Source organism: Pseudomonas sp. WS 5079 (genome assembly GCF_012985465.1).
Taxonomy (GTDB): Bacteria; Pseudomonadota; Gammaproteobacteria; order Pseudomonadales; family Pseudomonadaceae; genus Aquipseudomonas.
Genome location: NZ_JAAQWN010000009.1, coordinates 115,344 through 172,382 on the forward strand (window position 1 = coordinate 115,344; position 57,039 = coordinate 172,382).

Annotated in this window: 49 protein-coding genes and 4 tRNA genes (1 of these 53 cut by a window edge); 26 read left to right on the plus strand and 27 right to left on the minus strand. The window is 61.3% G+C overall.

Annotated features, from left to right (window positions below; genetic code table 11):
• Positions 1-606: the 5' end (the start) of an autotransporter assembly complex family protein gene (locus HBO05_RS22875; RefSeq protein ID WP_169954364.1), read on the minus strand. 1,122 nt of this gene lie to the left of the window's left edge; 606 of the gene's 1,728 nt are visible here — the first part of the coding sequence; its start codon is at positions 604-606; the stop codon falls past the left edge of the window.
• 64 nt (positions 607-670) lie between these two features.
• Positions 671-1,321, minus strand: a complete 651-nt coding sequence (locus HBO05_RS22880) for a GNAT family N-acetyltransferase (RefSeq protein WP_169954365.1) — start codon at positions 1,319-1,321, stop codon at positions 671-673.
• A 187-nt stretch (positions 1,322-1,508) separates the two neighbouring features.
• Between HBO05_RS22880 and xthA the strand changes: the two genes are divergently transcribed.
• Positions 1,509-2,321 carry an exodeoxyribonuclease III gene (gene xthA / locus HBO05_RS22885; RefSeq protein ID WP_169954366.1) on the plus strand — a complete coding sequence of 271 codons (813 nt, stop codon included), beginning with the start codon at positions 1,509-1,511 and terminating at the stop codon, positions 2,319-2,321.
• 136 nt (positions 2,322-2,457) lie between these two features.
• Complete coding sequence (locus HBO05_RS22890; RefSeq protein WP_172314133.1) at positions 2,458-3,798, plus strand: phosphate ABC transporter substrate-binding/OmpA family protein; 1,341 nt, start codon at positions 2,458-2,460, stop codon at positions 3,796-3,798.
• A gap of 104 nt (positions 3,799-3,902) precedes the next feature.
• Here the strand turns inward: HBO05_RS22890 and HBO05_RS22895 are convergent, their stop codons facing one another.
• A complete protein-coding gene (locus tag HBO05_RS22895; RefSeq protein ID WP_029298342.1) occupies positions 3,903-5,132 on the minus strand; it encodes an acyl-CoA dehydrogenase in 1,230 nt (409 codons plus the stop codon).
• Positions 5,133-5,283: 151 nt separating this feature from the next.
• On the opposite strand from HBO05_RS22895, the gene HBO05_RS22900 reads away from it, so the two are divergent.
• The 3 genes from HBO05_RS22900 to HBO05_RS22910 all read left to right on the plus strand — a co-directional run bounded on the left by HBO05_RS22900 (position 5,284) and on the right by HBO05_RS22910 (position 7,598).
• Complete coding sequence (locus HBO05_RS22900) at positions 5,284-6,213, plus strand: LysR family transcriptional regulator (protein WP_169954368.1); 930 nt, start codon at positions 5,284-5,286, stop codon at positions 6,211-6,213.
• A gap of 70 nt (positions 6,214-6,283) precedes the next feature.
• Positions 6,284-6,685, plus strand: coding sequence for a MerR family DNA-binding transcriptional regulator (locus tag HBO05_RS22905; protein ID WP_154220670.1), 402 nt, complete (start codon positions 6,284-6,286; stop codon positions 6,683-6,685).
• A gap of 13 nt (positions 6,686-6,698) precedes the next feature.
• A complete protein-coding gene (locus HBO05_RS22910; RefSeq protein ID WP_169954369.1) occupies positions 6,699-7,598 on the plus strand; it encodes a hydroxymethylglutaryl-CoA lyase in 900 nt (299 codons plus the stop codon).
• A 670-nt stretch (positions 7,599-8,268) separates the two neighbouring features.
• Here the strand turns inward: HBO05_RS22910 and HBO05_RS22915 are convergent.
• Positions 8,269-9,954 (minus strand): AMP-binding protein, encoded by a 1,686-nt coding sequence (locus HBO05_RS22915; protein WP_172314135.1) that lies wholly within the window; start codon positions 9,952-9,954, stop codon positions 8,269-8,271.
• A gap of 171 nt (positions 9,955-10,125) precedes the next feature.
• Between HBO05_RS22915 and HBO05_RS22920 the strand changes: the two genes are divergently transcribed.
• The 4 genes from HBO05_RS22920 to HBO05_RS22935 are packed head-to-tail and all read left to right on the plus strand — an operon-like array spanning position 10,126 to position 15,678.
• Complete coding sequence (locus HBO05_RS22920; RefSeq protein ID WP_038441790.1) at positions 10,126-11,289, plus strand: isovaleryl-CoA dehydrogenase; 1,164 nt, start codon at positions 10,126-10,128, stop codon at positions 11,287-11,289.
• 11 nt (positions 11,290-11,300) lie between these two features.
• Positions 11,301-12,908: a carboxyl transferase domain-containing protein gene (locus HBO05_RS22925; protein ID WP_170043117.1), complete on the plus strand. Its 1,608-nt coding sequence runs from the start codon at positions 11,301-11,303 to the stop codon at positions 12,906-12,908.
• A 14-nt stretch (positions 12,909-12,922) separates the two neighbouring features.
• Positions 12,923-13,729 carry a gamma-carboxygeranoyl-CoA hydratase gene (locus HBO05_RS22930; RefSeq protein ID WP_170043118.1) on the plus strand — a complete coding sequence of 269 codons (807 nt, stop codon included), beginning with the start codon at positions 12,923-12,925 and terminating at the stop codon, positions 13,727-13,729.
• The gene (locus tag HBO05_RS22935) at positions 13,726-15,678 is read left to right on the plus strand and encodes an acetyl/propionyl/methylcrotonyl-CoA carboxylase subunit alpha (protein ID WP_169954374.1); all 1,953 of its coding nucleotides are present in this window, start codon (positions 13,726-13,728) and stop codon (positions 15,676-15,678) included. Before HBO05_RS22930 ends, HBO05_RS22935 begins: the two co-directional genes overlap by 4 nt.
• Here HBO05_RS22935 and HBO05_RS22940 read toward each other — a convergent pair.
• Positions 15,675-16,319, minus strand: coding sequence for an XRE family transcriptional regulator (locus HBO05_RS22940; RefSeq protein WP_169954375.1), 645 nt, complete (start codon positions 16,317-16,319; stop codon positions 15,675-15,677). The genes HBO05_RS22935 and HBO05_RS22940 overlap by 4 nt on opposite strands.
• 130 nt (positions 16,320-16,449) lie before the next feature.
• Here HBO05_RS22940 and HBO05_RS22945 point away from each other — a divergent pair, with 130 nt between their 5' ends.
• A complete protein-coding gene (locus HBO05_RS22945) occupies positions 16,450-16,797 on the plus strand; it encodes a DUF3077 domain-containing protein (RefSeq protein ID WP_169954376.1) in 348 nt (115 codons plus the stop codon).
• 479 nt (positions 16,798-17,276) lie between these two features.
• The gene (locus HBO05_RS22950) at positions 17,277-18,428 is read left to right on the plus strand and encodes a carboxypeptidase family protein (protein ID WP_170043119.1); all 1,152 of its coding nucleotides are present in this window, start codon (positions 17,277-17,279) and stop codon (positions 18,426-18,428) included.
• A 26-nt stretch (positions 18,429-18,454) separates the two neighbouring features.
• Here HBO05_RS22950 and HBO05_RS22955 read toward each other — a convergent pair whose 3' ends face one another.
• A complete protein-coding gene (locus HBO05_RS22955; RefSeq protein WP_169954378.1) occupies positions 18,455-18,910 on the minus strand; it encodes a helix-turn-helix domain-containing protein in 456 nt (151 codons plus the stop codon).
• Positions 18,911-19,007: 97 nt separating this feature from the next.
• Here HBO05_RS22955 and HBO05_RS22960 point away from each other — a divergent pair, with 97 nt between their 5' ends.
• On the plus strand, positions 19,008-20,273 hold the full coding sequence (locus HBO05_RS22960; RefSeq protein WP_172314137.1) for an MFS transporter: 1,266 nt from the start codon (positions 19,008-19,010) through the stop codon (positions 20,271-20,273).
• On the opposite strand, the gene HBO05_RS22965 is transcribed toward HBO05_RS22960, so the two are convergent.
• From HBO05_RS22965 to HBO05_RS22980, 4 genes are all read right to left on the minus strand, one after another.
• Positions 20,171-20,707, minus strand: coding sequence for a cytochrome b/b6 domain-containing protein (locus HBO05_RS22965; protein WP_169954380.1), 537 nt, complete (start codon positions 20,705-20,707; stop codon positions 20,171-20,173). The two genes, HBO05_RS22960 and HBO05_RS22965, sit on opposite strands and share 103 nt — an antisense overlap.
• Positions 20,704-21,786 carry a catalase family peroxidase gene (locus HBO05_RS22970; RefSeq protein ID WP_172314139.1) on the minus strand — a complete coding sequence of 361 codons (1,083 nt, stop codon included), beginning with the start codon at positions 21,784-21,786 and terminating at the stop codon, positions 20,704-20,706. Before HBO05_RS22970 ends, HBO05_RS22965 begins: the two co-directional genes overlap by 4 nt.
• Before the next feature lie 101 nt (positions 21,787-21,887).
• Positions 21,888-23,165 (minus strand): hypothetical protein, encoded by a 1,278-nt coding sequence (locus HBO05_RS22975; protein ID WP_172314141.1) that lies wholly within the window; start codon positions 23,163-23,165, stop codon positions 21,888-21,890.
• A complete protein-coding gene (locus tag HBO05_RS22980; protein WP_172314143.1) occupies positions 23,162-24,769 on the minus strand; it encodes an amino acid adenylation domain-containing protein in 1,608 nt (535 codons plus the stop codon). Before HBO05_RS22980 ends, HBO05_RS22975 begins: the two co-directional genes overlap by 4 nt.
• A gap of 205 nt (positions 24,770-24,974) precedes the next feature.
• On the opposite strand from HBO05_RS22980, the gene HBO05_RS22985 reads away from it, so the two are divergent.
• Genes HBO05_RS22985 through HBO05_RS23000 form a run of 4 tightly spaced genes read left to right on the plus strand, consistent with a single transcriptional unit; the run spans position 24,975 to position 28,689 of the window.
• Positions 24,975-25,481 (plus strand): sigma-70 family RNA polymerase sigma factor, encoded by a 507-nt coding sequence (locus HBO05_RS22985; protein ID WP_169954384.1) that lies wholly within the window; start codon positions 24,975-24,977, stop codon positions 25,479-25,481.
• Complete coding sequence (locus HBO05_RS22990; RefSeq protein WP_172314145.1) at positions 25,478-26,224, plus strand: anti-sigma factor; 747 nt, start codon at positions 25,478-25,480, stop codon at positions 26,222-26,224. The genes HBO05_RS22985 and HBO05_RS22990 overlap by 4 nt, the downstream gene beginning before the upstream one ends.
• A 12-nt stretch (positions 26,225-26,236) precedes the next feature.
• Complete coding sequence (gene zapE, locus HBO05_RS22995) at positions 26,237-27,349, plus strand: cell division protein ZapE (protein ID WP_172314147.1); 1,113 nt, start codon at positions 26,237-26,239, stop codon at positions 27,347-27,349.
• Between the two features lie 35 nt (positions 27,350-27,384).
• Positions 27,385-28,689, plus strand: coding sequence for a protein kinase (locus tag HBO05_RS23000; RefSeq protein ID WP_172314149.1), 1,305 nt, complete (start codon positions 27,385-27,387; stop codon positions 28,687-28,689).
• 133 nt (positions 28,690-28,822) lie between these two features.
• Here the strand turns inward: HBO05_RS23000 and HBO05_RS23005 are convergent, their stop codons facing one another.
• The gene (locus HBO05_RS23005) at positions 28,823-29,530 is read right to left on the minus strand and encodes a YebC/PmpR family DNA-binding transcriptional regulator (RefSeq protein WP_057441529.1); all 708 of its coding nucleotides are present in this window, start codon (positions 29,528-29,530) and stop codon (positions 28,823-28,825) included.
• A 118-nt stretch (positions 29,531-29,648) separates the two neighbouring features.
• A complete protein-coding gene (locus tag HBO05_RS23010) occupies positions 29,649-30,974 on the minus strand; it encodes an MFS transporter (RefSeq protein WP_170057941.1) in 1,326 nt (441 codons plus the stop codon).
• 266 nt (positions 30,975-31,240) lie between these two features.
• Between HBO05_RS23010 and HBO05_RS23015 the strand changes: the two genes are divergently transcribed.
• The 4 genes from HBO05_RS23015 to HBO05_RS23030 all read left to right on the plus strand — a co-directional run bounded on the left by HBO05_RS23015 (position 31,241) and on the right by HBO05_RS23030 (position 34,964).
• On the plus strand, positions 31,241-32,119 hold the full coding sequence (locus tag HBO05_RS23015; RefSeq protein WP_169954389.1) for a LysR substrate-binding domain-containing protein: 879 nt from the start codon (positions 31,241-31,243) through the stop codon (positions 32,117-32,119).
• 276 nt (positions 32,120-32,395) lie between these two features.
• Positions 32,396-33,379: a DUF1852 domain-containing protein gene (locus tag HBO05_RS23020; RefSeq protein WP_172314151.1), complete on the plus strand. Its 984-nt coding sequence runs from the start codon at positions 32,396-32,398 to the stop codon at positions 33,377-33,379.
• Positions 33,380-33,405: 26 nt separating this feature from the next.
• Positions 33,406-34,434: a methionine synthase gene (locus HBO05_RS23025; protein WP_076962641.1), complete on the plus strand. Its 1,029-nt coding sequence runs from the start codon at positions 33,406-33,408 to the stop codon at positions 34,432-34,434.
• A gap of 8 nt (positions 34,435-34,442) precedes the next feature.
• Entirely contained in the window at positions 34,443-34,964 is a 522-nt protein-coding gene (locus HBO05_RS23030) for a flavin reductase family protein (protein WP_076962640.1), read from the plus strand.
• A gap of 154 nt (positions 34,965-35,118) precedes the next feature.
• Here the strand turns inward: HBO05_RS23030 and HBO05_RS23035 are convergent, their stop codons facing one another.
• Positions 35,119-35,979 (minus strand): LysR substrate-binding domain-containing protein, encoded by an 861-nt coding sequence (locus tag HBO05_RS23035; protein ID WP_172314153.1) that lies wholly within the window; start codon positions 35,977-35,979, stop codon positions 35,119-35,121.
• A gap of 112 nt (positions 35,980-36,091) precedes the next feature.
• Between HBO05_RS23035 and HBO05_RS23040 the strand changes: the two genes are divergently transcribed.
• From HBO05_RS23040 to HBO05_RS23050, 3 genes are all read left to right on the plus strand, one after another.
• Complete coding sequence (locus HBO05_RS23040) at positions 36,092-37,201, plus strand: 2-aminoethylphosphonate--pyruvate transaminase (RefSeq protein WP_172314155.1); 1,110 nt, start codon at positions 36,092-36,094, stop codon at positions 37,199-37,201.
• A gap of 78 nt (positions 37,202-37,279) precedes the next feature.
• Positions 37,280-38,107 carry a phosphonoacetaldehyde hydrolase gene (gene phnX, locus HBO05_RS23045; RefSeq protein ID WP_172314157.1) on the plus strand — a complete coding sequence of 276 codons (828 nt, stop codon included), beginning with the start codon at positions 37,280-37,282 and terminating at the stop codon, positions 38,105-38,107.
• 114 nt (positions 38,108-38,221) lie between these two features.
• Positions 38,222-38,767, plus strand: coding sequence for a cytochrome b (locus HBO05_RS23050; protein ID WP_172314159.1), 546 nt, complete (start codon positions 38,222-38,224; stop codon positions 38,765-38,767).
• Here the strand turns inward: HBO05_RS23050 and HBO05_RS23055 are convergent.
• Together HBO05_RS23055 and HBO05_RS23060 are read right to left on the minus strand one after the other, a co-directional pair.
• Entirely contained in the window at positions 38,764-39,654 is an 891-nt protein-coding gene (locus HBO05_RS23055) for a pyridoxal-phosphate dependent enzyme (RefSeq protein ID WP_172314161.1), read from the minus strand. The genes HBO05_RS23050 and HBO05_RS23055 overlap by 4 nt on opposite strands.
• Before the next feature lie 57 nt (positions 39,655-39,711).
• Entirely contained in the window at positions 39,712-41,751 is a 2,040-nt protein-coding gene (locus HBO05_RS23060; RefSeq protein WP_169954395.1) for an NADPH-dependent 2,4-dienoyl-CoA reductase, read from the minus strand.
• Between the two features lie 211 nt (positions 41,752-41,962).
• Between HBO05_RS23060 and HBO05_RS23065 the strand changes: the two genes are divergently transcribed.
• Both HBO05_RS23065 and HBO05_RS23070 read left to right on the plus strand, forming a co-directional pair.
• On the plus strand, positions 41,963-43,093 hold the full coding sequence (locus tag HBO05_RS23065; RefSeq protein ID WP_169954396.1) for a carbon-nitrogen hydrolase family protein: 1,131 nt from the start codon (positions 41,963-41,965) through the stop codon (positions 43,091-43,093).
• A gap of 4 nt (positions 43,094-43,097) precedes the next feature.
• On the plus strand, positions 43,098-44,138 hold the full coding sequence (locus tag HBO05_RS23070; RefSeq protein WP_169954397.1) for an AraC family transcriptional regulator: 1,041 nt from the start codon (positions 43,098-43,100) through the stop codon (positions 44,136-44,138).
• Between the two features lie 268 nt (positions 44,139-44,406).
• On the opposite strand, the gene HBO05_RS23075 is transcribed toward HBO05_RS23070, so the two are convergent.
• Both HBO05_RS23075 and HBO05_RS23080 read right to left on the minus strand, forming a co-directional pair.
• Entirely contained in the window at positions 44,407-45,195 is a 789-nt protein-coding gene (locus HBO05_RS23075) for a DUF2242 domain-containing protein (protein WP_169954398.1), read from the minus strand.
• Positions 45,196-45,239: 44 nt separating this feature from the next.
• A complete protein-coding gene (locus HBO05_RS23080; protein ID WP_169954399.1) occupies positions 45,240-46,184 on the minus strand; it encodes a LysR family transcriptional regulator in 945 nt (314 codons plus the stop codon).
• Between the two features lie 126 nt (positions 46,185-46,310).
• On the opposite strand from HBO05_RS23080, the gene HBO05_RS23085 reads away from it, so the two are divergent.
• On the plus strand, positions 46,311-47,486 hold the full coding sequence (locus HBO05_RS23085; protein ID WP_172314163.1) for an MFS transporter: 1,176 nt from the start codon (positions 46,311-46,313) through the stop codon (positions 47,484-47,486).
• 62 nt (positions 47,487-47,548) lie between these two features.
• Here HBO05_RS23085 and HBO05_RS23090 read toward each other — a convergent pair whose 3' ends face one another.
• The 10 genes from HBO05_RS23090 to HBO05_RS23135 form a co-directional block, all read right to left on the minus strand.
• The gene (locus HBO05_RS23090; RefSeq protein WP_172314165.1) at positions 47,549-49,420 is read right to left on the minus strand and encodes a SurA N-terminal domain-containing protein; all 1,872 of its coding nucleotides are present in this window, start codon (positions 49,418-49,420) and stop codon (positions 47,549-47,551) included.
• Positions 49,421-49,650: 230 nt separating this feature from the next.
• Positions 49,651-49,923 carry an HU family DNA-binding protein gene (locus HBO05_RS23095; RefSeq protein ID WP_003174819.1) on the minus strand — a complete coding sequence of 91 codons (273 nt, stop codon included), beginning with the start codon at positions 49,921-49,923 and terminating at the stop codon, positions 49,651-49,653.
• Positions 49,924-50,071: 148 nt separating this feature from the next.
• A complete protein-coding gene (gene lon / locus HBO05_RS23100; RefSeq protein WP_169954402.1) occupies positions 50,072-52,468 on the minus strand; it encodes an endopeptidase La in 2,397 nt (798 codons plus the stop codon).
• A gap of 160 nt (positions 52,469-52,628) precedes the next feature.
• Positions 52,629-53,912, minus strand: a complete 1,284-nt coding sequence (clpX, locus tag HBO05_RS23105) for an ATP-dependent Clp protease ATP-binding subunit ClpX (RefSeq protein ID WP_029298419.1) — start codon at positions 53,910-53,912, stop codon at positions 52,629-52,631.
• A gap of 112 nt (positions 53,913-54,024) precedes the next feature.
• Positions 54,025-54,660, minus strand: a complete 636-nt coding sequence (gene clpP, locus HBO05_RS23110; protein WP_029298421.1) for an ATP-dependent Clp endopeptidase proteolytic subunit ClpP — start codon at positions 54,658-54,660, stop codon at positions 54,025-54,027.
• 92 nt (positions 54,661-54,752) lie between these two features.
• Complete coding sequence (tig, locus tag HBO05_RS23115) at positions 54,753-56,063, minus strand: trigger factor (protein ID WP_029298423.1); 1,311 nt, start codon at positions 56,061-56,063, stop codon at positions 54,753-54,755.
• Between the two features lie 401 nt (positions 56,064-56,464).
• Positions 56,465-56,540, minus strand: a tRNA-His gene (locus HBO05_RS23120).
• Positions 56,541-56,617: 77 nt separating this feature from the next.
• A tRNA-Leu gene (locus HBO05_RS23125) sits at positions 56,618-56,702 on the minus strand.
• A 58-nt stretch (positions 56,703-56,760) separates the two neighbouring features.
• Positions 56,761-56,836: transfer RNA gene (locus HBO05_RS23130), tRNA-His, on the minus strand.
• Between the two features lie 32 nt (positions 56,837-56,868).
• Positions 56,869-56,945 (minus strand) — tRNA-Arg (locus HBO05_RS23135).
• Positions 56,946-57,039 lie beyond the last annotated feature (94 nt).

Below are 57,039 nucleotides of genomic sequence, written 5' to 3' on the forward strand. Positions count from 1 at the left end.
ATCAAACGGGGTATCGCCAGCAAAGTTGACCTTGCCGAGGGTGTAGCGCGGACCGCTGTCGTAGACCAGTTCGATATCGGCCACGCCCGCCTGGGGGTCGACGGACAGGGTCTGACGCGTGAAGCGGCCACTGAAATAGCCGAAGCGCGAGGCCTGGTTCTGGATCAGGCGCTTGGCGTCTTCGTAATGGCCATGGTTGAGCACGGCGCCGGACTTGAGGTCTTGGCTGTCAGGTACGCGAAAGGATTTGAGTTCGGCCGCCGGGCCGTCCACCCGAATCGTGACATTACGCAAATGCACGGGCTCGCCGGGGTCGATACTGAGGATCAGGCGCGGGTTCTTGCCGGGCTTCACCTCGCTGGCAATCTGCGGCTGATAATAGCCCAGTGCCTGGGCGGCCTTGCGCGCCTGCTCCTCGGCACCGCGGCTAAAGCGCAGCAAGGCCTCCTCGTCACGCTCGCCAACCCCGCCGATATAGCCTTCGATATTGGCCTTCAGCGCATCGTTTGAAGGTTTGACCCGCACGTCCAACTCGCTTTGCGCCAGGGCGCCGCAGCTTGTGAACAGCAGAATCAAGCCGCTGGTAAATCTATTTGAAAACTTCATAGGCGCGGATGCTACACGAGCTGGGGAGCACCTTAGAACCGGGAATTGTCTGAATAATTCTGTGTTAAGGCGTTGCAGGTTGTAACACCTGGGGATTCGGGTGAAAAAACACATGCTCCAGGATGGGTCCTACAGCCACCTCTCCGACTTCGTCATAGCCCTGGCGCTTGTAGAACTCCAGGTAGAGCGGATTGCCAGTGTCCAGCACCACCCCTTGTGAGTGCGGGTCCTGCGCGCACCAGTTATGCACGGCTTCCAGCAGTTGCTCACCGTAGTGCTTACCCTGGAATTGCGGGTGGATCCCCAGCAGCGGCAACACATGCACCGACTCGGACGGCAGGCAAGCCAACACCGCCTGATGATATTCGAGGTAACGCCGGGTGCAGCGCACACCGGTGCTCAGCCACATGCGCAATTGCCAGGCCCAGCTTTCCGTGATGCCCAGGCGCCGTTGTGGCGGGGCAATCAGGGCGATGCCGATCAGCCGGTCATTGACCAGCAGGCCGATTGCCGGCAGTTCCTGGAGAAAATGCTGCTTGACCAGCTCGCGCACGGTGGCCCTGACCCGCTGCTCATAACCGGAGCGTTCGGCTTCGAACAGATAGGCGAAGGTCGGCTCATGGCGATAGGCGTGGTACAGCAGCGAACGCGCTTCGCGCGAATAGCCGCGGTCGAGCATATGAACCTGGGCAATGGCGGTCGAGGTATCAGGCATCCGGTGTATCTCCCCTGGGCGCAACTCAAAAGGCCGCGCTCTTATTGTTACGAGCCCGGGGCAACTGAGTCGTTCCCTGCCATCGGCTCCTTGAGAGACATTAGCAGTGCATCTGTCCTACCGCCACGCTGGCCCCCGTCCGACTTGTCGGCTAGCATCGCCCTTTTGCCAGACTGGACTGCCGACCATGAAAATCGTCTCCTTCAATATCAACGGGCTGCGCGCCCGGCCTCATCAGCTGGCGGCCCTGATCGACAAACATCAACCGGACGTGATCGGCCTGCAGGAAACCAAGGTCCACGACGACCAGTTCCCGCTGGCCGAAGTCCAGGCCCTGGGTTACCACGTGTACTACCACGGGCAGAAAGGCCACTACGGTGTCGCCCTGCTCTCGCGCCAGGAACCACTGGCCCTGCACAAGGGCTTTGCCAGCGACGAAGAAGATGCCCAGCGCCGCTTTATCTGGGGCACCTTTGCCGATGAACACGGCAACCCGATCACCATCATGAACGGCTATTTCCCACAGGGTGAAAGCCGCGACCACCCAACCAAGTTCCCGGCCAAGCAGCGCTTCTACGAAGACCTGCAAAACCTGCTGCAAACCCAGTTCAGCAATGACCAGGCGCTGGTGGTGATGGGCGACGTGAACATCTCCCCCGAGGACTGCGACATCGGCATCGGTGCCGACAACGCCAAGCGCTGGCTGAAGACCGGCAAATGCAGCTTCCTGCCGGAAGAGCGCGAATGGATGGCGCGCCTAAAGAACTGGGGCCTGACGGACAGCTTCCGGCACCTGAACCCGGATGTGGCCGATCGCTTCAGTTGGTTCGATTACCGCAGCCGCGGTTTTGAAGATGAACCCAAGCGGGGCCTGCGCATCGACCTGATCATGGCCTCCAATGGCCTGCTGCCACGGGTCAAGGACGCGGGTGTGGACTACGAGCTGCGCGGCCTGGAAAAACCATCGGACCATGCGCCGATCTGGCTGGAACTGAGCTGATCTTTGCGCCGACACCATAAAATGTGGGAGCTGGCTTGCCAGCTCCCACATTTGGATAGGCTGGGTCTCAGTCATATTTTGGCAACCTTACTGACTTAATCTGCCCGCACTTCCTTTGGCTTGAGAAGGTGGCGGCATGATGCTGCGCGTTCTGTACCTGCTGGCCCTCTGCGGCGCTTTTCCTCTTGCGGCGCTTGCAACGCCCCTACCCTTTCCCGAACATGGCCCGGCCTTGCGCATCCAGGGTTCCAATACCATTGGCGCGGCGCTGGGCCCGGCGTTGGTCAAGGGCCTGATGGAGCAACAGGGCCTGAAGGCCGTGCACCGTGAACCGGCCAGCCGTCCCAACGAACAGCGCCTCGTCGGCACCAGCCCCCAGGGCAAGCGAGTGCAGGTAGAAATCGCCGCCCACGGCACCAGCACCGGCTTCGCCGCGCTGAAAAATGCCGAAGCCGACCTGGCCGCCGCGTCGCGCCCGATCAAGGACCGCGAGCTGGTCGAGCTTGAACCCCTGGGCGACCTGAAAAGCCCCGGCGCCGAACAGGTGATTGCTATCGATGGCCTGGCGATCATCCTGCATCCAAGCAACCCACTGCAGATGCTGACCACCGACCAACTGGCGAGGATTTTCAGCGGCGAAATCAGCACCTGGGAAGCCTTGGGCGCCAGCGGCGGGAAGATCCGGCTGTATGCCCGCGATGATCAATCCGGCACCTTCGACACCTTCAAGGAACTGGTGCTCAGCCGTCGCGGCAAAACCCTCGACAGCACCGCCAAGCGCTTTGAGTCCAGCGAACAATTGTCCGATGCGGTCAGCCAAGACCCGCAAGGCATCGGCTTTATCGGCCTGCCCTACGTGCGCCAGGCCAAGGCAGCAGCCATCATTGACGGTGACTCCCAAGCCATGTTGCCGCAGAGCAGCCTGATCGCCACCGAGGACTATCCGCTGTCGCGCCGCTTGTTTTTCTACCTGCCGCCCAATAACAGCAACCCCTGGGCCGAGGCCCTGGTGGACTTTGCCCAAAGCGCCCTGGGCCAGGCCATCGTGGCCGCCAATGGCTTTATCGCCCAACAGGTCCAGGCCATCACCGTGCAGCCTCGGGCACCAATGCCCGAGGCCTACCAGGCCATCGCCCGCGAGGCGCAGCGCCTGAGCGTGAACTTTCGCTTCGAAGAAGGCAGTGCCAGCCTGGACAACAAGGCACGCCAGGATCTGGCGCGGGTGGTGGCTTATATAGGCAGCCACGACAAACGGGACAAGCGGGTCACGCTGGTGGGGTTTGGTGATGCCAAGGATGACCCGCAGCGCGCCGACCTGCTGTCCAAGCTGCGGGCGATGGCAGTGCGCCGGGAGTTGGTCAAGAGTGGCGTGGTGTTGCGCGATATTCGCGGCTTTGGCGCCGAGATGCCGGTAGCGGCCAACACCGTGGATGAGGGGCGGATCAAGAATCGCCGGGTGGAGGTCTGGGTTTATTGAAGCCTGCAGACGGGGGTTGACAGGCCCACCGCTATCGCGGGCAAGCCCGCTCCCACAGAGGTCAGTGTGGGAGCGGGCTTGCCCGCGATGCAGGCGACGCGGTCCTACTGGCCGCTGCGCATCAGCTCTTTAGGCACATACTTGCCAATCTCGAACTTGCCAATGGCCGCGCGGTGCACTTCATCCGGGCCGTCGGCCAGGCGCAAGGTGCGCTGCATGGCGTACATATAGGCCAGCGGGAAGTCATTGGAGACCCCGGCACCGCCATGGATCTGGATCGCCCGGTCAATCACCTTCAAGGCCACATTCGGCGCCACCACCTTGATCTGGGCGATTTCACTTTTCGCCACTTTGTTGCCGACCGTATCCATCATGTAGGCCGCCTTCAACGTCAGCAGGCGCGCCATGTCGATTTCCATCCGCGAGTCGGCGATTTTGTCGATATTGCCACCCAGGCGTGCCAACGGCTTGCCGAAGGCGGTGCGGCTGACCGAGCGTTTGCACATCAATTCCAGGGCGCGCTCAGCCATGCCGATGGAGCGCATGCAGTGGTGGATACGGCCCGGGCCAAGGCGCCCCTGGGCAATTTCAAAGCCGCGACCTTCACCCAACAGGACGTTTTCGTACGGCACACGCACGTTGTCGAACAGGACTTCGGCATGCCCGTGAGGCGCGTCGTCGTAGCCGAACACCGGCAGCGGCCGGACGATTTTCACCCCCGGTGCATCCACCGGCACCAGGATCATCGAGTGCTGCTGGTGGCGCGGCGCATCCGGGTTGCTCAGGCCCATGAAGATCAGGATCTTGCAACGCGGGTCGCACGCGCCGGAGGTCCACCACTTCTTCCCGTTGATCACCCACTCGTCACCCTGGCGCTCGGCGCGGGCGGCCATGTTGGTGGCGTCGGAAGACGCCACATCCGGTTCGGTCATGGCGAATGCCGAGCGGATCTCGCCGCGCAGCAGCGGCTCCAGCCAACGTTGCTTCTGCTCTTCGTTGGCATAGCGCACCAGCACTTCCATGTTGCCGGTGTCGGGCGCCGAGCAGTTGAAGGGCTCCGGCCCCAGCAGGGAGCGGCCCATGATTTCGGCGAGCGGCGCGTATTCCAGGTTGGTCAGGCCGGCGCCCAGTTCGGACTCCGGCAGGAACAGGTTCCACAGGCCTTCGGCCTTGGCCTTGGCCTTGAGCTCTTCCATGATGGCGGTGGGCTGCCAGCGATCACCTTCGCTGACCTGGCGCTCGAACACCGGCTCGGCGGGGTACACGTAAGCATCCATAAACGCGGTAACGCGTTCACGCAGTTCCTGAACCTTGGGCGAATAGGCAAAATCCATGAGCAGCTCCCTTCTTGGAGAGGTTGTTTAGGTCATGCAATCGATGCTAGAACAGCGTTGATAATTTACCTAGCCTATTCTCGGCGTGTATTAACATTCATCACCGATATATGATCGGCGCATGAAAACCTAACAAGAAGAGCGCAACGAAATGAATCTGAGCAAGGTCGACCTCAATCTTTTCATCGTGTTTGACGCGATCTACACCGAAGCCAACCTGACCCGCGCCGGGCAGATCGTCGGCATCACCCAGCCGGCGGTTTCCAACGCCCTGGCACGCCTGCGCGAGACCTTCAACGACCCGTTGTTCGTGCGCACCGCCCAGGGCATGGTGCCGACTCCCATGGCCCAGAACATCATTGGCCCGGTGCGCAACGCCTTGTCGTTGCTGCGGGTGTCGGTGCAGGAAAGCCGGATCTTCAACCCGTTGCAGGCGGCCAAGACCTACCGCATCAGCATGACCGACCTCACTGAAGCGGTGATCCTGCCGCCGCTGTTCCAGCGCCTGCGCCGCCTGGCGCCCACGGTGATCATCGAGAGCTTTTTGTCCAAACGTCGGGAAACCACCAAGGAACTGGCCGCCGGCCGCCTGGATTTTGCGGTGGACGCGCCGCTCAACACCGACCCGCAAGTGCGCCACGTCAAGCTGATGGAAGACCGCTACGTGTGTGCCATGCGCAAGGGCCACCCGATGGCGGGCAAGGAAAAATTCAGCCTCGATGACTACCTGGCGCTGACCCATATCCATATTTCCAGCCGGCGCAATGGCCTGGGCCACGTCGACCTGGCCCTGGGCAAAATGGGGATCCAGCGCAAGATCGCCCTGCGTTCGCAGCATTACCTGATGGCCTCCCAGGTCCTGCAGCAGACCGATATGGTGATGACCGTGCCCGAGCGCTTTGCACGGCGTAACGATCTGCACTCATTCAACCTGCCGGTCAATGATGTGCCGCCGGTGGAAACCCACCTGTACTGGCATGAAAGCACCGACCAGGACCCGGCCAACCGCTGGATGCGCGAGCAGATGATCGAGTTGTGCCAGCAGGTCACGGCGCGCGAGAAGAAGTTGGATAACGCGTAGGTGGTGATTTGCTTGACGTTTACGTCAAGCAGCCATTAGCGTAGCGCCAAGACCCTCCTTGAGCGCGACCATGAGCACGACCTACAGCATCTCCGACCTGGCCCGCGAGTTGGACATCACCACCCGGGCCATTCGCTTCTATGAAGAACAAGGCCTCTTGAGCCCTGAACGCCGAGGCCAGGAGCGTATCTATTCGCCCCGGGACAAAGTCAGCCTCAAGCTGATCCTGCGTGGCAAGCGCATCGGTTTTTCCCTGGCCGAATGCCGCGAACTGATCGAGCTCTACGACCCCAGCAGCGGCAATCAAAAGCAATTGCACAGCATGCTGGCGAAGATCAGCGAACGCCGCGAGCAGTTGGAACAACAGTTGCTGGACATCGAACAGATGAAGCTGGAACTGGACACCGCCGAAGAACGTTGCACCCAGGCCCTGGAACAGACGATCCAGAGCCAGGTCGGCCAACCCCAATAAAAAGGTAGATCCCATGTCTCTCCCCTCTCATGTGCGCCTGGTCGAGGTCGGCCCGCGCGACGGCCTGCAAAACGAAGCACAGCCGATCAGCGTGGCCGACAAGGTGCAACTGGTCGATGCCCTCAGTGCGGCAGGCCTGGGTTACATCGAAGTCGGCAGTTTTGTCTCGCCCAAGTGGGTGCCGCAAATGGCCGGCTCCGCCGAAGTGTTTGCACAGATCCAGCGCAAGCCCGGCGTGATCTACGGCGCGCTGGCGCCGAACCTGCGTGGGTTCGAGGACGCGCTGGCGGCCGGGGTCAAGGAAGTCGCGGTGTTTGCGGCGGCGTCCGAGGCGTTTTCCCAGCGCAATATCAACTGCTCCATCAGCGAGAGCCTGGAGCGCTTTGCGCCGATCATGGCGGCGGCGCAGCAGCATGGTGTGAGTGTGCGCGGCTATGTGTCCTGTGTGCTGGGTTGCCCTTACGAAGGCCGGGTTGCGCCGGAGCAAGTGGCCGCCGTGGCCCGTGAGCTGTATGCCATGGGCTGTTACGAGGTGTCGTTGGGCGACACCATCGGCACCGGCACCGCAGGGGCTACGCGGCGCATGTTCGAGGTGGTGGGCAAGGACGTGCCACGGGCAAAGCTCGCCGGGCATTTCCATGACACCTACGGCCAGGCCATCGCCAATGTCTATGCCAGCCTGCTGGAAGGTATACAGGTGTTCGACAGCTCTATCGCCGGCCTTGGCGGCTGCCCCTATGCCAAGGGCGCCAGCGGTAACGTGGCCACCGAGGACGTGCTGTACCTGCTCGATGGCCTGGGCATCGAGACCGGTATCGACATGGACCAGTTGATTGTGGCGGGCCAGCAGATCTGTACGGTCCTGGGCCGCCCTACCGGCTCACGCGTGGCCAGGGCCCGCAATGCCCATTGAGTAGCGCTTGTGTTACCTCGCGGCTACACATCGGGTAACACGGGAACATATCTTGTCGCATTTTCTGAAGTAAATTTCCCTCATAAAAATCAAGACATTGATTTTAAAGGACTTTTAAAAGTTGGCACGGCTCCTGCTATCTCTATGGCATAACAAGAATAAAAAGCACCAAACCTAATAAAAATAAGACGTAACGACTCTGACATAACAAAAACAACACGGCAGAGACGCAGCTAACAGATTTTTTTGGAGAAGATGTGCTTCGCAGGGTACGGCGCAAGCCGCCACTCGCAACCGGGCAGAGAACAATAAAACTACCTCAAGGTAGCTACCCACTGGTTGGATCGCGTGCGAAGAAGCAGATCAGCGCTCAAAAAAATACGTTTGCTCTTGACCCCGGATGGGGGTCGCCAAAAACAGCGGTAAAGGGCCACGGTTGCCAAAAACAACAATAGACCGCCCCTCAATAATAAAAAAAGAGCACGTAACAACAAATTAAAGGGGAGCTTCGGCTCCCCTTTGTGCTGTCTGGATGAAAACAATACCTACTGACACTCCACCGTTAATGTGGGAGCTGGCTTGCCTGCGATACGGTGTGTCAGCTACTTAATTGTTGACTGATAAACCGCAATCGCAGGCAAGCCAGCTCCCACCCTTTAGATCGGGGCGATCAGGGTTTCAGCGTTCGCAGTTGCTCGATCGTGATCTCACGCATGCGAAACTTCTGGATCTTCCCCGTCACCGTCATCGGAAACTCTTCGACAAAGCGGAAATGCTTCGGCGTCTTGAAGTGTGCAATGCGCCCCTTGCACCAGGTTTGCAGTTCCAGCTCGTTGGCCACCTGCCCCGGGTGGAACTTGATCCAGGCCACGATCTCTTCGCCGTAACGCTCGTCGGGAATGCCGATGATCTGCACATCCGCCACCGCCGGGTGGGTGAAGAAGAACTCCTCCAGCTCCCGTGGGTACACGTTTTCGCCACCGCGAATGATCATGTCTTTGTTACGCCCGGCGATGCACACGTAACCCTGCTCATCCATGGTCGCCAGGTCGCCGGTGTGCATCCAGCCGGCGTCGTCGATGGCTTCGCGGGTGCCCTCGGGGTTGTTCCAGTAGCCGAGCATCACGCTGTAGCCTCGGGTGCACAACTCGCCGATCTGCCCACGCGGCACGGTGTTGCCGGCTTCGTCGATGATCTTGCTTTCCAACTGGGGCTGGGTGCGCCCGACCGTGGTCACGCGCCGCTCCAGGTCGTCATCCGCACCGGTCTGCAACGACACCGGGCTGGTCTCGGTCATGCCGTAGGCAATCTGCACTTCGCTCATGTGCAGGTCGCTGATCACCCGGCGCATCACCTCGATCGGGCAGGTGGAGCCGGCCATGACCCCGGTGCGCAGGGTCGACAGGTCGAACGTGCTGCGTTGCGGATGATCGAGCACCGCGATAAACATCGTCGGTACGCCGTACAGGCCGGTAGCGCGTTCTTCGGCCACGGCGGCCAGGGTCAGTAGCGGGTCGAAGCCGTCATTGGGATAGATCATGGTGGTGCCATGGGTGATGCAGCCCAGGTTGCCCATGACCATGCCAAAGCAATGATAGAGCGGCACCGGGATCACCAGGCGATCCTGCGCGGTCAGGCCCAGGCTTTCGCCAACCATGTAGCCGTTGTTGAGGATGTTGTGGTGGCTGAGGGTGGCGCCCTTGGGGAAGCCCGTGGTACCGGAGGAGTACTGGATGTTGACGGCTTGATCGAAGTGCAGGCTGGCCTCGCGGTGGTGCAATTGTTCCGGGGGGGTACCCGTCCCCAGAGCCGACAATTGCGACCAGGGCAGGAACCCCGAGGGCGGTCGCGCCTCCAGGCTGATCACCCCGCGCAGTTGCGGCAACAGATCACAGTGCAACTGGCCGATGCCCTGCTCCGCCAGTTCCGGCACCAGCGCCTGCAGCATCCCGTGGTAGTCGGAGGACTTGAACGCGCCGGCACAGATCAACCACTGGCAACCCGACTGCTTGAGCACGTATTCCAGTTCGCTGCTGCGGTAGGCCGGGTTGATGTTGACCAGGATCACCCCGAGCTTGGCGCTGGCCACCTGGCTGATGCACCACTCGGCGCAGTTCGGCGCCCAGATGCCCAGGCGATCCCCGGCCTGTAACCCCAGGGCCAGCAGCCCGCGTGCATGCAGGTCCACGGCTTCGGCCAGTTGCCGCCAGGTGTAGCGCAGTTGCTGATGGCGCACCACCAGGGCCTCGCCCTCCGGGTGCTGCGCCACGGTGCGGTCAAATGCCTGGCCGATGGTCATGGCCAACAGGGCCTTGTCCTGTGGGCCACGGCTGTAGCTCTGATTCGGTTGATCCATGACGACCCCTATTGTCTTTTTTGTAGGTGGACGGTGCGCCGGTCAGGCGCGAGCTTGACGTTAACGTAAGCTACGATTGACAGTCATGCAACGCAAGTTTACGTTAACGTAAAGGTGATCGCCCAATGGCGTCGCCAGCCCCACAACAATAATGTTTATAGGTGCCCTCCCATGAGTTACCCGACCCTGAACTTCGCCCTCGGTGAAACCATCGACATGCTGCGCGACCAGGTGCAGGCCTTCGTGGCCAAGGAGCTGGCGCCACGGGCAGCGCAGATTGATATCGACAACCTGTTCCCCGTGGATATGTGGCGCAAGTTCGGTGATATGGGCCTATTGGGCATCACCGTGCCGGAAGAATACGGCGGTGCCGGCCTGGGTTACCTGGCCCACGTGGTGGCCATGGAAGAAATCAGCCGTGGCTCGGCCTCGGTGGCGCTGTCCTACGGCGCGCACTCCAACCTGTGCGTCAACCAGATCAACCGCAACGGCAACCACGAGCAAAAACTCAAGTACTTGCCCAAGCTGATCAGCGGCGAGCACATTGGCGCCCTGGCCATGAGCGAGCCGAATGCCGGTTCCGATGTGGTGTCGATGAAGCTGCGCGCCGACAAGCGTGGCAGCGTATATGTGCTCAACGGCAGCAAGACCTGGATCACCAACGGCCCCGATGCCCACACCTATGTGATCTACGCCAAGACCGACCTGGAAAAAGGCGCCCACGGCATTACCGCGTTTATCGTCGAGCGCGACGCCAAAGGGTTCAGCCGCAGCAACAAGTTCGACAAGCTGGGCATGCGCGGCTCCAACACCTGCGAGCTGTTTTTCGATGACGTCGAAGTGCCCGAAGAAAACATCCTCGGCGCGCTCAATGGCGGGGTCAAAGTGCTGATGAGCGGCCTGGACTACGAACGCGTGGTGCTCTCCGGTGGCCCTACCGGGATCATGCAGGCCTGCATGGACCTGATCGTGCCGTACATCCACGACCGCAAGCAGTTCGGCCAGAGCATCGGTGAGTTCCAGCTGATCCAGGGCAAGGTCGCCGACATGTACACCCAGCTCAACGCCAGCCGCGCCTACCTCTATGCGGTGGCCCAGGCCTGCGAGCGTGGTGAAACCACGCGCAAGGACGCCGCCGGGGTGATCCTGTACAGCGCCGAACGCGCAACGCAGATGGCCCTTGATGCAATCCAGATTCTCGGCGGCAATGGCTACATCAATGAATTCCCCGCTGGCCGCCTGCTGCGCGATGCCAAGCTGTATGAAATCGGCGCGGGCACCAGTGAGATCCGGCGCATGCTGATTGGTCGCGAACTGTTCAACGAAACCCGCTGAGGGAGTGCACCATGGCCACCCTGCACACCCAACTCAACCCGCGTTCGGCAGAATTCGCCGCCAACAGCGCGGCGATGCTCAAACAGGTCGATGCCTTGCACACCCTGCTCGCCCAGGTCCAGCAAGGCGGCGGCAGCAAGGCCCAGGAGCGTCATACCTCCCGTGGCAAGCTGCTGCCGCGCGAGCGCATCAACCGCCTGCTCGACCCGGGCTCGGCGTTCCTTGAGCTCAGCCAACTGGCGGCATATCAGGTCTACGGTGAAGACGTACCGGCTGCTGGCGTGATCGCCGGGATCGGCCGCGTTGAAGGCGTGGAATGCATGATCGTCGCCAACGATGCCACGGTAAAAGGCGGCTCCTACTACCCGCTGACCGTAAAAAAACACCTGCGCGCACAGACCATCGCCGAACAGAACCGCCTGCCGTGCATCTACCTGGTGGATTCCGGCGGCGCCAACCTGCCGCGCCAGGATGAGGTGTTTCCCGACCGCGAGCACTTTGGGCGGATCTTCTTCAACCAGGCCAACATGAGCGCGCAAGGCATCCCGCAGATCGCCGTGGTCATGGGTTCCTGCACCGCTGGCGGCGCCTATGTACCGGCGATGGCCGATGAAGCGATCATGGTGCGCCAGCAGGCGACTATCTTCCTCGCCGGCCCGCCACTGGTGAAGGCCGCCACCGGCGAAGTGGTCAGCGCCGAAGACCTTGGCGGGGCCGACGTGCACTGCAAGATTTCCGGGGTGGCCGACCACTACGCCGACAGCGACGAACACGCCCTGGCCCTGGCCCGGCGCAGCGTTGCCAACCTCAACTGGCGCAAGCAGGGGCAGTTGCAACAGCGCACGCCGGTCGCGCCGCTGTACGCCAGCGACGAGTTGTACGGGGTGATCCCGGCCGACGCCAAGCAACCTTTTGATGTGCGCGAAGTGATTGCGCGACTGGTGGACGGCTCGGTCTTCGATGAGTTCAAGGCGCTGTTCGGCACCACGCTGGTCTGCGGCTTTGCCCATTTGCATGGCTACCCCATCGCGATCCTCGCCAACAACGGGATCCTCTTCGCTGAAGCTGCGCAAAAAGGCGCGCACTTTATCGAACTGGCCTGCCAGCGCGGGATTCCCCTGTTGTTCTTGCAGAACATCACCGGCTTTATGGTCGGGCAGAAGTACGAAGCCGGTGGCATCGCCAAGCACGGCGCCAAGCTGGTCACGGCGGTGGCCTGCGCCAAGGTGCCGAAATTCACGGTGATCATCGGCGGCAGCTTTGGTGCCGGTAACTACGGGATGTGCGGACGCGCCTATGACCCGCGCTTTTTGTGGATGTGGCCCAACGCCCGCATTGGCGTGATGGGCGCCGAACAGGCCGCCGGCGTGCTGGTGCAGGTCAAGCGCGAGCAGGCCGAACGCGGTGGCCAGGCGTTCAGCGCCGAGGACGAAGCGCAGATCAAGCAGCCGATCCTCGACCAGTACGAAACCCAGGGCCACCCCTACTACTCCAGCGCCCGCCTGTGGGATGACGGCGTCATCGACCCCTTGCAGACCCGTGACGTGCTGGCCCTGGCCTTGTCCGCCGCGCTGAATGCCCCCATCGAGCCGAGCCGCTTCGGCGTGTTCCGCATGTAATTGGAGCTGCACCCATGAGCGATTTCAACACCGTTGAACTGGTCAACGACCCCCGTGGCTTTGCCACGCTGTGGTTGAGCCGGGAACACAAGAACAACGCGTTCAACGCCGAAATGATCCGCGAGCTGATCATTGCCCTGGACCAGGTGCAGGCCGATGCCTCCCTGCGCTTTCTGCTGGTACGCGGGCGCGGCAAGCATTTCAGCGCCGGCGCGGACCTGGCCTGGATGCAGCAGTCGGCCGAGCTGGACTACCACACCAACCTCGACGACGCCCGCGAGCTGGCGGAGTTGATGTACAACCTGGCCAAGCTGAAGATCCCGACACTGGCGGTGGTCCAGGGCGCGGCCTATGGCGGCGCCCTGGGCCTGATCAGTTGCTGCGACATGGCCATTGGCGCCGATGATGCGCAGTTCTGCCTGTCAGAAGTACGCATCGGCCTCGCACCGGCTGTCATCAGCCCGTTTGTGGTGCAGGCGATTGGCGAGCGTGCGGCACGCCGCTATGCCTTGACCGCAGAACGCTTCGACGGCCAACAGGCGCAAGCCATCGGGCTGTTGGCGCAAAGCTACCCGCTTGAGGCGCTGAATCAGCAAGTCGAACTATGGACCGCCAACCTGTTGCTCAACAGCCCGGCCGCCATGCGCGCCAGCAAGGATCTACTGCGCGAAGTGGGTAACGGCGCACTCACCCCGGCGTTGCGCCGTTACTGCGAAAATGCCATCTCACGCATCCGCGTCAGCGCCGAAGGCCAGGAAGGCCTGCGCGCGTTTTTGCACAAGCGTGCGCCCAGTTGGCAGTCCCAGGAGCCGCGCTCATGAGTGCACCGTTGATTACCTGCGTACTGGTGGCCAACCGTGGCGAAATCGCCTGCCGGGTCATGCGCACGGCCAAGGCGTTGGGCATGACCACCGTTGCCGTACACAGCGCTACGGACCGCGATGCGCGCCACAGCCGCGAAGCCGATATCCGGGTGGACCTGGGCGGCAGCAAGGCCGCCGACAGTTACCTGCAGATCGACAAACTGATCGCCGCGGCCAAGGCCAGCGGCGCCCAGGCGATTCATCCCGGCTATGGCTTTCTTTCCGAAAACCCGGGTTTTGCGCGGGCGATTGAAGAGGCTGGGCTGATTTTCCTCGGCCCACCTGCCTCGGCCATTGATGCCATGGGCAGCAAGTCGGCGGCCAAGGCATTGATGGAAACCGCCGGCGTGCCGCTGGTGCCGGGTTACCACGGGGCCGGCCAGGACCTGGAAACCTTCCGCCAGGCTGCCGCGCGCATTGGCTACCCGGTGCTGCTCAAGGCCACGGCCGGCGGCGGCGGCAAGGGCATGAAAGTGGTCGAGGACGAAAGCCAACTGGCCGAAGCTCTGGCCTCGGCCCAGCGCGAGGCGCTGTCGTCGTTTGGCAACGCGCAGATGCTGGTGGAGAAATACCTGATCAAGCCGCGCCACGTGGAGATCCAGGTATTCGCCGACCAGCACGGCCATTGCCTGTACCTCAATGAACGCGACTGCTCGATCCAGCGTCGCCATCAAAAGGTCGTCGAAGAAGCACCGGCCCCCGGCCTCAGCCCTGCCCTGCGCCAGGCCATGGGCGAGGCAGCGGTGCGTGCCGCCCAAGCGATTGGCTATGTGGGCGCCGGCACCGTGGAGTTTCTGCTGGATGCGCGCGGTGAATTCTTCTTCATGGAGATGAACACCCGCTTGCAGGTGGAACACCCGGTGACCGAGGCCATCACCGGCCTGGACCTGGTGGCCTGGCAGATTCGCGTGGCGCAAGGCGAGCCGTTGCCAATCACCCAGGAGCAGGTGCCGTTGCGCGGCCATGCCATTGAAGTGCGGCTGTATGCCGAAGACCCGGCCAATGACTTTTTGCCGGCCACCGGGCATCTGGCGCTGTACCGTGAATCAGCGCCAGGCCCGGGACGCCGGGTGGACAGTGGCGTCGAGCAGGGCGACGACGTTTCGCCCTTCTACGACCCGATGCTCGGCAAGCTGATTGCCTGGGGCGAGGACCGCGAACAGGCGCGCCTGCGCCTGTTGAGCATGCTCGACGAGTTTGCGGTCGGCGGTTTGAAGACCAACCTGGGCTTTTTGCGGCGCATCATCGGCCACCCGGCATTCGCTGCGGCGCAGTTGGATACCGGCTTCATCCCGCGCTATCAGGAGCAATTGCTGCCAGGCGCCAGCGCCTTGAGCGATGAGTTCTGGCACGCGGCTGGGCACGCGTTTATGCAAAGCCAACTGCCTCGGCTGCGGGACGACGACCCCGCCTCGCCGTGGGCTGCGACGCAGGGCTTTCGTGCGGGCCTGCCCGCCGAGACTTCACTGCACCTGAGCTGCGACGGCCAGGACCGCTTGGTAACGCTGCAAACGCACGCTGTGCCGCAACTGCGCGACGAACACTTGGTGATCGCGGATGCCGGAATCCGCCGCTCGCACCTGGCCGTGCGCCATGGGCAGACGCTGTTCCTGCGCTGGCAGGGTGAGATGCGCGGCGTGACGCTGTTTGATCCGATCGCCGCCGTCGATGCCGGACAGGCCCATCAGGGCGGCCTCACTGCGCCGATGAACGGCAGCATCGTGCGGGTGCTGGTGGAAGTCGGGCAGACGGTCGAGGCTGGCACACAACTGGTGGTGCTCGAGGCCATGAAGATGGAGCACAGCATCCGCGCGCCCCATGGGGGGGTGGTCAAGGCGCTGTATTGCCAGGAAGGCGAAATGGTCGGCGAAGGCAGCGCCTTGGTGGAGCTGGAGGCCCTGGCCTAGAACTTCACCGTGGCCTGTACCACGACGCCGATGATCTGACAGTCATCGGTGAGCAGGGCCTTGGGGTAGGTCGGGTTGAGCGGCATCAGGTAACGCTGGCCGCTTTCCTCGATCAACTTGCGAAAGGTCGCCTGGCTGCTGCCGGCCCATTGGGCTACCACCAATTTGCCGGGCTCGGCGGCGAGAGCCGGGTCCACCAGGATCATCATCCCTTCGGCGATGCTCGGCCCGCTCGGTGCCGTCATCGCATCACCGCTCACCTGCAGCCAGAACGCCTCGCCATCGGCGTCGTAGTCGCTCGCCTCAAAACGCGCAGGGCCGTAGGCCGGCCGCGATTCATGGACCCGGCCGGGCTGCTTCCAGTCCCTCACGGGGTAGCGAAAATACGGGTTGTATTGAACGGCCGGCGCGGCTTCGTCGGCCGGGGCCTCGCCCTTCTCGCGGATTACCAGTGCCGCTTCCAGGTAACCCAGGCCCAGTTCCTCGAGCACCCGGTTCATGTCGTCGAGGCTCGGTACCCGGCGCTTGCCCAGCCAATGGGCAACACCGCCCTGGGACATGCCCAGGCGCGTGGCCAGTTGGTTTTGCGTGACCTGGCGGGCCTTCATGTTGGCTTTGACCAACGCTATCCATTTATCCATGGGGCATGACAATACCGGGTGTATTCGCGGCGACAATAAACAGTTTGTAGTAATCAATCAAATGACATAAATACAGATCGTATTATTATCAGCTCCACCTGTTCACCTTCCCACCCAGAGCACCGACCACATGACCACAACCCCGGATCACCTGCCTGGTACACCTGATGACGATGAAATTAAGTGCTTGCAGGGCAGCGACGCAGCCCGGCGCGCCTTGGACTACTACTTCAAAGAAGACGCCGAGCCCACATCGGACGATGTGGCCTGGTTCGAGGCCAGCCCCACTGTCAGCCATGAAGAAGCCCTGGTCCACGCTTCGGACCTGCTACGCAGCGCCGCCGCCATCGCGTATGAGCTGGCGAACAACAAGCTGGGGGGCACCCGGGACCTGGCGTTTTCGGTGGTGTATCTGATTGATATGGCCAAGGCCATGCTGGAGCGTCCACTGCAACTGGTCGGCGGGAAAACCCCTTGACCCGGTAGGCGTGCAGGAACAGAAGGAAAAATATTTCTATCTGGCAGATAAAAACATTTGACTTGCAAATGATAATGATTATTATTGCATGCAGCTGGTCGCGAGATCAGTCGATAGACCAAGGGACCTTAGGTCGGACTCTTGGAATATCTCCTCATCAGGCTAATCACGGTTTTTGACCCGGCTCTTTGGCCGGGTCTTTTTTTTGCCAGTTATTCTGGCGTGGCTTCAGGCTAATGAAGACTGTGTGTTGCTTGATGGCGCGCATGGTAGCAAAAGACCATCGCCGAAAGAAAGCCGATAAAGCGCTCTAGCCCGGATCTTTCCAAATTAGCACTTGAGAATCAATCTCATAGACTCTAAGCTGCTGCAGCGTCAAGGATGACGCCCCCTTCTTTTTCGCATTAATTTGCGTCCAGATTTTACCCCGCGCCTGTGTAAACTGCCCGCCACACCATTTAAATTCAGGCAAGCAGACTATGACCGTGGCCTTGACCTCCATCAAAATCAGCAGCGACTTCGACAGCGGCAATATCCAGGTGCTCGACACCAGCGATGCCCATCAGTTGCTGCTGGCAATCAAGCCGGATACCCGCAGCCAGCACTTCCAATGGTTCCACTTCAAGGCCGAAGGGATGCACATTGGTCATACCCATACCTTCCGCCTGAGCAACGCTGGCCAGTCTTCCTACAAACATGCCTGGAGCGGCTACAACGCCGTGGCGTCCTATGACCATATCAACTGGTTCCGGGTGCCGACGCGCTTTGATGGCGAAACCTTGCACATCGAATTGCAAACCGAGCAAAAACACGCCTGGCTCGCCTACTTCGAGCCCTACAGCCGCGCGCGCCACGCCTGGTTGATCGACCAGGCGCTGAACCGCGCCGGTACGCAACTGCTGGCCACCGGCAAGAGTGTCGAGGGCCGTGATATCCCCCTGCTCCGCCGTGGCAAGGGGGACGCGGGGCAGCGCAAAGTGTGGATCATTGCCCAGCAGCACCCCGGCGAGCACATGGCCGAGTGGTTTATGGAAGGCATCATCGAACGCCTGCAACAGGACGGTGATGATGAGCTGAAAAAACTCCTGGCCACCGCCGACCTGTACCTGGTACCGAACATGAACCCGGATGGCGCGTTCCATGGCCATCTGCGCACCAACGCCATGGGCCAGGACCTCAACCGCGCCTGGCAGAGCGCAAGCCAGGAACTGAGCCCGGAAGTGCTGTTCGTCCAGCAGCAGATGGAGAAGTACGGCGTAGACCTGTTCCTGGATATCCATGGCGACGAGGAAATCCCCTACGTGTTCGCCGCAGCGTGCGAAGGCAACCCCGGCTACACCCCGCGTATCGAAGGCCTGGAAAAACACTTTCGCAGCCACTTGAGCGAGCTGACCCGCGACTTCCAGACCACCCATGGCTACACCCGCGACCTGCCTGGCCAGGCCAATATGACCCTGGCTTGCAACAGCGTGGGCGAGAAATTCGACTGCCTGTCCCTGACCCTCGAAATGCCCTTCAAGGACAACGACGATGCGCCCGATCCGCGTACCGGCTGGTCTGGCAAACGCTCCCGGCAACTGGGCAAGGACGTGTTGAGCACCGTGGCGGACATAGTCAACGTACTGCGCTGACCCTGCCCCAATAAGTATCGCTAACCCTAAGCCTCGGACTGCGCCGCCACCCGCAGGCAGTCCTGAGGTCCGAGCACCCGGCCATCCGCCGCATGCACCTGCAAAGCCTGCAGCGGCTGACCGTGCTCACGGTCCAACAGCACCGAATGGGCCTCGCCTTCGGCGTAGAAAAACCCCTCGCCCCATTGCCGCAACCCAATGATCACCGCAAACAGCCCCCTGCCCTTTTCCGTCAACACGTACTCCTGATAAGCGCTGCCATCCGAGGCCGGGACAATCTCAAAAATTCCGTGGCCGACCAGGCTGCGCAAGCGCGTGGCCAGTATGTTCTTGGCCATGCCCAGGCTGCGCTGGAACTCGCCAAAGCGGCGGATGCCATCGAATGCATCGCGAATGATCAGCAGCGCCCAACCATCGCCAATCGCCTCCAGTGAGCGCGCCACCGGGCATTCGGCAGTTTCAAAGCGGGTGAGTTTGACCATGGGTAACGCCTGCCTGACAAAAAATGTAGTTGCAATATAAAACCGCAATACCTACCGTACAACCAGTTTCATTTAGCAACCACATTGAGAATTGAGCATGCCCCCATCATCGTTAAGCGCCGCCGTGGTGCTGCTGTTTGCCATTGCCTGTGGCCTATCGGTGGCGAATGTCTATTACGCCCAACCCCTGCTCGATGCCATGGCCACGACGTTCGCCATGGACCCCGCCACCGTCGGCATCGTGATCAGCCTGACCCAGGTTGGCTACGGCGTTGGCCTGTTACTGCTGGTGCCGCTGGGCGATCTGCTCAATCGCCGGCATTTGATCGTCGGGCAGTTACTGCTGTCCACCGGTGCGGTGTTGCTGGTCGGCCTCTCCAACAGCCTCTTCGGGTTTCTGGCCGGCCTGCTGCTGACGGGCCTGCTCGCCGTGGTGGCCCAGGTGTTGGTGGCCTACGCCGCCAACCTGGCGCGGCCCGAGCAACGGGGGCATGTGGTGGGCCTGGTGACCAGTGGCATCGTGGTTGGCCTGCTGCTGGCGCGCACGGTGTCCGGGATCATGGCGGACCTGGCCGGCTGGCGTTCGGTGTATCTGCTGTCGGCGGGCTTGACCCTGTTGATGGCACTGCTGCTCTGGCGTGTCTTGCCTACCACCGAGCAGCCTCGGGCGTCAGGCTCCTATCGCCAGTTGCTGGTTTCAGTGTTCAGCCTGTTGCGTGAGGAAAAAGTACTACGCGACCGCGCAGTGCTGGCGTTTCTGATTTTTGCCGCGGGTACCGTGCTCTGGACCCCGCTGGTGCTGCCCTTGAGCGCCCCGCCCCTGTTGTTGTCCCACACCCAGATCGGCCTGTTCGGCCTCGCCGGTGCCGCCGGCGCATTGGGCGCGGCCCATGCCGGGCGCCTGGCAGACCGCGGCCTCGCCCAGTGGACCAGCGGCGCGGCCCTGGTGCTGATGCTGCTGTCATGGCTGGCCATCGCCTTGACCCAGTCTTCGTTGTGGGCGCTGCTGCTTGGGGTAATTACCTTCGACCTCGGCCTGCAAGCCGTGCATGTCACCAGCCAAAGCCTGATCTACAGCGTACGCCCCGAAGCCCAAAGCCGCCTGGCAGCCGGCTACATGCTGTTCTACTCGGCGGGCAGCGCCCTGGGCTCGCTCGGCGCGACCCTGATGTACGCCTGGGCCGGCTGGCTCGGCGTGTGTGCCTTGGGCGCCGCCATCAACCTGCTGGCGCTGGTGTACTGGCGGGCGACCCTGGGGCCTCAGTCCTTGCCGAGCATGCTTTGCAGCACGCCATCCCGGCGAACCCAGCCATGGAACAACGCCGCCGCCAAATGCAGCAGCACCGTGAGGAACAGCAAATAAGCGAGATACCCATGGGCCGTGCGCAGCACCGCGAACAACTGCGCGTTGGCCGGCACCCACGAAGGCAACTGCAGCGCGCTGGACAGCATCACCGGGTCACCCGCCGCCGAAATCATCGCCCAGCCCAGTAGCGGCAGCACCAGCATCAAGCCGTACAGCAGCAGATGCGACGCCTTGGCCGCCAACACCTGCCACGCCGGTAAATCGGCAGGCAACGCTGGCTGACGGGTAGAAAAACGCACCGCCAGGCGCACGATCACCAACAGCAGAATCGCAATACCCAACGGCTTGTGCAGGTGCAACAACCATTCATGGCGCTGGGACACCGAAGCCACCATGCCAGCACCGATAAACAGCATGGCGATGACCATCAGCGCCATCAGCCAGTGCAGCAGGCGCGCCAGCGGGGCGAAAAACCGCGGTTGGGCATTCATGGCCGGGACTCCTGAGGGGGGTTGGGCAACTGGCTGACTTCACCGGTACGGCGCAGGTATGAACTGGCATAGGCAGCGGAACGTGCCGCCAGCAGCGGGTCATTGGAGGCTTCGATACCGCTGGGCAGGATCAGCGGGTCAAAGTTGATATCGCGGCAATCGCCGTCCAACTGCGGCTGGCTACGTTCGAGCACCAGGGTGCCGGCGTTCAGCACCGTGTGCGCGCCGGCCCATGCCTTGCTGGCGTCATCCACCGGGTCCGCGGGGTTGGCCAGGGTGATCTGCAATTGCCAGCGCAAGGGTCCGGCCGCCAACCGCTGCTCCAGGTCGGCCTGGAGAAAATCCGCCCCTCCTGGCGCAACGGCGCCACTGGCGTCCTGGCTCATCGGCACCACGCCCCAGCGCACGGCCTGGCGCTGCCCGTTGGCGCTGACCAGGTAAAACGCATTGATGCCGTTGTAACTTTCGCTGGCATAGCTGGCCGAAGGCCTGGCGGTCTTGACCCAGGCCAGGAACGGCGCGGTCTCGGGATGACTGGCAAAAAACGCCGGCAGACTGGCCGGGTTGGGCTTGCCGGTCGCAGGGTCCGCAGCCCCCGCCTTGAGCATCTGGTAGAAGGCCTCGGGGGTGCCCACCGGGAACACCGGCATGCTGTTCATCCCGCTGCGCCATTGCTGGCCGTTGGCCTGGTTGAACTGCACGGCCAGGCTGCGGATCGGCACGCTGCTGTCCGGGGCATAGGGGTTGCCGCTGGGTAGGGCGAAACGCCCGATCACCGGGGTGCGCGCTTCACTGAATACCTGCGCGCTGGAATAGGCACGCACCGCAGGGCTGCTCTCGAAATAACCCGCCACGCATACGCCCTTGGCATGGTTGCGCCGGTAGCCAGGGTGCAGGCCGTTGTTGGTTTCCAGGGCATTGACCAGGGTCTTGGGGCGCAACCGCTGTGGGTCGAGGGTACCGTTGACGTAGGCAAAGGCCCCGGCAACGACGCCGACGACCACGCCGATAGCGGCCAGGCGCAGCACCAGGCTGGCGCGCCCCAACGGCGTGCGGGGTGGCGATGGATGATCTGGCATGAAGTGCTCCGAGGCCAACGGCCACAGGTGGAAGGTGCAATGAGACGCCGCTCACGCAGGCTTATTCCACCAAGGCCGTAGGCTTTTTCGCAGCGGGTGATTCAGGAGTCCCAGATCGCGCCATAGGCCGGGATCCCCCGCGCCTCCATTTGCGCCACCACCCGGCGCGTCAACGCCTGGTTGGCGATACAGATCACCGCTTCGGCACCAAAATCCTGCACCGCCGCGTACGCCAACTGCACCAGGTCTGGCTTGCCGCGCACGTCGGTGTCCCAAATCACTGCGTGCGGTTGCGCCCGCAGGATCTCGGCGACCAGCTCTTCACCATAGGTCTTTGCCGGGCTGCGGGTGGACCACACCAACTGGATCGGCACCTGCCCGGCCAGCAAGTGCGGCATCACCGGGCCAATCCCGCTGCCGGTGGCGATATACACCACCGACTTGAACAACGTCTCGATATTCGCCACGCCCGCCGTGGTAATGCCCTTGACCCAGACATGGGATGGCATGTGCTCGATAAAACGCCCCGTCCAGTCCCCGGCCCTGGAAATAATCAGGCGAAAGCCCGGCTGGCCCGGGGTCGGGATATTGGCAAACGAATGCCACTCCAGCAGCGGCTGCAGGCTGATCGCCGTCGACGAGCCGGCAAAGGGCGTGGTGTGGCGCAATGTGGTGATCACCGCATGAGCGCAAGGCCGCTGATGACTGACTGCCACTTTGCGCAAGCGCAACCAAGGCAGGGCAATGCTCAAGGTCAGCACCAGCAGCATCCCGAATGCAACCGGATGAGCCTCGGCCAGCAGTGCCTGCACCCAGAACAACAGCAAGGCCGCCCACCCCGCAAAGCGGTGCACGCGCTCAAAGCCATTGTGAAAACGCCTGCGAATCCCCGGCTGCGCCATGACCACCATCAACAGCAACACTCCCAACAGCGCCGCACTGACCAACAACCACGGCGCAGAAACACTCTGCGGCTGTTGCAGGTAACGCCAGCCCTGGCTGGCGACCAGCAGCGCGAACCACAGCGTCGCCGCCAGCGCACCGCCGCTGTGCAGCCCGCCCAGGTGATAGACCTTGGCAGCATGGCGACGCAGGTACAGCGGCCAGCTCAGCGGGATGCGCGTGGCCAGCCAAAACAGCCCGTTGATCACGTACTGCTGGCGCACCAGGATCGCCAGGGACAGGTTGATCATCACCAGCATCGACACTTGCTGCGCGTCGATCACGGGCAGCTTCAAGCCAGACAGTGCAAACCACCCGTTGCCCAGCAGCACCAACGCCACCAGCCGGTTGTAATGGGAAAATATCGGCAAGCCACGCCACCGCCGCCACCCGCCAGGCAAGGCGGGCACTACCGTCGCCATCCACCGCTCAATCATGCTCGGCCCCCTGCTTTGAGGGCGAGTTGGCGACCCTCCTCACTGTCACAGGCCCATTGCCGCAGCAGGGTCTTGTCGATCTTGCCGCGTGCCGTCAGGGGCAAGTGCTCCAGGGCAAAAATCACCGCCGGCACACAGTAGTAGGCCAGCCGCTGCGCGCAGAACTGCCTGGCTGCCGCAATGTCCGCCGTGGCCGGTGTGACGAATGCCACCAGGTGCTGACTGTCGAACTTCAGCGCCACCGCCCGGCTACAGGCGCCACTGGCCTCCAGCGTGCTGGCCAGCGCGTCCAACTCCACGCGAAAACCGCGCACCTTGACCTGATCGTCGACCCGCCCCAGATGCTCCAGGGCCCCATCGTCCGTCCAGCGCCCCAGGTCGCGGGTACGGAACATCATCCGCCCCGCCCCCAGGAACGGATCAGGCCGATAGCGCTGCGCCGTCAACAACGGGTCATGCAGATAGCCCGCCGTCACCCCGTCGCCCCCGGCCCACATCTCGCCCACTTCCCCCGGCGCGCAGGCCTGGCCGTGTTCATCCAGCACATACACGGTGTTATTGGGCGTCGGTTGGCCGATGGTCAACGGCGCCCCTGGTACGTGCCGGTGCAAGGTGTTGACGATGGTGGTTTCCGTGGGTCCGCAACCGTTATAGAACGTGCAATGGGCCGCCCAGCGATCCGCCAGGGCCTGCGGGCATGGCTCGCCCGCCACTGCGACCACCTCAAGCGTGGCGCACTGCCGTGGGTCCAGGGTGGCGAGAATCGACGGGGTGGCGATCAGCACTTGGCAATGGCGGGCCGTTTCGCCGATATCTTGCTGACGGATATACAACGTCGCCCCGTGGGCCAGGCAGCCGAGGATTTCCCAGGCGGCCATGTCAAACGCGATATTGAGGATTTGCCCAACCCTCATGCCCGGCTTGATGCCCAGGTTGCCCGGTGCCGTCAGCAGGATGTTGCACACATTGCGGTGCGTCACCCGCACCCCATTGGGCCGCCCTGTGGTGCCGGAGGTGAACAGCACAAAACACAGGCTGGCGGGGTCTGGCGCGGCGACGTTCAGCTCGCAGGCCTGCGCCACCCACGGCTGTTGCGCCAGGAACTCGTCCAGGCACACGCACAAATGGCCCGCTGCCAGCGGCAATTGGTCCTTGAACCCCGACAAGGTCAGCACCACTGCACTCGACAGCGCCTCAAGGATCATCGCCAACTGCGCCGGTGGAGTGATCCTGGCATCCTGCGGCACATAGGCCGCGCCGACTTTCAACACCGCGAGCATCCCCACCAGCATGGGGATCGACCGCTCGACAAACAGCGCCACCGTATCGCCCGCCATCACCCCTTGCGCGAGCAGGTGCCGGGCCAGCCGATCGGCCTGGCGGTTCAACTGCTCATAGCTGATGCTCTGGCCCGAGCAGAGCGCGGCGATCCCATGGGGGGTTGCCGCGGCGTGCGCCTCGAATGCCTGGTGGATACACGCGTAAGGCAGCGCCCGCGCCGGCCCGCAGCCCCAGGCTTGAAGGGTATGACGTTGGATGATGGGCAAATGGCCCAGTGCCTTGGTGCAAGCAAAACCGCTATCCGCTGCTGTCGTCGATATCATGGGTCAACTCCTCAACTGGCCCCTGCCTCACACTGTTCGGGCAGGCAGGGGGCTGGACTGAGGACGATTCACGACATTACAGGGCTACGGGAGCTTACAAACGATAGAGACCGAGGCTATCTACAGCGCTTATTTTTCCCACAGATGGAATAACCTTTGCCCCTAGGCGTCTTCCTCAACACCGCCCACGACACGCAGGCCCTCCATGCACGAGCTCGACGACCAGTTGCGTGAACTCCTCCCCAGGCTGCGGCGCTTTGCCCTGTCCCTGACGCGCAACCCCAGCAGCGCCGACGACCTGGTGCAGGCCAGCCTGGAGCGCGCCATCGTCAGCTGGCGCCACAAGCGCGTCGACGGGGATTTGCGCGCCTGGCTGTTTTCGATCCTCTACCGGCAGTTCCTCGACGCGCACCGGCGTTCGCGGCGCTATGCGCGGATGCTGGAGTTCTTTACCGGCCGCGATGACGCGCAACCGTCAGTCGAACGCACGGTGATCGCGCAATCGACCCTGCAGGCCTTCGACCAGTTGAGCAGCGAGCAACGCGCCCTGCTGCTATGGGTCTCGGTGGAAGGCTTGAGCTACAAGGAAGTCGCCCATATCCTCGACGTGCCCATTGGCACCGTGATGTCACGCCTGTCCCGCGCCCGCCAGGCCTTGCGCCAGCTCAGCGACGGCGATATCACCCGCCCTACCCTGCGGATACTCAAATGATCAGCCTGCCCCCCAATGAACGCGACCTGCACGCGTACGTCGATCACCAACTCAGCGAGCCGGATCGCCGCCAATTGCAGATCTGGCTCGCCGCCCACCCCGAGGTCGCGGCCCAGGTCCACGCCTGGCAACAGGATGCCCAGCACCTGCGCGCGGCCATCGGTGCGCCGCCAGCGGTCAACCCCGAGCTGGATCCGGCGCTGCTTCGCCAGCGCCTCAAGCGCCAGTCGCGCCGCCACCTGGCCACTGCCGCCATGTTGCTGGTCGCCATCGGCCTGGGCGGCCTGGGTGGCTGGCAAGCGCGGCAGGCCACCCTGCTCGCCAGCAGCCTGCCGATGACCGACGCCATGCAGGCCTATCGCCTGTTTGCCCAGAACCCGATCATGCCCGCCGACTACCAGGTGCAGGGCAATGGCGATATGCAAGCCTGGCTCGACCGCTACTTCGCCCAGGCCCATCGCCTGCCAGACCTCAGCCAGGCCGGCTTCAACCCAGTCAGCGCGCGGCTGCTCAGCACCGACCAGGGTGCGGCGGCGATGGTGCTCTACGAGAACCCACAAGGCCGGCGCATCAGTTTCTACATTCGCCCGCCGGGCCCGCAGAACACCCTGCTGCCAAGGGGCAGCCGCAGCGCCGAGGGGCTCCAGGCCGAGTACTGGTCCAGCCCCGGCTACAACTATGCGATGGTCAGCCAAGAGGACGAGCCGACCACCCCATTGCTCAAGCAGACCACTCGGTTCTAGGACGCCACCGCCATGCCTTTTCGAGATAGCCGCCCGCGTCGCCTGCCCTTGCTCAGACGCCTGTTCGGCAAAACAACCGCCAGTGACAGCGCGCCAGCCATTCAGCGGTTCTTCGCGGACAAGGCCCGGCAACAGGGCTACACCCTCAGCCCCAGCCAATTACAGGTGATCGACGCCATGGCCCGGCAGACCTCGTACCTGCTGGACCGGCGCCCGACCCGCAGCCTGTACCTGCACGGCGCCGTCGGCCGAGGCAAAAGCTGGCTGCTGGACGGGTTTTTCCAGGCCCTGCCCTTGCCTGACAAGCAGCGGGTGCATTTCCACGACTTTTTCGCCCGCCTGCACCGTGGCATGTTTGCCCACCGCCAACAGGCCGATGCCCTGGGCGCCACCCTGGACCAGTTGCTCGACGGCTGCCGGGTGCTGTGTTTCGACGAATTCCATGTGCATGACATTGGCGATGCGATGTTGATCACTCGTCTGTTCAAGGCCCTGTTCCAACGGGGCATCCTGGTACTGGTCACCTCCAATTACCCGCCCCAGGGCTTGCTGCCCAACCCGCTGTATCACCAGCGTTTCAAACCGGTGATCGACTTGATCGGCGCGCACATGGACGTCATGCAAGTCAGCGCGCCCCAGGACTACCGGGGCCTGGCGCAGAACCACCAGCAGCAGCGTTTCACCCACGGCCAATACGTGTGGCCCGGAACCCCGGCCCAGCGCCGCGAACTGGCGCTGCCCGCCACCGCTGGCCCGCCCCTGGCGCTGGCGGTCGGCTCGCGGCAACTGCAAGTGCGCTGGCACCAGGTGCGCAGCCTGGCCTTGACCTTCAACGACCTGTGCGAACAGCCCACCGCCGTGATGGACTACCTGTTGCTGTGCGAGGATTTCGACCACTGGATCATCGACGACCTGCCGCTGCTCGGCGATTGCCCGATTGCCGTGCAACAGCGCTTTATCAACCTGATCGACGTGCTGTACGACCAGGACAAGCACCTGACCCTGCTGGGCCAACAGCCACTGGACGACGCCCTGCAAGGCCAGGCGATTGACCTGGCGCGCACCCGCAGCCGCCTGGGGCAGTTGCAACAAGTCAGCCCGCTGGCGCTCAAGTCGCTATCATGAGCGCCTTTGACCTTGTCGAGTGACCTACGCTGTTCATGGATACCCTTGCCCAACTCAAGGCCGGCCAACTGGCTGGCATCAAGCGCCTGGACCTGTCCTGCGGCCTGACGCAGTTCCCCCGGGAAATCTTCGACCTGGCCGACTCCCTGGAAATCCTCAACCTGAGCGGCAATGCCCTGCGCAGCCTGCCGGACGACCTGCACCGCCTGCCCCACCTGCGCGTACTGTTTTGCTCGGACAACGCCTTTACCGAACTGCCGGTGTGCCTGGGGCAATGCCAGCAATTGAGCATGGTCGGTTTCAAGGCCAACCAGATCGAGCAGGTGCCGGCTGCTGCGCTGCCACCGCAGTTACGCTGGCTGATCCTCACCGATAACCGCATCCGCCAGTTGCCGGACGCACTCGGTGAGCGGCCACTGCTGCAAAAACTCATGCTGGCCGGCAACCGCCTGGAGCAACTGCCCGCGAGCCTGGCCCAGTGCCATAACCTCGAACTGCTGCGCATCGCTTCCAACCGCCTGACTCAGTTACCCCACTGGCTGCTGACACTGCCGCGCCTGACCTGGCTGGCCTATGCCGGCAACCCGGTGGAAAGCGCGGTGGACGTGGCAACTGATGACGCGACGCCGAACATTCCCTGGGCCGAACTGGAACTGGGCCAGGTGCTGGGCGAAGGCGCCTCGGGGGTGATTCGCAAGGCACTGCGCAAACCGTCGAACGAGCCAGTCGCGGTCAAACTCTACAAGGGCACCATCACCAGCGACGGCTCGCCGCTGCACGAAATGCAGGCCTGCATTGCCGCCGGGTTGCACCCGAACCTGATCAAGGTGCAAGGCCGCGTGGTCGGCCACCCCGATGACCAGGCCGCGCTGGTGATGGACCTGATCGACCCGAGCTACCGCAACCTCGCCGGCCTGCCCAGCCTGGCGTCCTGCACCCGGGACATCTACGACCCCGCCACCCGTTTCAGCGTGGAGGTCGCGTTGCGCATGGCGCGCGGCATCGCCTCCGTGGCCGCGCACCTGCACCGGCACGGCATCACCCATGGCGACCTGTATGGCCACAATATTTTGTGCAATGCCCAGGGTGATTGTTTGCTTGGGGACTTTGGCGCCGCATCGTTCCATGCCACGGCCGACACCCTGGAGACCAGGGCGTTGCAGCGCATTGAAGTGCGGGCGTTCGGGGTGTTGCTGGGGGAGTTGCTGGAGCGGATTGACGCGGGTTTGAGCGCTGAACAGCGCCAGGTGCTGGAGACAATGGGTGACAGTTGCTGCCAGCCGCAGGTGCTGGCGCGTCCAGCGTTCGAAGAGATCGAGGCACTGCTGTCCTCACTCTGAAACGCCCTGTAAATGTGGGAGCGGGCTTGCCCGCGATAGCAGTGGGTCAGCCCGCTGATGTGCCATCTGATACACCGCTATCGCGGGCAAGCCCGCTCCCACACAAGTCTGCGCCCATAATTCCAGGCCGGGTTTAGCCCGCCAGGCCGACGAACATATCCTGCACGTCGTCATGGTTGTCCAGGCCTTCGAGGAAGGCTTCGACTTCAGCCATCTGCTCATCGCTCAAGCCGCTGACCGGGTTTTTCGCAAGGTAGCCCAACTTGGCCGACAACACGGTAAAACCCTGCTCCGGCAAAGCCTTCTGCACCGCGTCCAGGTCGGTGGTCTCGGTGATGAACAGGGTCGTGCCCTCTTCTTCACCTTCTTCAAAGTCCTGGGCGCCGGCTTCGATGGCGGCCATTTCCGGGTCGGCGTCCGGGGTATCCGGCGAGGCTTCGATCAGCCCTACGTGGTTGAAGTCCCAGGCCACGGAGCCCGAAGCCCCCAGTTGCCCCTTGCGGAACGCCACGCGGATTTCCGCTACGGTGCGGTTGATGTTGTCGGTCACGCACTCAACGATCAACGGCACCTGGTGCGGGGCAAACCCTTCGTAGGTCACGCGATGGTACTGCACGGTCTCGCCCAGCAGGCCCGCGCCTTTCTTGATCGCGCGCTCCAGGGTTTCCTTGGGCATCGAGGCCTTCTTGGCCTGCTCGACCACCAGACGCAGGTGGGCGTTGGTCGCGGTGTCCGCACCGTTACGGGCGGCAATGGTGATTTCCTTCACCAGCTTGCCGAAAATCTTGCCCTTGGCATTGGATGCCGCTTCTTTATGTTTAACCTTCCACTGTGCGCCCATGACTCACTCTCTTGATATCCGTGGCGCCGAGACGTCTACTGGCCGGCGCTTTGGCCGCAGAGTTTATAGGGCAAGAACCCATCGTTCCACCAAAAAACCGGCCAGCGTTGCAGGGGCCTCAGGTGCGCAGGGGTTTGATCGCGACGGAACGATCCGGCACAAAGTCGCCCACTTGCGCCAGAACCGCAGGCCGCGCGTTCCAATAGGGCATCAGCACCAGCGCCGAAAACAACGCGGCGCCGGCGAACACGATAAACACCGTCACCGTGTCGAAGTAGCCCGGCAGCAGGCCACCGAGGATCGCCCCCACCGAACCGCAGCCGTTGACGAAGCCCGCCGCCGTGGCGCCTGCCTTGGCCGTACCGAAGTCAATCGCCGCCGTGCTGCTGATCATCGAGTCCGGCCCGTACAGGGTCAGGCCCATCACAAACAGCAAGGCCATCACCAACAGCACGCTACCGGTATGCAAGGCCCCCATGAACAGCGCCAGCGACACCGTCAGCGCCAGCAGGCTGAGGACACAAGCCGGCATGCGCCGGGCGCCAAACAGTTTGTCGGACGCCAGGCCAATCATGATCGGCCCCAACAATCCCGCCAGCTCGAACGCCGTCGGCACAATCGCTGCGCCGACCTTGCCCACCGAAGGCATCTGCTCATAGACAATCACCGGGCCCCACAACAGGATCGCGTAGCGCGCCGGTTTCAACAGGAAGTACGCCAGGCCCAGGGTCAGCACCGTGCGGTTGCGCAAGATCTCGCGCAACGGCTCAAGGATGCTGATTTTTTTCGCCGCTGCCTGCTCTTCAGCGCTCATTGCCGGCTCGGGCTCCACTTGCGGCAGGCCGACGTCCTGAGGCGTGTTGCGCTGGAAGATAAAGAACAGCACCGCCACCACCGCCACCACCGCGGCACTGGAGATAAATGCCGCGTGCCAGCTGCCAATCAGGGTGTAGGCCCACCAGCCGGCAAATGGCGATGCCACCAGCCCGCCAAACGCGTAACACGAGCTCCACAGCCCCAACACCCGCCCGCGCTGCTGCGCCGGGAAGAAACTGCCAAGGTTCTTGCACAGCCCCGACCAGCCGGTGGACTGCGCCAGCCCCTGGATCAACATGCAGGTGACAAAGATCGGCAAGGTGGCAAACGTGCCCATGACCAGGGCGGCGGCCGCCGAAATCACCAGCCCGCCCAACACCACCACCCGTGGGCCGAAACGGTCGGCAAGCATGCCCCAGGTGAACTGGCCAACGGCATAGGCCGCCAGGTACAGGCCATCCAGGTTGGCCATCATCATCTTGTCCAGCGGGAAACTGGGGTCGTCGACGAGCCCCAACTTGGCCACGGAAAACGCTTTGCGGGTGAAATAGAAGGCGGCATATGCCAGCCAGGTGATGGCGAAAATCTGCATGCGCCAACGCTTGATGCTACCCATAGGGATATTCATGGTGGTTCTGACCTCAGGTGTGAGTGTGCCGGCAGAATCGAGAAGCAATTGCCTGTGTTTTTATTGTTTTGCACTGCAGTACCGGGGCGCAGGGCGCTGGGTACTGGTCAGATGAGTCCTGCAAGGGTGCACGCAAGGGCCCATGATCGCCGAAGTTGTAGGACTCAACCTACGGCGACTGAGCGCTATCAAAGCAATGGCTGACTAATAGGTAAAATCGATTTATCGTATTTCAAATATAAGCTCAGCTTGTAAGAGGTCGTGCCATGTCGGTTTCCCATGCCCAACTCAAAGCCTTCCATGCCGTGGCCGTCCACGGCAGCTTTACCGCGGCGGCGCAGCGGCTGTTCCTCACCCAGCCGGCCATTTCCGATCAGGTGCGCAAGCTTGAAGAGCGTTTTGGCGTGCTGCTGTTCCATCGCAACAAGCGTTCGGTACGCCTGACCGACCTGGGGGAGCGCCTGCTGAGTATCACCCAGCGCCTGTTCGTGATTGCCGCCGAAGCCGAGGAACTGCTGCAAGACTCCAAGGCCCTGCAGACCGGCAGCCTGACCCTGGCCGTGGACGCGCCGGTGCATGTGCTGCCGCAGATCGCGCGGTTTTGCGAACGCTATCCGGGGATCACCGTAAGGATCGAGACCGGCAACACCGATGATGCGCTGTATCGCCTGCACAACTATCAGGCTGACCTGGCGCTGGTGGGGCGCGATGTCGACGATGAGCGCCTGCTCTCGATCCCCCTGCGCGATGACCCGATGCTGGCGTTTGTCGCACGTAACCACCCATGGGCCGGGCGTGAGTCCATCGACCTGGCGGACCTGGACGACACGCCCCTGGTGCTGCGGGAAATCGGCTCGGTGACCCGTCAGACCCTGGAGCGCGAGATGCACCAGGCCGGGCTGCGCATCCGCCCGGCGATCCAGGTGGAAGGCCGCGAAGCCGCGCGTGAGGCGGTGGTGGTGGGGATTGGCGTGGGGGTGGTCTCGGCGTCGGAGTTCGGCGCGGATTCACGGGTATATGCCATGCCCATCCGCGACTGCACCCAGCGTATGAAGGAAACGCTGGTGTGCCTCAAGGAGCAGAGTTCGCGGCGGGTAGTGGCGACTTTCCTGGAGATTGTCCGGGAAAGCCTGCGCGACGATTAGCTGAGTAATTGCATTGAGTTGACCCGTGCACAGGCTCTCGATGACTGGCCAGACTCGACCCAACCTCGTTCCTGAGCCTGCACGTCATCATGAGCGTGACTAATACTCTTTTGAAATCAATTCGTTTTTGTTCATGTAGCCTCCTTGCTTAAAATACGTGCAGCTCTTCACGCTGGCCGATCTACAAGCCGTCGAGTGAAGAAACAGCATGTTGATCAAATCTGAAAGAGGCCAGGCGCCATTTCAGGTTTGTCCAAAATACGGGTGCAGGTCACGATGAACAACGAATTCACATTTGCTATCAAGAGCATTTGTTTTGATGAGAATTACTTTCCTTCAGACACTACGCGCATCACGACCAACTTTGCCAATCTAGCGAGGGGGGAGAGTCGTCAGGAGAATCTGCGCAACACGTTGAAGATGATTGATAATCGCTTTAATGCATTGGCGCACTGGGACAATCCTACGGGTGATCGTTACACGGTCGAGTTGGACATTATCTCCGCTGAAATGAAAATTGATACTGAAGGTCGCGGCCACGCTATTCCTTTGATTGAGATTTTGAAGACCACGATTGTTGATCGAGAAACCAATCAACGCATCAGTGGCATAGTGGGAAATAACTTCTCATCCTACGTGCGAGACTATGACTTCAGTGTGCGGCTGCTGGAGCACAACAAGAACCAGTCACAATTCAGCACCCCACATGACTTTGGCGATTTGCACGGCAAACTATTCAAGTGCTTCGTCAACTCCAGCGCTTACAAAGAGCACTTCGACAAGCCACCGGTCATCTGCCTGAGCATATCCAGTACCCGGACATACCTGCGAACCGAGAACCAGCACCCTGTGTTGGGCTTTGAGTACCAGCAAGATGCCTACTCTTTGACAGATGAGTACTTCAGGAAAATGGGCTTGAAGGTTCGTTATTTCATGCCGCCGAACAGTGCCGCGCCACTGGCTTTCTACTTCTCGGGGAATTTGCTCGGTGATTACACCGATCTTGAGTTGATTGGCACCATTAGCACCATGGATACGTTCCAGAAAATCTACCGCCCTGAGATTTACAATGCAAACTCCGTAGCTGGAAAGTTCTACCAGCCTAGTTTGAAGCATCAGGACTATTCATTGACTCGAATTATTTATGATCGAGAAGAGCGAAGCCGACTGGCTACTGAACAGGGAAAGTTTGCCGAAGAGCAATTCATCAAGCCCTATAAGGTCATTCTTGATCAATGGTCTGTTAGCTGCGCGCATTAATTAATTTCAAATCAAGGTCTTCTTTAATGAAAAAGCTGTTGCCTACTTCGACCGCTGGGAGCTTGCCTAAACCTTCCTGGCTTGCACAACCTGAAACGCTTTGGTCGCCCTGGAAATTGCAGGATGAAGAACTGGTTGAAGGTAAACAGGACGCTTTGCGCCTCGCCTTGCAGGAGCAGCAGTTGGCCGGCATTGATATCGTCAGTGATGGCGAACAGACCCGTCAGCATTTTGTGACGACCTTCATCGAGCATCTCGAAGGGGTCGATTTCGAGAATCGTGAAACCGTCCGGATTCGTGATCGCTACGATGCCAGCGTGCCGACGGTTGTGGGTGCCGTTTCTCGGAAAAAGCCGGTATTCGTGGAAGACGCCAAATTCTTGCGCCAGCAGACGAAGCAGCCAATTAAATGGGCCCTGCCCGGCCCCATGACGATGATTGACACCCTCTACGATGCTCACTACAAAAGCCGTGAAAAACTGGCCTGGGAATTCGCGAAGATTCTCAATCAGGAGGCCAGAGAGCTGGAGGCTGCCGGGGTAGATATCATCCAGTTCGATGAGCCTGCATTCAACGTGTTTTTTGACGAGGTGAATGACTGGGGTGTGGCCACCTTGGAGCGAGCAATCGAAGGGCTCAAATGCGAAACCGCCGTGCATATTTGCTATGGCTATGGCATCAAGGCCAACACCGACTGGAAAAAAACGCTGGGTTCGGAGTGGCGCCAGTATGAAGAAGCGTTCCCCAAGTTGCAGAAATCCAGCATCGATATCGTCTCGCTCGAATGTCACAACTCTCACGTCCCGATGGATCTGATCGAGCTCATCCGGGGTAAAAAAGTGATGGTGGGCGCCATTGATGTGGCAAACCATGCCATCGAGACGCCCGAGGAAGTCGCCAATACCCTACGCAAGGCACTTCAGTTCGTAGATGCCGACAAGCTCTATCCTTGCACCAACTGCGGCATGGCTCCGTTGCCTCGCCAGGTGGCAAGGGGCAAGTTGAATGCGTTGAGCGCAGGCGCAGAGATCATTCGAAAAGAGCTGTCGAACTAGGAACCGCGATGTCACTCACTGCCACTACCACTGCTACTTCCATCGAGCCCCTGAGCTTTCGTCAGGCGCTCGGGCACTACGCTTGCGGTATCACGGTGATTACTTCGCACACCGGTGATGAGCCGATTGGCTTTACTTGCCAGTCGTTTTATAGCGTATCGATGAACCCGCCACTGGTCTCGTTCAGCGTCATGTGCAGCTCGGCCAGCTATCCGAAGATTCGTGAGGCAGGTCGATTCGCAGTCAATATTCTGTCCGGTGAACAGGTTGGGATTTCCAACCAGTTCGCTCGTCGAGGCACGGATAAGTGGCATGGAATCGAATGGCAGGAATCACCGCTAGGTAACCCCGTCATTGCCGACAGCCTGCACTGGCTCGACTGTGAAATCCACGCTGAGCACGTCGCAGGCGATCACGTGATAGTGATTGGTGAGGTGAAAGCCATGGATCTGCAAAAGGCCGATACCGCACAGCCATTGCTGTATTTCAAAGGGCAGTATCGCAACCTGGCGGCGCATGGCGCAGTTTGAGCGACGAGGGTTTTCCTGCGTAAACGCACTGGCCACAAGCCACTGCGTTATGTTGCGTTAACGCACACTAGACACCTACAGCCCTGCGAGAGGGGTACGGGGCCAACTCGAAGTCGAATGCAAACGACTGGTCAAACGGGGTGCAACGTCCCAATCAGCTTGCGGCCAACTCGAAAAACGCCTGAATCAAGCGCAACTCGCGGCGTCGTTCCATGCAGCCGAGCATGTGCTGGTTCAGCAGCCCATCGCCACGGATCGCAATCGCATGCACCCGCGGGTCCCGGCTGACTTCCATGGAGGACACCACCCCCACCCCCAATTCGGCGGCCACCGCTTCCGCCACCGCTTCGCGGCTATCGAGTTCCAGCAACACCTTGGGCTGCACGCCGGCCTTGGCACACGCCTCGTCGAAAGTGCGGCGGGTGATGGAACTGGGCTCGCGCAGCACCATGATCACCTGGTCCAACTGCTCCAGGCGAATACCCGCCGGGTCCGCCAGCCACGGGTGGCCAGCCGGTACCAACGCGCAAATACGTGACTCGATCAAGGGTTGCAGGTGTACGCCCTTGCGCGGCTCGACTTCGGTCAACACCGCCACATCCGCATGCTCGGAGAGCAGCGCCGCCAGGGTTTCCTGGGCATTGCCCAGGCGCAGGTTGACGGTGATCCCCGGGTAACGGGCACGCAGCTTTGCCAACATCGGCATGACCATATGCGGGCCATCCGCCGCCACCTCCAGGCGTCCGGTGAGCAATTGGCGGTTGGCTTCGAGCAGGGTCTGCGCTTCATCCACCAGGCCGAAGATGCTGCGGGTGATGGCCGCCAGCTTGATGCCCTCCTCCGTCAACTCCACGCGCCGCGCGGTACGCCGCAGCAGGGTGATCTGGTAGTGCTCTTCCAGCGCCTTGATATGCCCGGTCACGGCTGGCTGGCTGATAAACAGGCGCGCGGCGGCACGGGTAAAACTGCCGTCCCGGGCCACGGCGTCAAATGCACGGAGTTGGAAAAGATTCATAGCTATCGGCCTCACTGATGGCTGGCATAACAACAAACAATTTGATTGATGACAAGCCAAACTGCAATTTATGTCCCGTAGCGTCATCCCACTGCTTTGCGAGGACAAGAGAATGAGTACTGCCGCGCCGATCCTGCTCACACCTGGGCCCCTGACCACCTCTGCCCGCACCCGCCAGGCGATGATGGTTGACTGGGGTTCGTGGGATGACCGCTTCAACCAACTGACCGCCAGCCTCTGCGAGCAACTGCTGGTGATCATTAACGGTGGCGACAGCCATCACTGCGTGCCCTTGCAGGGCAGCGGCACGTTCGCCGTCGAAGCCGCCATCGGTACCCTGGTGCCCCGCGATGGCAAAGTGCTGGTGCTGATCAACGGCGCCTACGGCAAGCGCCTGGCGAAGATCTGCGAAGTGCTGGGCCGCCCGTTCAGCACCTTCGAGACCGCTGAGGACCAGCCCACCACCGCCGCCGATGTCGACCGCCTGTTGCAGGCTGACAGCAGCATCACCCATATCGCGCTGATCCACTGCGAAACCAGCACCGGCATCCTCAACCCGCTGCCGGAGATCGCCCAGGTCATCCAGCGCCATGGCAAGCGCCTGATCATCGACGCCATGAGCTCCTTTGGCGCGCTGCCCATCGACGCCGCCCAAGTGCCGTTTGACGCCCTGATCGCTGCCTCCGGCAAATGCCTGGAAGGCGTGCCCGGCATGGGTTTTGTCTTTGCCAAAAAAGACGCACTGGCCGCCGCCCAGGGCAACAGCCATTCCCTGGCCATGGATTTGTTCGACCAGCACGCCTACATGGCCAAGACCGGGCAATGGCGCTTTACCCCGCCGACCCACGTGGTAGCCGCCCTGCATGAAGCGCTGCTGCAATACAACGAAGAAGGCGGCCTGCCAGCCCGTCACCAGCGCTATGCCGCCAACTGCCAGACGCTGCTGGACGGCATGGCCGACCTGGGTCTGCGCAGCTTCCTGCCGGCCGCGATCCAGGCGCCGATCATCGTCACCTTCCACGCGCCAAACGATCCGCGCTACCAGTTCAAGGACTTCTACGAGCGGGTCAAGGCCAAGGGTTTCATTCTGTATCCGGGCAAATTGACCCAGGTAGAAACCTTCCGCGTGGGCTGCATCGGTCACGTCAACCAGGCCGAGATGCAAGCGGCGGTGGCGGCGATTGCCCAGGCGCTGCAAGAGATGGAAGTGCTCGAAATCTGACTCCCTTCGGCGATGGGGCCTTCAGGGCCGCTATCGCCGGCAAGCCGGTTCCTACACATTATTTACAGGATTTGAACCATGAACTATCAGAACCCCAACACCCTGCAGGCCGCCATCCTTGATTGGGCCGGTACCGTGGTCGACTTTGGCTCCTTTGCCCCCACGCAGATTTTTGTCGAGGCGTTTGCCGAGTTCGACGTGCAGGTTTCCATCGAAGAAGCCCGTGGCCCGATGGGCATGGGCAAGTGGGACCACATCCGCACCCTGTGTGATCAGCCGCAAGTGGCCGAGCGCTATCGCAAGGCCTTCGGCCGCACACCGACCGACGATGACGTGACCGCCATCTACGAGCGCTTCATGCCGTTGCAGATCGAGAAGATCGCCGAACACTCGGCGCTGATTCCCGGCGCCCTGGAGACCATCGCCGCGCTGCGTGCGCAAGGGATCAAGATCGGCTCCTGCTCCGGCTACCCCAAGCAAGTGATGGACAAGGTGGTCGAACTGGCGGCTACCAACGGCTACATCGCCGACCATGTTGTCGCCACCGACGAAGTGCCCAATGGCCGCCCATGGCCGGCCCAGGCCCTGGCCAACGTGATCGCCCTGGGCGTCGATGACGTGGCGGCCTGCGTGAAGATCGACGATACCGTGCCGGGCATCCTCGAAGGCCGCCGCGCCGGCATGTGGACCGTGGCGCTGACCTGCTCGGGCAACGCCCTGGGCCTGACCTACGAGCAGTTCCGCGCCCTGGACCCGGCGACCCTGGCCAGCGAACGCAAGCGTATCGAAACGATGTTCGCCGGCTCGCGCCCGCACTACCTGATCGACACGATCACCGACCTGCCCGGCGTGATCGCCGACATCAATCAGCGCCTGGCACGTGGTGAAATGCCGCAAAGCGCCTGATCGAGATCAATACATCGCCCCTCACTCGGGCAAACCTTGCATAACAGGTTTAGGCTTTAGGGACTCCGTCGCCAAAGAACGGAGGTTTGCCCCTGATGAGTGAGGAAAGACGCGATGCCGTGGAAAAACAGCGAGTCCCGTTACAGTACGATGTCCATCGCCTTGCACTGGCTGATGCTAGTGCTGCTGGTGGCGGTCTACGTCACCATTGAATTTCGCGGGATTTTCCCCAAAGGCAGTGGCGGACGCACGTTAATCAAGGAACTGCACTTCATGTTCGGCCTGACCGTATTCGTACTGGTCTGGCTGCGCCTGTTTGCCCGCAGCCTTGGCGTGGCGCCGAAGATTTTGCCCGCGCCGCCGCAATGGCAAGCGCTACTGGCGACCTTGATGCACATGGCGTTGTATGTGTTCATGATCGGCATGCCGATCTTTGGCTGGCTGATTGTCAGTGCCGAAGGGCATTCGGTGTGGTTCTACGGGATCGAGTTGCCACCGCTGATCGGTGAAAACAAGGACCTGGCCAAGCAGATCGAAGGCTGGCACGTATTGGGCGGCACCATCGGCTACTGGCTGATCGGCCTGCATGCGGCGGCGGGTCTGTACCACCACTACTTCATGCGGGATAACACCGTGTTGCGCATGTTGCCCAAGCGTTAATCCACAAAACCCCGGCGGCCCTGCAAGCCGCCGGTGTGCACAAAGACCAGGCGAGTGCCGGGGGCAAAGCGCCCGGCCTCGATCTGCTGCTTGAGCGCCAGCAGCGCCTTGCCGGTATAGAGCGGCTCCAGGGGCAAGCCACTGGCCTGCTGCGTGGCGTCGATGAAGGCCAGCAATGGCGGGTCGACTTTCGCAAAACCGCCACGACTGGCGTCCAACAGTTCATACCCGCCCTGCACGATGGCCCGCACGTTCTGCACGACACCGTGGTCATCCGGCACCGCCATGGCCCCGTAAACAGGATGCGCGCCCGCCTCCGCCAGCACCAAACCCGCCAGGGTGGTACCGGTGCCGGCTGCCAGCCACCAGGCGTCGTAGTCGGCCCACCCCAAGGCGGGCAACTGCCTGCGCACCTGCTCGACCAACACGCCACAGCCCAACGCCCCGGTCATGGCGCCGCCGCCCTCGGGTACGGGATGCAGGTGCGGATACCGCTCGCGCCAGGGCAACCAGAAGTCCGGCGCATGACGCGCACGGTAACCGCCGTAGCCCAGCCAGTGCAGTTGCATGCCGAAGGCTTGCAGGTCGAGGACCGTCGGGGTGTCTTGCGGGTGCCCGCGCAACAGGCCGACGGTGGCAAAACCGAAGCGTTTGCCGGCCGCCGCCAGGGCATGCAGATGGTTGGAGTAGGCGCCGCCCAGGCTGATGATGCCGCTGGCACCCGCCTGTCGCGCCTGGGCCAGGTGCCCGGTGAGCTTGAACCACTTGTTGCCGCTGATCAGCGGGTCGATGCGGTCCAGGCGCAGCACGGCCACCTCGACCCCGTTCAGCCAATCCAACTGCAAGGGTTCAAGGGGCGCGTGGGGAAGCCAATCGAAAGGACCCATCAGGGCACGTCTGCATGAAAAAAGGGGCGGTAGTCTAACACCGCCCCTGCGCGGCCCTTACAACTCGGCGGCCAGGCGCGAGCCCTGGTTGATGGCGCGCTTGGCATCCAGCTCGGCGGCCACGTCGGCACCGCCGATCAGGTGCACGTTCTGGCCAGCGGCGACCAGGCCGTCCTGCAGTTCGCGCAGCGGGTCCTGGCCGGCGCAGATCACAATGTTGTCCACCGCCAGCACCTGCGGCTCGCCCTCGGCACCAATACGGATATGCAGGCCCTCATCGTCGATCTTCAGGTATTCAACGCTATTGAGCATCTGCACCTGCTTGTTCTTCAGGCCGGTACGGTGGATCCAGCCGGTGGTCTTGCCCAGGCCGTCGCCAACCTTGGAAGCCTTGCGCTGCAACAGGTAAACCTCGCGCGCCGGAGCGTGGGGCTGGGGTTTGATCCCGGCCACGCCGCCGCGGGCCTGCAATAGGGTGTCGATGCCCCACTCCTTCCAGAACGCTTCGCGGTCCAGGCTGGTGGACACGCCCTGGTGCACGAGGAACTCCGACACGTCAAAGCCGATACCACCGGCGCCGATCACGGCAACGCGCTTGCCCACCGGCTTGCGCTGCAGGAGCACGTCCAGGTAGCTGAGCACCTTGGGGTTTTCCACGCCAGGAATCGCCGGGGTACGCGGCGCAATACCGGTGGCGAGGATGATCTCGTCATAACCGCCGGCCACCAGTTGCGCCACATCCACCCGGGTGTTGAGGCACAGCTCGACATGGGTGGTCTGCAGCTTGCGCTTGAAGTACCGCAGGGTTTCAAAAAACTCTTCCTTGCCCGGCACGCGCTTGGCCACGTTGAACTGGCCGCCGATCTCGCTGGCCGAATCGAACAGGGTCACCTGGTGCCCGCGCTCCGCCGCCACGGTGGCAGCGGCCAGTCCGGCTGGGCCGGCGCCGACTACGGCGATTTTCTTGATCTGCTGGACCGGCAGGTAATTGAGCTCGGTCTCGTAGCAGGCGCGCGGGTTGACCAGGCAGGTGGTCAACTTGCCGCCGAAGGTGTGGTCCAGGCAGGCCTGGTTGCAGCCGATGCAGGTATTGATCTCATCGGCGCGCCCAGCGGCGGCCTTGTTGACGAACTCCGGGTCGGCGAGGAACGGCCGGGCCATGGACACCATGTCGGCATCGCCCTCGGCGAGGATCTGCTCGGCCACTTCCGGGGTGTTGATACGGTTGGTGGTGATCAACGGGATCTGCACCGCGCCACGCAGCTTGGCCGTGACTTTACTGAACGCACCGCGCGGCACCTTGGTGGCGATGGTCGGGATGCGCGCTTCGTGCCAGCCGATACCGGTATTGATAATCGTCGCGCCCGCCTGTTCGATGGCCTTGGCCAACTGGACGATTTCTTCCCAGGTGCTGCCGCCCTCCACCAGGTCGAGCATCGACAGGCGGAAGATGATGATGAAATTCGGCCCCACGGCTTCGCGCACCCGGCGCACGATTTCCACCGGCAGGCGCATGCGGTTCTCGTAGGCGCCGCCCCAGCGGTCGGTGCGGTGGTTGGTGTGGGCGGCGAGGAACTGGTTAATGAAATAACCTTCGGACCCCATGATTTCGACGCCGTCGTACTCGGCGACCTGGGCCAATACCGAGCAGGTGACAAAGTCGCTGATCTGCTTCTCGATGCCTTCCTCGTCCAGCTCCTTGGGCTTGAACGGGTTGATCGGCGCCTGGATCGCGCTGGGGGCGACCTGCTTGGGGCTGTAGGCATAACGCCCCGCGTGGAGGATCTGCATGCAGATCTTGCCACCGGCCTCGTGCACGGCCTGGGTGACGATCTTGTGCTTGAGCGCCTCGGCTTCGGTGGTCAGCTTGGCTGCCCCGGAGTACACCCCGCCTTCATCGTTCGGGCCAATACCGCCGGTGACCATCAGGCCCACGCCGCCACGGGCGCGCTCGGCAAAATACGCCGCCATGCGCTCGAAGCCGCCAGGTTTTTCTTCAAGGCCGGTGTGCATCGAACCCATCAGGGTGCGATTGCGCAAGGTGGTAAAACCCAGGTCCAACGGGGCCAGCAGGTGCGGGTAGGCAGCAGCGGTCATGGTACAGCTCCACAACGGATCATCACGGGACGTGACAGGCTCGAATGGCCGGCCATCGGTTTATGTTCCACAGACTAAGAGCCACGCCTTTAGCGCTCAATGACTGAAACTGACAACTTATTGATCCAAATGCGCAACGCCCCTTGGCAAGCGTGGCGACGCGCCCTACCCTAGGGGCGAACCCTGCACACGGCCTGTTGTCTGTTCCCCCATGCGTAAATTACTTGCTTTGACCCTCACCATGGCCCTGGTCGCCGCCGTTTCCGCCTATCTGGTCTGGACCCAGGAGCGCCCCGTGGGGCATTACCTGTCGGACCTGCGGATCAACCTGGCTGTAAACGAGGGCACTCCCGCCGATCACGGCAACCTGCTGGGCATCCAGCCGGAGCTGTTCCCCGCTGACTACCAGAGCCTGGAACGCTTGCACCTCAAGCTCTCGGCCTACCTGCGCAATGCCCAGGAACTGGGCCTGCTCAACGATAAAACCATCGTGGTCCTGCCCGAACATGTCGGCACCTGGCTGATGGTCAGCGGCGAAAAAAACGAGCTGTACCAGGCGACCAACTTCAAGGAGGCGATGAACTGGCTGTCGGCGAGCAACCCTTTGCTGTTCCTGCGCGCGTTGATCAGCGCCCAGGGCGATAACCGCCTGGACGATGCCTACCTGCGCATGAAGGCGCCGGCCATGGCCCGCGATTACCAGGTGCTGTTTGGTGGCCTGGCCAAGGAGTTCGGGGTGACCCTGGTTGCCGGCTCCATCGCCCTGCCCAACCCCAGTATCAGCCAGGGTCAACTGCAGGTCGGCCATGGCGCGCTGTACAACACCAGCCTGGTATTCGACCGCGATGGCCTGCCGCTGGGCCAACCCCAGCGCCAGCTCTACCCGATCTTCGATGAGCGGGGTTTTATCGCCCCGGGCGACGAAAACGCGGTCAGCGTGATCGACACCCCGGCCGGGCGCCTGGGCATCCTGATCGGCAGCGACAGTTGGTACCCCGACAACTACCGCAAGCTCAACGAACAAGGCGCGCAGCTGGTGGCCGTGCCGGCACTGGTGATTGGCCGAGACACCTGGGACAAGCCATGGCGCGGCTTCAAAAGTGTGTCCACTCCCCCGGAAGTCAGCCTCAAGCCCGAAGAGCTCAGTGAAGGCGAAGCCTGGCATCGCCTGAGCCTGATCAGCCAGGCCCCCATCAGCCTGGCCGGTGCCGGCATGAGCGTATTCATGCGCGGGCAGTTCTGGGACCAGGGCACCAGCGGCCAGAGCTTTCTCAGTGCCAACGGCCAAGTCTTCGCCGACGGCAACGCACGTGGTGCGCGCCTGCTGAACGTGTGGCTGTAACTCCATGAAGCCGGCACCGATGCGCCTCGGGGACTTATCGGTGGGCATCGTGCACACCCTGGCCGACGCCATCCTCAGCCATGGCCTGGACCCGCAGCCGTTGCTGTTGCAATACGGCCTGGACCCGGCGCGCTTGAGTGAACCCGGCGCGCGCCTGTCGATCCCGCGCTATATGCGCCTGGGCCATGCGGCCATCCAACTGACCGGCGACCCCGGCCTGGGCCTGCGCATGGGCCAGTTGAGCCGTATGAATCAACTTGGCCTGGCCGGCGTCACCGCCGCCCAGGCGCCCAACGTGCGCGAAGCGGCACGCACCCTGACGCGCTTCGAGGCCTTGTACGGCGCCAACTATCGTGGCCAGTCGAGCTTTCATGAAGACGCCCAGGGCGCTTGGCTGCGCTTCTATTCCATCAGCCCGTACAACGCTTATAACCGCTTCGTGGTGGACTCGATTCTGGCCGGCTGGCTGCATCAGATGGCGAACTTGTGCCAGCAGCCGGTGCTGGCCGAGCGCATCGAAATCGAATTCGCCGCACCGGACTACAGCGCCAGCTACAGCGTGCTGGGCGAGTGCCCGGTGCAGTTCGGCGCCGAGCTCAACCAACTGCGTCTGAGCCAGTACAGCCTGGGCCTGCGTAACCCGCAGCACTGCCCAAGTACCTGGCACTTGCTGGTGCAATTGTGTGAACGGGAGTTGGAACAACTGACCCGCACCCGCAGCCTGCGCGAGCGCATCATTCGTTTGCTGGGGCCGATGCTCAATGGCGGCCGGGAACCCGACCTGGAAGAAGTGGCGGCGCGCCTGAAGCTGCCAACCTGGACCTTGCGCCGCAAACTGGCCGAGGAAGGCACGCAGTTTCGCGCGATTCTCAACGACACCCGCCGCGACCTGGCCATGACCTACATTCGCGACACGGAACTGGCGTTTGGGGAAATTGCCTACTTGCTCGGTTTTGCCTCAGCGGAGGCCTTTCAACGGGCCTTCAAGCGCTGGAACAGCCAGACCCCAGGGGAATTTCGCCGCAGTCAGCGGCATTCCGCCTGACGCCGGCCTACAACTCGGTGGCGTCGTCGGCCGGGTGCGAAGGGTCCAGTTCAAAGGCCTGGTATTCCAGCAGCTCTTCTTGATAATCGTCCATCGTCGACTCCTTGTGTCATCAAAGCAGGTTGTTCAAGTGACCTGCATCACCAGCCTAAAGTGCCGTGGTGACGAAAAAAAGACAGGGTCATGACATTCCTGCGCTCCAGGATTAAACGTAGCGACGGGCAACGGATTTAATACATCAAACTTGACCCTCTCGGCCCGCGCGTAATTACTCGCCGGTGGCCGGCAGCGGTGGAATCACCTCTGTCGGTGCCGGCAGCACAGGCGTAGTCGGCACTTCTGCTGGAGTTTGCGGGGTAATGGGCATGGCCTCTACCGGCGGTGCAAGCGGTTCCGAGACCGCTGGCGCGACAGGTACCGGCGGCACTTCTTTCGGCGCTTCTACCTTATCCACCGCCGGCGCGGGCTTGGGTTCCGGTACGCCGAGATCGGCCTTTGGCGCTTCGGGAATGTGCTCGGCGGCTTTCACTTCCTGGGGCAGGAACACATCCACCAGGGAAAAGTAGCGGTCATAGAACTTGGGCGAGGTGACCGTCTCGCTGGCCACCTTGACCATCGAGTCGTCGGTGGAGCCGATCGGCATCGACACCGAACCGAGTACGCCCACCCCCAGGCTGGCGGAGTTGTTGACCTTTTTCAGCGCGTAGCGATCCTGCAGGGCGTTGGCAAACATGGTGGCATGATGCTCGCCGCTGCCATCTTCGGCACACACCACGTTGAAACTGATCTGTAGATGGGTCTCACCGGTCTGCTGGAAACTTTTGTTACCGCTCACCAGCTTCGGGTCGCTGCTGGTGATGATGTAGCCCTGGCTGAGCAACGCCCGGCGTGCCGCTTCGCAGGCCGCGATATCGCTGACCGGGTAATTGCGCGAAAACGTACCGGAGTCGTCGAAGTTCTCATGTTCGTAAATAGCGGTCTTGGGCGACGAGCAGCCCGTGGCGCCTGCCAGCACCAGCGCGAGCGCGAGGCCACGCAAGTGAAATGAAGTCGACATTGATCATCCTGAGGAAAACGGTCAGGGCGGTATTGTGCAACAGATCACCGGCTGCGCGCGCGGATTCCTGTCGGTAAAACGTCACCAGCCGGCTCGACGCGCGGTGCAGGAAAAAGCCTGGCGCTCATATGATCGATAAACACCCGCAGTTTGGCCGAGGCATGTCGGCTCGACGGCCAGAGCATCCAGAAGCTGCCACTGTGCTCCAGGTAATCGTCCAGCACCCGCTGCAGGCGGCCCTGCTCGACGGATTCGCGGACCATGAAGTCCGGCAGACAGGCAATCCCAAGGCCTTCGTGCACTACGTGCTTTAGCGACTCGATGGTCGTGCTGACCAACGGTGCACGCAGCACCGGTTCGGGTTCGCCCGGTAAATGGCGCAGGGGCCAGCTCTCCAGCTTGCCGGTGGCGCAAAACTTGTGACGTAGGCAGGCATGATGGTTGAGGTCCGTAGGACAGGCCGGTACGCCGTGTAAGGCGAAGTACTGCGGCGCTCCCACCAGCACCAACCGATAGTGCCCCAGCAGCCGCGCCGACAGCCGCGAGTCCTCGGGCTTGCCGGTGCGCACCACAGCGTCGAAGCCTTCCTCGATCACATCCACCATGCGGTCGGAAAAATCCACGTCCAGCTCAATCTCTGGATAGGACCGCATAAACTCGGTCAGCACCGGCATCAACAGGCCCCTGACCTGGGGCAAACTGATGCGTAATTTGCCACGGGGGGTGGTCGCTGCTTCAGTCAACTCCTGCTCGGCCGCTTCAACCTCGGCCAGGATCCGCCGTGAACGCTCGAGAAACAGCGCTCCCTCGGCCGTCAGCGTGATACTGCGGGTACTGCGATGGAACAGCCGCACCCCCAGACGCTGCTCCATGCGCGCAATGCTTTTGCCCACAGCCGAGGACGACACCCCCAGCAGCCGACCGGCCTGGGTAAAGCTGCGGGTCTCCGCGACCTGCACAAACACCGACATACTGCCCAGACTGTCCATTGTCACTTCCTGCGAATTACGGACATAAACGTCCGATAAGTTCGGAACCTTAGCCCATTTTTCCAAGTGGTTCAGCCCCCTACTCTGCCCCGATGTCCTGATGCCTTGAATACGGAGCCGAGCCACATGAATGACTGCAGTACACCACAATGCCTGCCCAGCCAGCGCGAACGCCTGCCCATGGCGGGCTTGCTGGCGCTGGCCACCGCCGGCTTCATCACCATCCTCACCGAGGCGATGCCCGCAGGTCTGCTGCCCCAGATGAGCGCCGGCCTCGGGGTGAGCGAGGCGCTGGTCGGCCAGCTCGTCACGCTGTATGCCCTCGGCTCGTTGCTGGCCGCCATCCCCCTGACCATCGCCACCCGTGGCTGGCGCCGCCGCCCCTTGCTGATGCTAGCCATTGGTGGCTTCGCGATAGTCAACAGTGTCACGGCACTATCAAGCGTGTATTGGCTGACCCTGGTCGCACGGCTGTTGGCCGGGGTGTTCGCGGGTTTGCTCTGGGCACTGCTGGCAGGATATGCCAGCCGCATGGTGGCCCCGCACCTACAGGGCCGGGCGATTGCCGTGGCAATGCTGGGCGCGCCCCTGGCGTTATCCCTTGGAGTGCCTGCCGGAACGTTTCTGGGCACTGCAGTGGGTTGGCGCTTGAGCTTTGCGATCATGAGCGGGCTGACAGTGCTGCTACTGGCGTGGGTACGCTGGCAGGTGCCGGACTTTGCCGGGCAACGTGCGCAACAGCGCCTGGGCTTGCGCCAGGTCCTGCGTTTGCCGGGGGTGCGACCGGTGCTGTGGGTGACCTTTACCTACGTGCTGGCGCATAACATTCTGTACACCTATATCGCGCCGTTCCTGGCGCCCGCCGGGCTTACCGCCGACATCGACCGGGTGTTGCTGGTATTTGGCCTGGCAGCGCTGATGGGGATCTGGATCGTCAGCCTGTTGATTGACCGCCTGCTGCAGGTCCTACTGGTGAGCAGTTGCACCCTGTTTGCCGCTGCAGCATTGGCCCTGTGTCTGTGGATCGCCTCTACCGAGGTCGTCTACCTGTCAGTCGCCATCTGGGGCCTGGCGTTTGGCGGCTTGCCTGCCTTGCTGCAAACCGCGCTGGCCAAATCGGCCGGTGACTCGGCGGATGCAGCCCAGTCGATGCTGGTGACGGTGTGGAACCTGGGGATTGCCGGCGGTGGGCTGCTGGGCGGCATACTGCTTCAGGGATGGGGCGTCATGTGGTTTCCCTGGGTCGTTGCCGCCTTGGCTACGCTGGCATTGATCACCACCCTGCAGCCTCGCCGCACCTGACAAACAGGCAAAAAAAGACCCCGGTTTCAGGCCGGGGTGTTTTTTGAAACGGTATTACTACATCAGAACCGCTTGATGTCAGCCTTGCTTTCCAGCTCCTTGCGGAACGCGGCGAAGTCCTGCTGACCGACCCGCGAAGCGAGGAAGCGACGATATTGCTCCTTCTCTTCATCGGTTGGCGCAGCGCCTTCGTTGACGTTGTTCAAGCGCAGGATCATCAAGCTGCCATCCGGCAGGGTCACGTCGGTGAAGGTCGGTTTGTCCTTCGCCGCCGGCTTGGCCATGCGGAACAGCGCTTGCAGCACGGCAGGCTCGACGCCTTCCTGGCCACGGGTAGCAGCTTCGGTGACTTTCCAGACCTGGCCATCAACCGCCTGGTCCAATGCCAGCTTGCCGTCGCGCAGGTTAGCGATCAGCTCGTCAGCATGGGTCTTCGCCGCAGCGCTTGCACGCTCCTTGGTCAACTGGGCACGGATGGCGGTCGCCACGCTTTCCAGCGGCAGTTGCTCCGGCTTGCGGTGCTCCTTGGCGCGCAGGACCACGATGGTTTCCGGATCCAGCTCGATGGCGGTGCTGTTGGCACCCTCATCCAGCACTTCAGGGCTGAAAGCCGCCTGGATCACAGCACGGTTGGCCGCGATGCCTTCGCCACCTTCACGGCCAAACGGCGCCGAAGTGTGCACGGTCAGCTTCAGGTCCGAAGCTGGCTGGGCCAGGTCGGAGGCTTCGAATGCCGCATCTTCCAGTTGCTTGGTTGCCTCGACGAAGCGCTGCTCCACTTGCTGGGTCTTCAGCTCGCGGGTCAGCTTGTCTTTCAGGCTGGCGAACGAAGGCACTTCTGGCGCTTCAACACCCAGCAGCTTGATCAGGTGCCAGCCGAAGCTGGAACGTACCGGTGCCGAGACCTGGTCCTTGTTCAAGGCGTACAGGGCGCTTTCGAACTCAGGATCGTAGACGCCAGGGCCTGCAAAACCCAGGTCGCCGCCGCTGTTGGCCGAACCCGGATCCTGGGAGAACTCCTTGGCCAGGGCCTCGAAGCTTTCGCCCTTGGCCAGGCGCGCCTGGACTTCCTCGATCTTGGCCTTGGCCTGGGCCTCGGTGACCTTGTCGTTGACTTCGATCAGAATGTGCGCGGCACGACGCTGTTCAGCGAGGTTGGCGGTTTCTTTCTCGTACAGGGCCTGCAGCTCATCGTCCTTGACCGCTACCTGGTCAAAGAACGAAGACTTCTTCAGCTCCAGGTAGTCGATGACGACCTGGTCCGGAGTCATGAACTCTTTGGCGTGTTGGTCGTAGTAAGCCTTGACCTCGTCGTCGGTGAGTTTCACGGCTGCCGGGTCGGCCTTGATGCTGACGGTGGCGAAATCACGGGTCTGTTTTTCCAGACGCGCAAAGTTCAGCACTTCCTGGTCGGTGACAAAACCGCTGCCGGCAATGCCTGCGCGCAGTTGGCCGATCAGCATTTCCTGGGTCAGCATCTGCCGGAACTGCATACGGCTGTAGCCCAGTTGACGGATCACCTGGTCGAAGCGTTCAGCGCTGAACTTGCCGTCTTCCTGAAACTCCGGGGTCTGCAGGATCACTTGGTCCAGTGCAGCTTCCGAGAAAGAGAACTTCGAATCGGCCGCGCCTTGCAGCAGCAGCTTGCGATCGATCAGGCCTTTGAGGGCCGCCTCGCGCAGCATTTTTTCATCCAGCAAGGACGCGTCGAAGTCCTTGCCCAGTTGTTGCATCAGCTGCCGACGTTGCATGTCGACGGCCTGGCTCAGCTCGTTTTGAGTGATTTCTTCACCATTGACCCTGGCCGCGTCCTGGCTATTGGTCGTGGCCTGGAAAATGGCCTCGATACCGGTGAATGCCATCAATACAACGATGAGCCCGATAATGGTCTTGGCAATCCAGCCTTGTGAATTGTCCCTGATATTCTGCAGCATGCGTCCCCCAGAAACGGTTGAACTTCAAAAATTAGGCAACCGTGGAGCGTGGGTAGAATCCGGATAGAAGAAAGGCGCATCCGAGGATGCGCCTTCTCGTAACTGGCGGAACGGACGGGTGTTGAACCCGCCCCCCGGCGTCGCGACCCAATGGATACTCAGGTCAGTTGCCGCTCCGCTGCCAGGCCAGACCTGCGTCCAGCCCGGATAGGCAAAGGCTTGAACGAAGCTTAGTTGACGGCTTCTTTCAGGGCTTTACCGGCTTTGAAACCTGGTTTCTTGGCAGCAGCGATTTGCAGTGCTTTGCCAGTCTGTGGGTTACGGCCAGTGCGGGCTGGACGATCGGTCACAGAGAAAGTACCGAAACCTACCAGTACCACGGAGTCGCCGGCCTTGAGAGCGCCAGTGACGGATTCGATTACTGCGTCCAGCGCACGGCCAGCAGCGGCTTTCGGGATATCAGCAGATGCGGCGATAGCATCAATCAGTTCCGACTTGTTCACTCTAAGTCCCCTTATATCTATTGAGTATGATTCTAAGTTTTTTGGTGAAAGCAAAAACCAGTGCTGAATGGCCTACAGGCACTTATAAGAGCCGCTTTATAACAAGGGCTCTAAAAAGCTGTCAAGGAAGCCACCAAGCTTAAACGTATTAATGCGTGCTAATTCTTTCCTTAGAGTCAGTCTCGCGTTTTTCGTCCTTCGCGACTATCTCGGGAGCCACATCCGGCAAGGGCTCCGGCGCGTATTGCAGCGCAATTTGCAGGACCTCGTCAATCCATTTAACCGGTTTAATCTGCAGATCCTGCTTAATATTGTCAGGAATTTCCTTCAAGTCGCGAACATTCTCTTCAGGAATGATCACCGTCTTGATACCACCACGGTGTGCAGCCAGCAGTTTTTCCTTCAGGCCACCAATGGCCAGTACCTGACCACGCAGGGTGATTTCCCCGGTCATGGCCACATCGGCGCGCACGGGGATGCCGGTCAGGGCCGATACCAGGGCCGTGCACATGCCTACGCCAGCGCTAGGGCCGTCTTTGGGGGTCGCCCCTTCCGGCATATGGATGTGGGTGTCGTGCTTCTCGTGGAAGTCCAGGGGGATCCCCAGGCTGCGGGCGCGGCTGCGCACCACGGTCTGCGCGGCCGTGATGGACTCGACCATCACGTCACCCAGGGAACCGGTCTTGATCAGTTGCCCCTTGCCCGGGATCACCGCGGCCTCGATGGTCAGCAATTCGCCGCCCACCTGGGTCCACGCCAGACCAGTCACCTGCCCGACCTGATCCTGCTGCTCGGCCAGGCCATAGCGGAATTTGCGCACACCCAGGAAGTGCTCTAGCGCATCGGCCGTAACCTTCACGGAGAAGCGTTTTTCCAGGGCATGTTCTTTGACTGCCTTACGGCAGATCTTCGCCAATTGACGCTCAAGGCCCCGTACGCCGGCCTCGCGGGTGTAGTAGCGAATGATGTCGCGGATCGACTCGACATCAAATTCGATCTCGCCCTTCTTCAACCCGTTGGCCGCAATCTGCTTGGGCGCGAGGTACTTGACGGCGATATTGATCTTCTCGTCTTCGGTGTAACCCGGCAGACGAATCACCTCCATCCGGTCCAGCAGGGCTGGCGGGATGTTCATCGAGTTGGAGGTGCACAGGAACATTACGTCGGACAGGTCGTAGTCGACTTCCAGGTAATGGTCGTTGAAATTGTGGTTCTGCTCGGGGTCGAGCACTTCGAGCAAGGCTGATGCAGGATCGCCCCGCATGTCGCTGCCCATTTTGTCGATTTCATCGAGCAGGAACAGCGGATTACGCACGCCAACCTTTGTCATCTTTTGAATCAATCTTCCCGGCATCGAACCGATGTAAGTCCGGCGATGTCCACGGATTTCCGCTTCATCACGCACGCCACCGAGGGCCATGCGTACGAATTTTCGGTTGGTGGCGTTGGCAATCGACTCGGCGAGCGAGGTTTTACCCACGCCCGGAGGACCGACCAGGCACAACACCGGGCCACGAATCTTCTTCACGCGCTTTTGCACGGCGAGGTATTCGAGGATGCGCTCCTTGACCTCCTCCAGGCCGTAGTGATCGGCGTCGAGGATATCTTCGGCACGCGCCAGGTCCAGGCGCACCTTGGTCTGGGCTTTCCACGGCACCTGCACCAGCCAGTCGATGTAGGAACGAACCACGGTGGCTTCGGCCGACATCGGCGACATTTGCTTGAGTTTGTTCAACTCGGCGGTGGCTTTGGTCAACGCGTCTTTTGGCAGGCCTGCGGCATCGATGCGCTTTTTCAGCTCTTCGATTTCGTTGTGACCTTCCTCGCTGTCGCCGAGCTCTTTCTGAATGGCCTTCATCTGCTCATTCAGGTAGTACTCGCGCTGGCTGCGCTCCATTTGTTTCTTGACGCGACCGCGAATGCGCTTCTCGACCTGCAACAGATCGATCTCGGCATCCAGCAGGGCCAGGACGTGCTCGACCCGGGTCGACAGGTCGATGATTTCGAGGATGTCTTGCTTCTGCTCGATCTTCAGCGCCATGTGTGCGGCCATGGTGTCGACCAGACGGCTTGGCTCATCAATGCTGTTGAGGGAGGACAGGACTTCAGCCGGGACTTTCTTGCCCAGTTGCACGTATTGCTCGAACTGGGACAGCAGGCTGCGTACAAACACTTCGGATTCGCGCTCAGGCGCATCGACTTCGTCGATCAACGCCACTTCTGCACGCAGGTGGCCGTCCACCTCCATGAAGCGCTCGACCGCACCGCGCTGCTCACCCTCGACCAGCACCTTGACGGTGCCATCCGGCAGCTTGAGCAATTGCAGAACGGTGGCAATGGTGCCGACGCGATACAGGGCGTCTTCGCCTGGATCGTCGTCAGCCGGATTTCTCTGGGCCAACAGCAGGATCTGCTTGTCGCCCGTCATCGCGGCCTCGAGGGCTTCGATAGACTTCTCGCGCCCCACGAACAGCGGGATAACCATGTGCGGATACACAACCACATCACGCAATGGCAGGAGAGGCAATTCAATGGTTGTCTTCATGATTTCGCCTCTATGACAGATGAAAGTAAGCTTGAAACCAAGATGGGGGCTGCGTGTAAAAAAAACAAGCTCAATGCTGGCAGTTACACACAGTAAAAATCCCTATGAAAAACAAAGGGGCCCCTAGAGGCCCCTTGTTTGTACCGAAACTGCGAAACGCTTACGCGTCTGGCGCAGCCTTGGCAGCCGGCTCACTGTTTTCGTAGATATACAGTGGCTTGGACTTACCTTCTATAACGCTTTCGTCGATCACCACTTTACTCACCTCGGACTGCGAGGGGATTTCGTACATGGTGTCGAGCAGTACGCCTTCGAGAATCGAGCGCAGGCCACGTGCGCCAGTCTTGCGCTCCAGTGCCCGCTTGGCCACCGATTTGAGCGCATCGGCACGGAACTCGAGGTCTACACCTTCCATTTCGAACAGCTTGGCGTATTGCTTGGTCAGGGCGTTTTTCGGCTCGGTGAGGATCTGAATCAGAGCAGCCTCGTCCAGCTCGTCCAGCGTAGCCAGGACCGGCAGACGGCCAACGAATTCCGGGATCAGACCGAACTTGACCAGATCGTCAGGCTCGACTTCACGCAGGGACTCGCCCACCTTCTTGCCTTCTTCCTTGCTGCGCACTTCTGCACTGAAACCGATGCCGCCACGGGTGGAACGGTTTTGAATAACCTTTTCCAGGCCGGAGAACGCACCGCCACAGATAAACAGGATGTTACGCGTATCAACCTGCAGGAATTCCTGCTGCGGGTGCTTGCGGCCGCCTTGAGGCGGTACGGAAGCGACCGTGCCTTCAATCAACTTCAGCAGGGCTTGCTGCACGCCTTCGCCGGAAACATCCCGGGTGATCGACGGGTTGTCGGACTTGCGCGAAATCTTGTCGATTTCATCGATATAGACAATACCCATCTGGGCCTTCTCTACGTCGTAGTCGCACTTCTGCAGCAGTTTCTGAATGATGTTCTCGACATCTTCACCCACGTAGCCAGCCTCGGTGAGGGTGGTGGCGTCGGCGATGGTGAACGGAACGTTCAGCAGGCGAGCGAGGGTTTCTGCAAGCAGGGTTTTACCCGAGCCTGTAGGACCGATCAGCAGGATGTTGCTCTTGCCGAGTTCGACCTCGTCACCTTTCTTGTCACGCTGGTTCAAGCGCTTGTAGTGGTTGTACACCGCTACGGCCAGAACCTTCTTTGCACGCTCTTGACCAATCACGTACTGATCAAGGATGCCGCTGATTTCTTTAGGCGAAGGCAATTTATGCGCGCTGCTTTCGGCCTGTGCCTCCTGCACCTCCTCACGGATGATGTCATTGCACAGGTCGACGCACTCGTCGCAGATAAAGACCGAGGGGCCGGCAATCAATTTGCGCACTTCATGCTGGCTTTTGCCACAGAAGGAGCAATAGAGCAGCTTGCCGTTGTCCTCGCCGTTGCGGGTGTCAGTCATTCGTTCGATCCAAATCCGATAGGCTTGCAACACAAGATGAAGGCTTATGCGGGCTTTTTCAAGCCCGCCGGTGGTCGGACATGCCGACCAGCCCTATTTTGAGCGGCTTATATTAAGCGGGGCGCTTGTCGATCACGGCGTCGATCAGCCCGTATTCACGCGCGGCTTCGGCACTCATGAAGTTGTCGCGGTTGGTATCGCGCTCGATTTCTTCCAGGGTGTGCCCGCTGTGCTTGGCCATCAGCGTATTGAGACGCTCACGGATAAACAGGATTTCCTTGGCGTGGATTTCGATGTCCGACGCCTGGCCCTGGAAACCGCCCAGTGGCTGGTGAATCATCACGCGCGAGTTAGGCAGGCAGAAACGCTTGCCTTCAGCACCTGCGGTCAGCAGGAATGCACCCATGCTGCAGGCCTGGCCAATGCACGTGGTGGATACGTTCGGCTTGATGAACTGCATGGTGTCGTAGATCGACATGCCCGCCGTCACCGAACCGCCTGGAGAGTTGATGTAGAGATGGATGTCCTTGTCCGGGTTTTCCGCTTCAAGGAACAGCAGTTGCGCACAGATCAGGTTGGCCATGTAGTCCTCTACCGGACCAACCAGAAAGATCACTCGCTCCTTGAGCAGGCGCGAGTAGATGTCGTAGGCGCGTTCGCCACGAGCAGATTGCTCGACAACCATCGGGACCAGGCCGCCTGCGGCCTGGATATCAGAGTTCTGCTGAATATACGAATTACGGAACATGCTCTGCAGTTACTCCCAAATAGTCATGTCTTGAATACGCATAAGCCAGCGCGAGGCTGGCTTATGGGTGTATTTTCAAACGAGTTGGACAATCAGTCGGCTTGTGCTGCTTCTGCCGGCTTGACTGCTTCTTCGTAAGAGACCGCTTTGTCGGTCACCTTAGCCTTCTGCAGAACAGTATCCACAACTTGTTCTTCCAGCACAACCGAACGGACTTCGTTCAACTGCTGGTCATTCTTGTAGTACCAAGCCACGACCTGCTCAGGCTCCTGGTAGGCCGAAGCCATTTCCTGGATCATTTCGCGAACGCGGTCTTCGTCAGGCTTGAGGTCGAACTGCTTGACCACTTCAGCCACGATCAGGCCCAGCACGACGCGGCGCTTGGCTTGCTCTTCGAACAGCTCGGCCGGCAGTTGGTCAGGCTTGATGTTGCCACCAAACTGCTGAACAGCTTGTACGCGCAGGCGGTCCACTTCGTTGGACAGCAGAGCCTTAGGCACTTCGATCGGGTTGGCGGCCAGCAGACCGTCCATGACCTGGTTCTTGACCTTGGACTTGATGGCCTGGCGCAGCTCACGCTCCATGTTCTTGCGAACTTCGGCGCGGAAACCTTCGATACCGGTTTCCTTGATGCCGAACTGGGCGAAGAACTCTTCGTTCAGTTCTGGCAGCTTAGGCTCGGAAACACTGTTGACAGTCACGGTGAACTCGGCGGCTTTGCCAGCCAGGTCCAGGTTCTGGTAGTCAGCAGGGAAAGTCAGGTTCAGAACGCGCTCTTCACCGGCTTTGGCGCCAACCAGACCGTCTTCGAAACCCGGGATCATGCGATTGGAGCCCAGTACCAACTGGGTGCCTTTGGCCGAGCCGCCAGCGAAGACTTCGCCGTCAACCTTGCCTACGAAATCGATGTTCAGCTGGTCTTCGTTCTGGGCAGCGCGATCGGCCACTTCAAAACGGGTGTTCTGCTTGCGCAGGATTTCCAGCATGTTGTCCAGGTCGGCATCAGCCACTTCGGCGCTCAGGCGCTCGATTTCGATACCTTCGAAGCCAGCGACGGTGAACTCTGGGAACACTTCGAATACGGCAACGTACTCAAGGTCCTTGCCAGCTTCCAAGGACTTAGGCTCGATGGAAGGCGAACCAGCCGGGTTCAGCTTTTGCTCGACAACAGCTTCGTAGAAGGAAGCCTGGATCACGTCACCTACGGCATCTTGACGCGCGTCAGCACCAAAGCGGCGCTTGATTTCGCTCATCGGCACTTTGCCTGGACGGAAACCAGCGATCTTGGCCTTCTGGGCAGTCTGCTGCAGACGCTTGTTGACCGCAGTCTCGATGCGCTCTGCCGGCACGGTGATGCTCATGCGGCGCTCGATAGCAGTAGTATTTTCAACAGAAACTTGCATGGATATTCCTCGTTGCACAGACGTTAGCCGGCCGTTTCCGACCCAAGAATCAAGGGCATGCATTCTAGTGGGTCAAACTCAAGAAGTCACCCTACTGAAAACGGGTTAAAAAACAGCAGGCATTTTACAGGTACGAATGCACGAATGCTCCTCGCCCCAGTGACAAATACAGCCAATCACGCCAGGGCTCTGTACCAACCCTTCTATATATAGAAGAAGCTGCCAACCATCTCCCTGGCTGCCAACCTTGCGCACAAGGCCGGCGGGTAGTACGGCATCATCGAGAAACAAAAATACGACGAAGCGCCCACCCCTGCGACCCAGAACCTGCAGTCGCCGAATACGTAAACCGCTAAAACAAAAAAGGCGCCAGACTGTTAAATCTGGCGCCTTTCGGAATATGGGGTGGACGAAGGGGATCGAACCCTCGACAACGGGAGTCACAATCCCGTGCTCTACCAACTGAGCTACGCCCACCATATTGCGTGACAAAGAAGCCAATCGCCTTCTCTGTTAAGCACCAACCCAGCCCATGGCAAGGGTGACGCTGTATTTGGTGCGGATGAAGAGACTCGAACTCTTACGCCTCGCGGCGCTGGAACCTAAATCCAGTGTGTCTACCAATTCCACCACATCCGCGGCTTGAAGCTTTTAAAACAAAGGCGCCAGACCGTTAAATCTGGCGCCTTTTGAAATATGGGGTGGACGAAGGGGATCGAACCCTCGACAACGGGAGTCACAATCCCGTGCTCTACCAACTGAGCTACGCCCACCATCTTGCGCTACTTGTGCCAAAGCTGCCTAATGGCGCACCCGGCAGGACTCGAACCTGCGACCATCCGCTTAGAAGGCGGATGCTCTATCCAGCTGAGCTACGGGCGCCTGATTAATCTGTACTCTTGGAGGACTACAAACTAAATGCTTCCAGCCTCACACAATAAAACCACTATTGCGCTCGACCTTCTTAACCAGTGCT

Excerpts from the sequence above, each read along its gene's own strand:
- HBO05_RS22930 (WP_170043118.1), top strand. The coding sequence starts at position 12,923 with ATGAGCGATTTCAACACCGTTGAACTGGTCAACGACCCCCGTGGCTTT.
- HBO05_RS23040 (WP_172314155.1), top strand. The coding sequence starts at position 36,092 with ATGAGTACTGCCGCGCCGATCCTGCTCACACCTGGGCCCCTGACCACC.
- HBO05_RS22900 (WP_169954368.1), top strand. The coding sequence starts at position 5,284 with ATGAATCTGAGCAAGGTCGACCTCAATCTTTTCATCGTGTTTGACGCG.
- HBO05_RS23015 (WP_169954389.1), top strand. The coding sequence starts at position 31,241 with ATGTCGGTTTCCCATGCCCAACTCAAAGCCTTCCATGCCGTGGCCGTC.
- HBO05_RS22940 (WP_169954375.1), bottom strand. The coding sequence starts at position 16,319 with ATGGATAAATGGATAGCGTTGGTCAAAGCCAACATGAAGGCCCGCCAG.
- HBO05_RS23030 (WP_076962640.1), top strand. The coding sequence starts at position 34,443 with ATGTCACTCACTGCCACTACCACTGCTACTTCCATCGAGCCCCTGAGC.
- phnX (WP_172314157.1), top strand. The coding sequence starts at position 37,280 with ATGAACTATCAGAACCCCAACACCCTGCAGGCCGCCATCCTTGATTGG.
- HBO05_RS22890 (WP_172314133.1), top strand. The coding sequence starts at position 2,458 with ATGATGCTGCGCGTTCTGTACCTGCTGGCCCTCTGCGGCGCTTTTCCT.
- HBO05_RS22905 (WP_154220670.1), top strand. The coding sequence starts at position 6,284 with ATGAGCACGACCTACAGCATCTCCGACCTGGCCCGCGAGTTGGACATC.
- HBO05_RS22910 (WP_169954369.1), top strand. The coding sequence starts at position 6,699 with ATGTCTCTCCCCTCTCATGTGCGCCTGGTCGAGGTCGGCCCGCGCGAC.
- HBO05_RS23000 (WP_172314149.1), top strand. The coding sequence starts at position 27,385 with ATGGATACCCTTGCCCAACTCAAGGCCGGCCAACTGGCTGGCATCAAG.
- clpP (WP_029298421.1), bottom strand. The coding sequence starts at position 54,660 with ATGTTCCGTAATTCGTATATTCAGCAGAACTCTGATATCCAGGCCGCA.
- HBO05_RS23055 (WP_172314161.1), bottom strand. The coding sequence starts at position 39,654 with ATGGGTCCTTTCGATTGGCTTCCCCACGCGCCCCTTGAACCCTTGCAG.
- HBO05_RS23085 (WP_172314163.1), top strand. The coding sequence starts at position 46,311 with ATGAATGACTGCAGTACACCACAATGCCTGCCCAGCCAGCGCGAACGC.
- HBO05_RS23050 (WP_172314159.1), top strand. The coding sequence starts at position 38,222 with ATGCCGTGGAAAAACAGCGAGTCCCGTTACAGTACGATGTCCATCGCC.
- HBO05_RS23060 (WP_169954395.1), bottom strand. The coding sequence starts at position 41,751 with ATGACCGCTGCTGCCTACCCGCACCTGCTGGCCCCGTTGGACCTGGGT.
- HBO05_RS23035 (WP_172314153.1), bottom strand. The coding sequence starts at position 35,979 with ATGAATCTTTTCCAACTCCGTGCATTTGACGCCGTGGCCCGGGACGGC.
- HBO05_RS22990 (WP_172314145.1), top strand. The coding sequence starts at position 25,478 with ATGATCAGCCTGCCCCCCAATGAACGCGACCTGCACGCGTACGTCGAT.
- lon (WP_169954402.1), bottom strand. The coding sequence starts at position 52,468 with ATGAAGACAACCATTGAATTGCCTCTCCTGCCATTGCGTGATGTGGTT.
- HBO05_RS22920 (WP_038441790.1), top strand. The coding sequence starts at position 10,126 with ATGAGTTACCCGACCCTGAACTTCGCCCTCGGTGAAACCATCGACATG.
- HBO05_RS23080 (WP_169954399.1), bottom strand. The coding sequence starts at position 46,184 with ATGGACAGTCTGGGCAGTATGTCGGTGTTTGTGCAGGTCGCGGAGACC.
- HBO05_RS22975 (WP_172314141.1), bottom strand. The coding sequence starts at position 23,165 with ATGATTGAGCGGTGGATGGCGACGGTAGTGCCCGCCTTGCCTGGCGGG.
- xthA (WP_169954366.1), top strand. The coding sequence starts at position 1,509 with ATGAAAATCGTCTCCTTCAATATCAACGGGCTGCGCGCCCGGCCTCAT.
- HBO05_RS22950 (WP_170043119.1), top strand. The coding sequence starts at position 17,277 with ATGACCGTGGCCTTGACCTCCATCAAAATCAGCAGCGACTTCGACAGC.
- HBO05_RS22960 (WP_172314137.1), top strand. The coding sequence starts at position 19,008 with ATGCCCCCATCATCGTTAAGCGCCGCCGTGGTGCTGCTGTTTGCCATT.
- HBO05_RS22985 (WP_169954384.1), top strand. The coding sequence starts at position 24,975 with ATGCACGAGCTCGACGACCAGTTGCGTGAACTCCTCCCCAGGCTGCGG.
- HBO05_RS23025 (WP_076962641.1), top strand. The coding sequence starts at position 33,406 with ATGAAAAAGCTGTTGCCTACTTCGACCGCTGGGAGCTTGCCTAAACCT.
- HBO05_RS22980 (WP_172314143.1), bottom strand. The coding sequence starts at position 24,769 with ATGATATCGACGACAGCAGCGGATAGCGGTTTTGCTTGCACCAAGGCA.
- tig (WP_029298423.1), bottom strand. The coding sequence starts at position 56,063 with ATGCAAGTTTCTGTTGAAAATACTACTGCTATCGAGCGCCGCATGAGC.
- clpX (WP_029298419.1), bottom strand. The coding sequence starts at position 53,912 with ATGACTGACACCCGCAACGGCGAGGACAACGGCAAGCTGCTCTATTGC.
- HBO05_RS22965 (WP_169954380.1), bottom strand. The coding sequence starts at position 20,707 with ATGAATGCCCAACCGCGGTTTTTCGCCCCGCTGGCGCGCCTGCTGCAC.
- HBO05_RS22970 (WP_172314139.1), bottom strand. The coding sequence starts at position 21,786 with ATGCCAGATCATCCATCGCCACCCCGCACGCCGTTGGGGCGCGCCAGC.
- HBO05_RS22945 (WP_169954376.1), top strand. The coding sequence starts at position 16,450 with ATGACCACAACCCCGGATCACCTGCCTGGTACACCTGATGACGATGAA.
- HBO05_RS22925 (WP_170043117.1), top strand. The coding sequence starts at position 11,301 with ATGGCCACCCTGCACACCCAACTCAACCCGCGTTCGGCAGAATTCGCC.
- HBO05_RS22935 (WP_169954374.1), top strand. The coding sequence starts at position 13,726 with ATGAGTGCACCGTTGATTACCTGCGTACTGGTGGCCAACCGTGGCGAA.
- HBO05_RS22955 (WP_169954378.1), bottom strand. The coding sequence starts at position 18,910 with ATGGTCAAACTCACCCGCTTTGAAACTGCCGAATGCCCGGTGGCGCGC.
- HBO05_RS23010 (WP_170057941.1), bottom strand. The coding sequence starts at position 30,974 with ATGAATATCCCTATGGGTAGCATCAAGCGTTGGCGCATGCAGATTTTC.
- HBO05_RS23090 (WP_172314165.1), bottom strand. The coding sequence starts at position 49,420 with ATGCTGCAGAATATCAGGGACAATTCACAAGGCTGGATTGCCAAGACC.
- HBO05_RS22895 (WP_029298342.1), bottom strand. The coding sequence starts at position 5,132 with ATGGATTTTGCCTATTCGCCCAAGGTTCAGGAACTGCGTGAACGCGTT.
- HBO05_RS22880 (WP_169954365.1), bottom strand. The coding sequence starts at position 1,321 with ATGCCTGATACCTCGACCGCCATTGCCCAGGTTCATATGCTCGACCGC.
- HBO05_RS23075 (WP_169954398.1), bottom strand. The coding sequence starts at position 45,195 with ATGTCGACTTCATTTCACTTGCGTGGCCTCGCGCTCGCGCTGGTGCTG.
- HBO05_RS23005 (WP_057441529.1), bottom strand. The coding sequence starts at position 29,530 with ATGGGCGCACAGTGGAAGGTTAAACATAAAGAAGCGGCATCCAATGCC.
- HBO05_RS23065 (WP_169954396.1), top strand. The coding sequence starts at position 41,963 with ATGCGTAAATTACTTGCTTTGACCCTCACCATGGCCCTGGTCGCCGCC.
- HBO05_RS22915 (WP_172314135.1), bottom strand. The coding sequence starts at position 9,954 with ATGGATCAACCGAATCAGAGCTACAGCCGTGGCCCACAGGACAAGGCC.
- HBO05_RS23070 (WP_169954397.1), top strand. The coding sequence starts at position 43,098 with ATGAAGCCGGCACCGATGCGCCTCGGGGACTTATCGGTGGGCATCGTG.
- HBO05_RS23020 (WP_172314151.1), top strand. The coding sequence starts at position 32,396 with ATGAACAACGAATTCACATTTGCTATCAAGAGCATTTGTTTTGATGAG.
- zapE (WP_172314147.1), top strand. The coding sequence starts at position 26,237 with ATGCCTTTTCGAGATAGCCGCCCGCGTCGCCTGCCCTTGCTCAGACGC.